Source organism: Actomonas aquatica, assembly GCF_019679435.2.
Lineage (GTDB): Bacteria > Verrucomicrobiota > Verrucomicrobiia > Opitutales > Opitutaceae > Actomonas > Actomonas aquatica.
On record NZ_CP139781.1, the window covers coordinates 173,015 to 230,365 of the forward strand.

Annotated in this window: 49 protein-coding genes and 1 pseudogene (2 of these 50 only partly in view); 19 read left to right on the forward strand and 31 right to left on the reverse strand. The window is 64.3% G+C overall.

The window, feature by feature from the left end; all coding sequences use genetic code 11:
- Nucleotides 1-801: the 3' portion of a sulfatase family protein gene (locus K1X11_RS00665; protein ID WP_221029062.1), read on the forward strand. It extends 531 nt beyond the left edge of the window; only the last 801 of its 1,332 coding nucleotides appear in the window; the start codon falls outside the window, past its left edge; it ends in the stop codon at nucleotides 799-801.
- Nucleotides 802-913: 112 nt separating this feature from the next.
- Here the strand turns inward: K1X11_RS00665 and K1X11_RS00670 are convergent, their stop codons facing one another.
- The 5 genes from K1X11_RS00670 to K1X11_RS00690 are packed head-to-tail and all read right to left on the reverse strand — an operon-like array spanning nucleotide 914 to nucleotide 7,528.
- Nucleotides 914-1,687 carry a hypothetical protein gene (locus tag K1X11_RS00670; RefSeq protein ID WP_221029061.1) on the reverse strand — a complete coding sequence of 258 codons (774 nt, stop codon included), beginning with the start codon at nucleotides 1,685-1,687 and terminating at the stop codon, nucleotides 914-916.
- Nucleotides 1,662-3,236: an alpha/beta hydrolase gene (locus tag K1X11_RS00675; RefSeq protein ID WP_221029060.1), complete on the reverse strand. Its 1,575-nt coding sequence runs from the start codon at nucleotides 3,234-3,236 to the stop codon at nucleotides 1,662-1,664. Before K1X11_RS00675 ends, K1X11_RS00670 begins: the two co-directional genes overlap by 26 nt.
- 12 nt (nucleotides 3,237-3,248) lie before the next feature.
- On the reverse strand, nucleotides 3,249-3,875 hold the full coding sequence (locus K1X11_RS00680; protein ID WP_221029059.1) for a D-sedoheptulose-7-phosphate isomerase: 627 nt from the start codon (nucleotides 3,873-3,875) through the stop codon (nucleotides 3,249-3,251).
- A 2-nt stretch (nucleotides 3,876-3,877) separates the two neighbouring features.
- Complete coding sequence (locus K1X11_RS00685) at nucleotides 3,878-5,515, reverse strand: MFS transporter (RefSeq protein ID WP_221029058.1); 1,638 nt, start codon at nucleotides 5,513-5,515, stop codon at nucleotides 3,878-3,880.
- Nucleotides 5,516-5,542: 27 nt separating this feature from the next.
- Nucleotides 5,543-7,528, reverse strand: a complete 1,986-nt coding sequence (locus K1X11_RS00690; RefSeq protein ID WP_221029057.1) for a glycoside hydrolase — start codon at nucleotides 7,526-7,528, stop codon at nucleotides 5,543-5,545.
- Nucleotides 7,529-7,765: 237 nt separating this feature from the next.
- Between K1X11_RS00690 and K1X11_RS00695 the strand changes: the two genes are divergently transcribed.
- Complete coding sequence (locus K1X11_RS00695) at nucleotides 7,766-9,736, forward strand: CBM96 family carbohydrate-binding protein (RefSeq protein WP_221029056.1); 1,971 nt, start codon at nucleotides 7,766-7,768, stop codon at nucleotides 9,734-9,736.
- Nucleotides 9,737-9,905: 169 nt separating this feature from the next.
- Nucleotides 9,906-10,691, forward strand: coding sequence for an alpha/beta fold hydrolase (locus K1X11_RS00700; protein ID WP_221029055.1), 786 nt, complete (start codon nucleotides 9,906-9,908; stop codon nucleotides 10,689-10,691).
- Nucleotides 10,692-10,835: 144 nt separating this feature from the next.
- Here K1X11_RS00700 and K1X11_RS00705 read toward each other — a convergent pair whose 3' ends face one another.
- From K1X11_RS00705 to K1X11_RS00735, 7 genes are all read right to left on the reverse strand, one after another.
- Nucleotides 10,836-11,855, reverse strand: a complete 1,020-nt coding sequence (locus tag K1X11_RS00705) for a cytochrome d ubiquinol oxidase subunit II (protein WP_221029054.1) — start codon at nucleotides 11,853-11,855, stop codon at nucleotides 10,836-10,838.
- Complete coding sequence (locus tag K1X11_RS00710; protein ID WP_221029053.1) at nucleotides 11,852-13,174, reverse strand: cytochrome ubiquinol oxidase subunit I; 1,323 nt, start codon at nucleotides 13,172-13,174, stop codon at nucleotides 11,852-11,854. The genes K1X11_RS00705 and K1X11_RS00710 overlap by 4 nt, the downstream gene beginning before the upstream one ends.
- Before the next feature lie 455 nt (nucleotides 13,175-13,629).
- The gene (locus K1X11_RS00715) at nucleotides 13,630-14,403 is read right to left on the reverse strand and encodes a 3-ketoacyl-ACP reductase (RefSeq protein ID WP_221029052.1); all 774 of its coding nucleotides are present in this window, start codon (nucleotides 14,401-14,403) and stop codon (nucleotides 13,630-13,632) included.
- Between the two features lie 154 nt (nucleotides 14,404-14,557).
- Nucleotides 14,558-15,697 carry a Gfo/Idh/MocA family protein gene (locus K1X11_RS00720; RefSeq protein WP_221029051.1) on the reverse strand — a complete coding sequence of 380 codons (1,140 nt, stop codon included), beginning with the start codon at nucleotides 15,695-15,697 and terminating at the stop codon, nucleotides 14,558-14,560.
- Nucleotides 15,698-15,743: 46 nt separating this feature from the next.
- Nucleotides 15,744-16,577, reverse strand: coding sequence for a sugar phosphate isomerase/epimerase family protein (locus K1X11_RS00725; RefSeq protein ID WP_221029050.1), 834 nt, complete (start codon nucleotides 16,575-16,577; stop codon nucleotides 15,744-15,746).
- Between the two features lie 32 nt (nucleotides 16,578-16,609).
- Entirely contained in the window at nucleotides 16,610-17,965 is a 1,356-nt protein-coding gene (locus tag K1X11_RS00730; RefSeq protein ID WP_221029049.1) for a glycosyl hydrolase, read from the reverse strand.
- A 54-nt stretch (nucleotides 17,966-18,019) separates the two neighbouring features.
- A complete protein-coding gene (locus K1X11_RS00735) occupies nucleotides 18,020-18,523 on the reverse strand; it encodes a helix-turn-helix domain-containing protein (RefSeq protein ID WP_324726049.1) in 504 nt (167 codons plus the stop codon).
- A gap of 161 nt (nucleotides 18,524-18,684) precedes the next feature.
- Here K1X11_RS00735 and K1X11_RS00740 point away from each other — a divergent pair, with 161 nt between their 5' ends.
- Nucleotides 18,685-21,033: a multiheme c-type cytochrome gene (locus K1X11_RS00740; RefSeq protein WP_221029047.1), complete on the forward strand. Its 2,349-nt coding sequence runs from the start codon at nucleotides 18,685-18,687 to the stop codon at nucleotides 21,031-21,033.
- Between the two features lie 217 nt (nucleotides 21,034-21,250).
- On the opposite strand, the gene K1X11_RS00745 is transcribed toward K1X11_RS00740, so the two are convergent.
- Entirely contained in the window at nucleotides 21,251-21,955 is a 705-nt protein-coding gene (locus K1X11_RS00745; RefSeq protein WP_221029046.1) for a hypothetical protein, read from the reverse strand.
- Between the two features lie 174 nt (nucleotides 21,956-22,129).
- Here K1X11_RS00745 and K1X11_RS00750 point away from each other — a divergent pair, with 174 nt between their 5' ends.
- From K1X11_RS00750 to K1X11_RS00760, 3 genes are all read left to right on the forward strand, one after another.
- Complete coding sequence (locus K1X11_RS00750) at nucleotides 22,130-22,405, forward strand: acylphosphatase (RefSeq protein WP_221029045.1); 276 nt, start codon at nucleotides 22,130-22,132, stop codon at nucleotides 22,403-22,405.
- Between the two features lie 84 nt (nucleotides 22,406-22,489).
- Nucleotides 22,490-23,155, forward strand: coding sequence for a hypothetical protein (locus K1X11_RS00755; protein WP_221029044.1), 666 nt, complete (start codon nucleotides 22,490-22,492; stop codon nucleotides 23,153-23,155).
- A complete protein-coding gene (locus K1X11_RS00760; protein WP_221029043.1) occupies nucleotides 23,152-24,060 on the forward strand; it encodes a 1,4-dihydroxy-2-naphthoate polyprenyltransferase in 909 nt (302 codons plus the stop codon). The genes K1X11_RS00755 and K1X11_RS00760 overlap by 4 nt, the downstream gene beginning before the upstream one ends.
- 235 nt (nucleotides 24,061-24,295) lie before the next feature.
- On the opposite strand, the gene trxA is transcribed toward K1X11_RS00760, so the two are convergent.
- The 5 genes from trxA to K1X11_RS00785 form a co-directional block, all read right to left on the reverse strand.
- Complete coding sequence (gene trxA, locus K1X11_RS00765; protein WP_221029042.1) at nucleotides 24,296-24,619, reverse strand: thioredoxin; 324 nt, start codon at nucleotides 24,617-24,619, stop codon at nucleotides 24,296-24,298.
- A gap of 105 nt (nucleotides 24,620-24,724) precedes the next feature.
- Complete coding sequence (locus tag K1X11_RS00770; RefSeq protein WP_221029041.1) at nucleotides 24,725-24,994, reverse strand: hypothetical protein; 270 nt, start codon at nucleotides 24,992-24,994, stop codon at nucleotides 24,725-24,727.
- The gene (locus K1X11_RS00775; protein ID WP_221029040.1) at nucleotides 24,991-25,776 is read right to left on the reverse strand and encodes a segregation and condensation protein A; all 786 of its coding nucleotides are present in this window, start codon (nucleotides 25,774-25,776) and stop codon (nucleotides 24,991-24,993) included. Before K1X11_RS00775 ends, K1X11_RS00770 begins: the two co-directional genes overlap by 4 nt.
- A 54-nt stretch (nucleotides 25,777-25,830) precedes the next feature.
- Nucleotides 25,831-26,997: an RsmB/NOP family class I SAM-dependent RNA methyltransferase gene (locus tag K1X11_RS00780; RefSeq protein WP_221029039.1), complete on the reverse strand. Its 1,167-nt coding sequence runs from the start codon at nucleotides 26,995-26,997 to the stop codon at nucleotides 25,831-25,833.
- A 23-nt stretch (nucleotides 26,998-27,020) separates the two neighbouring features.
- Entirely contained in the window at nucleotides 27,021-29,102 is a 2,082-nt protein-coding gene (locus K1X11_RS00785) for an LPS-assembly protein LptD (RefSeq protein ID WP_221029038.1), read from the reverse strand.
- A 189-nt stretch (nucleotides 29,103-29,291) separates the two neighbouring features.
- On the opposite strand from K1X11_RS00785, the gene glgB reads away from it, so the two are divergent.
- Nucleotides 29,292-31,502: a 1,4-alpha-glucan branching protein GlgB gene (glgB, locus tag K1X11_RS00790; RefSeq protein WP_221029037.1), complete on the forward strand. Its 2,211-nt coding sequence runs from the start codon at nucleotides 29,292-29,294 to the stop codon at nucleotides 31,500-31,502.
- Nucleotides 31,503-31,862: 360 nt separating this feature from the next.
- Nucleotides 31,863-32,693 (forward strand): PEP-CTERM sorting domain-containing protein, encoded by an 831-nt coding sequence (locus tag K1X11_RS00795; protein WP_225919212.1) that lies wholly within the window; start codon nucleotides 31,863-31,865, stop codon nucleotides 32,691-32,693.
- On the opposite strand, the gene K1X11_RS00800 is transcribed toward K1X11_RS00795, so the two are convergent.
- From K1X11_RS00800 to K1X11_RS00840, 9 genes are all read right to left on the reverse strand, one after another.
- Nucleotides 32,690-33,145 (reverse strand): hypothetical protein, encoded by a 456-nt coding sequence (locus K1X11_RS00800; protein ID WP_221029036.1) that lies wholly within the window; start codon nucleotides 33,143-33,145, stop codon nucleotides 32,690-32,692. The two genes, K1X11_RS00795 and K1X11_RS00800, sit on opposite strands and share 4 nt — an antisense overlap.
- 47 nt (nucleotides 33,146-33,192) lie before the next feature.
- On the reverse strand, nucleotides 33,193-33,570 hold the full coding sequence (locus K1X11_RS00805; RefSeq protein ID WP_221029035.1) for a hypothetical protein: 378 nt from the start codon (nucleotides 33,568-33,570) through the stop codon (nucleotides 33,193-33,195).
- A 3-nt stretch (nucleotides 33,571-33,573) separates the two neighbouring features.
- Nucleotides 33,574-34,245, reverse strand: coding sequence for a ribulose-phosphate 3-epimerase (rpe, locus tag K1X11_RS00810; protein WP_324726050.1), 672 nt, complete (start codon nucleotides 34,243-34,245; stop codon nucleotides 33,574-33,576).
- Between the two features lie 22 nt (nucleotides 34,246-34,267).
- Nucleotides 34,268-34,810 carry an LPS assembly lipoprotein LptE gene (lptE, locus tag K1X11_RS00815; protein ID WP_221029033.1) on the reverse strand — a complete coding sequence of 181 codons (543 nt, stop codon included), beginning with the start codon at nucleotides 34,808-34,810 and terminating at the stop codon, nucleotides 34,268-34,270.
- Nucleotides 34,811-34,836: 26 nt separating this feature from the next.
- Nucleotides 34,837-35,904 carry a tetratricopeptide repeat protein gene (locus K1X11_RS00820; protein ID WP_221029032.1) on the reverse strand — a complete coding sequence of 356 codons (1,068 nt, stop codon included), beginning with the start codon at nucleotides 35,902-35,904 and terminating at the stop codon, nucleotides 34,837-34,839.
- 9 nt (nucleotides 35,905-35,913) lie between these two features.
- Complete coding sequence (locus tag K1X11_RS00825) at nucleotides 35,914-36,906, reverse strand: beta-ketoacyl-ACP synthase III (RefSeq protein ID WP_221029031.1); 993 nt, start codon at nucleotides 36,904-36,906, stop codon at nucleotides 35,914-35,916.
- Between the two features lie 17 nt (nucleotides 36,907-36,923).
- Nucleotides 36,924-37,994 carry a phosphate acyltransferase PlsX gene (plsX, locus tag K1X11_RS00830; RefSeq protein WP_221029030.1) on the reverse strand — a complete coding sequence of 357 codons (1,071 nt, stop codon included), beginning with the start codon at nucleotides 37,992-37,994 and terminating at the stop codon, nucleotides 36,924-36,926.
- A 42-nt stretch (nucleotides 37,995-38,036) separates the two neighbouring features.
- The gene (rpmF, locus tag K1X11_RS00835) at nucleotides 38,037-38,216 is read right to left on the reverse strand and encodes a 50S ribosomal protein L32 (protein WP_221029029.1); all 180 of its coding nucleotides are present in this window, start codon (nucleotides 38,214-38,216) and stop codon (nucleotides 38,037-38,039) included.
- Nucleotides 38,217-38,355: 139 nt separating this feature from the next.
- Nucleotides 38,356-39,387: an undecaprenyl-diphosphate phosphatase gene (locus K1X11_RS00840; protein ID WP_221029028.1), complete on the reverse strand. Its 1,032-nt coding sequence runs from the start codon at nucleotides 39,385-39,387 to the stop codon at nucleotides 38,356-38,358.
- Between the two features lie 80 nt (nucleotides 39,388-39,467).
- On the opposite strand from K1X11_RS00840, the gene trpD reads away from it, so the two are divergent.
- From trpD to K1X11_RS00855, 3 genes are read left to right on the forward strand one after another with little or no spacing between them, the layout of a single operon-like run.
- Entirely contained in the window at nucleotides 39,468-40,514 is a 1,047-nt protein-coding gene (trpD, locus tag K1X11_RS00845; protein WP_221029027.1) for an anthranilate phosphoribosyltransferase, read from the forward strand.
- Nucleotides 40,511-41,845, forward strand: a complete 1,335-nt coding sequence (gene glmM, locus K1X11_RS00850; protein ID WP_221029026.1) for a phosphoglucosamine mutase — start codon at nucleotides 40,511-40,513, stop codon at nucleotides 41,843-41,845. The genes trpD and glmM overlap by 4 nt, the downstream gene beginning before the upstream one ends.
- Nucleotides 41,846-41,864: 19 nt before the next feature.
- Complete coding sequence (locus K1X11_RS00855; protein WP_221029025.1) at nucleotides 41,865-42,467, forward strand: tetratricopeptide repeat protein; 603 nt, start codon at nucleotides 41,865-41,867, stop codon at nucleotides 42,465-42,467.
- Between the two features lie 3 nt (nucleotides 42,468-42,470).
- Here K1X11_RS00855 and K1X11_RS00860 read toward each other — a convergent pair whose 3' ends face one another.
- Genes K1X11_RS00860 through K1X11_RS00870 form a run of 3 tightly spaced genes read right to left on the reverse strand, consistent with a single transcriptional unit; the run spans nucleotide 42,471 to nucleotide 47,067 of the window.
- Entirely contained in the window at nucleotides 42,471-44,438 is a 1,968-nt protein-coding gene (locus K1X11_RS00860; protein ID WP_221029024.1) for a glycoside hydrolase family 97 protein, read from the reverse strand.
- Nucleotides 44,439-44,465: 27 nt separating this feature from the next.
- A complete protein-coding gene (locus tag K1X11_RS00865) occupies nucleotides 44,466-45,323 on the reverse strand; it encodes an EamA family transporter (protein ID WP_221029023.1) in 858 nt (285 codons plus the stop codon).
- A gap of 49 nt (nucleotides 45,324-45,372) precedes the next feature.
- Entirely contained in the window at nucleotides 45,373-47,067 is a 1,695-nt protein-coding gene (locus K1X11_RS00870; protein WP_221029022.1) for an ABC transporter permease, read from the reverse strand.
- A gap of 178 nt (nucleotides 47,068-47,245) precedes the next feature.
- On the opposite strand from K1X11_RS00870, the gene K1X11_RS00875 reads away from it, so the two are divergent.
- The gene (locus K1X11_RS00875) at nucleotides 47,246-48,214 is read left to right on the forward strand and encodes a metal-dependent transcriptional regulator (protein ID WP_221029021.1); all 969 of its coding nucleotides are present in this window, start codon (nucleotides 47,246-47,248) and stop codon (nucleotides 48,212-48,214) included.
- Nucleotides 48,211-50,429 (forward strand): annotated as a pseudogene (feoB, locus tag K1X11_RS23470) (ferrous iron transport protein B). Before K1X11_RS00875 ends, feoB begins: the two are co-directional and overlap by 4 nt.
- Nucleotides 50,430-50,552: 123 nt before the next feature.
- On the opposite strand, the gene K1X11_RS00890 reads toward feoB, so the two are convergent.
- A complete protein-coding gene (locus K1X11_RS00890; RefSeq protein WP_221029020.1) occupies nucleotides 50,553-51,983 on the reverse strand; it encodes an adenosine deaminase family protein in 1,431 nt (476 codons plus the stop codon).
- Nucleotides 51,984-52,060: 77 nt separating this feature from the next.
- On the opposite strand from K1X11_RS00890, the gene K1X11_RS00895 reads away from it, so the two are divergent.
- The 5 genes from K1X11_RS00895 to K1X11_RS00915 form a co-directional block, all read left to right on the forward strand.
- Nucleotides 52,061-53,866, forward strand: a complete 1,806-nt coding sequence (locus K1X11_RS00895) for an adenine deaminase (protein ID WP_221029019.1) — start codon at nucleotides 52,061-52,063, stop codon at nucleotides 53,864-53,866.
- Nucleotides 53,867-54,018: 152 nt separating this feature from the next.
- Complete coding sequence (locus K1X11_RS00900) at nucleotides 54,019-56,370, forward strand: TonB-dependent receptor (protein WP_221029018.1); 2,352 nt, start codon at nucleotides 54,019-54,021, stop codon at nucleotides 56,368-56,370.
- A 282-nt stretch (nucleotides 56,371-56,652) separates the two neighbouring features.
- The gene (gene ykgO / locus K1X11_RS00905) at nucleotides 56,653-56,778 is read left to right on the forward strand and encodes a type B 50S ribosomal protein L36 (RefSeq protein WP_221029017.1); all 126 of its coding nucleotides are present in this window, start codon (nucleotides 56,653-56,655) and stop codon (nucleotides 56,776-56,778) included.
- Between the two features lie 31 nt (nucleotides 56,779-56,809).
- Nucleotides 56,810-57,067: a type B 50S ribosomal protein L31 gene (locus K1X11_RS00910; protein WP_221029016.1), complete on the forward strand. Its 258-nt coding sequence runs from the start codon at nucleotides 56,810-56,812 to the stop codon at nucleotides 57,065-57,067.
- A gap of 92 nt (nucleotides 57,068-57,159) precedes the next feature.
- Nucleotides 57,160-57,351, forward strand: partial view of an HAD-IB family phosphatase gene (locus K1X11_RS00915; protein ID WP_221029015.1) — the start only. Its footprint extends 465 nt past the window's final position; 192 of the gene's 657 nt are visible here — the first part of the coding sequence; the start codon lies at nucleotides 57,160-57,162; the stop codon falls past the right edge of the window.

The following is a 57,351-nucleotide window of genomic DNA, read 5'->3' on the forward strand; positions in this document are numbered from 1 at the left end:
TTTTCCAAACCCGATCCCTATGATGTGGCGGCGTTGGATTCGCGCTACACTCTGCCGCCGGCGATCTATCCGGATCGTCCCGAGATTCGTCAGGACATGGCAAGTTATCGGGAAGGTGTGCGTCGACTCGATGCGCGCATGGGTCACGTGATCGCGGCGGTGGATGCCGCTGGCGTGGCGGATGAAACTTTGATCATCGTGACGACCGATCACGGCATCGCCTGGCCCGGCATGAAGTGCAACCTGACCGACCACGGACTCGGCGTGATGCTTATGATGCGTGGACCGGAGGGATTCACGGGAGGGCGCGTGGTGGATGCCATGGTGACGCACCGAGATCTGTATCCGACGATCATGGACCTGGCAGGCATCGCTGGTCCGGATTGGATGGAAGGACGTTCGTTGTTGCCGCTGGTGCGCGGTGAATGTGAGCGCCTGCACGACGAGATTTACGGCGAACAAGGCTGGCACGAAGTCGCCGAAGCGGCGCGTGCGGTGCGCACGGAACGGTTTAAATACATTCGCCGCCTCGATCCGGTCGGACCGAAGTCGGCCAACTGTGATGAAGGACCGACCAAGAAGCTTGTTGCCGCATGGGGCGGGTTTGATCGCGGCCTGGGCGACGAGTTGTTTTTCGACCTCTACCTGGATCCGCAGGAAACCTGCAACCGGATCAACGATGCGCGCTATGCCGACGAGATTCATCGCCTGCGCGGCAAGCTCGATGACTGGATGAAGCGGACGAATGATCCCTTTCTCGACGGCGTCGCGGTGCCGCCGCCCGGGCCCGGGAAGGGGTGATTGGGGCGGCGGGAGCCTTTGGGGCGATCCAACGTGGCGGCTCGACACGAGGTCGAGCCCTACAGCTGGAAGGTGTAGGCCGAGAAGTGCGAGGTGGTGGCCTGTCGCGCGTTTAGCGGTTTGGTTCGGCGTCCGGGACGACGGTGGGCGTGCCGACTTCGACTTCGGTGGCGGCTTCGCCACGGGTGAAGATCAGTGGGGCGTCGGATTCGCGTCCAAGGTGCGGGGCGGCGTGGGCGAGCATGGCGGGCAGGTCGCGCGTCAGGTTGTGACGGAGGGCGGGGATGCTGATCCAGGTGCGCCAGACGAGCCGGCGTTGGCCGTTGGCGAGCGCGGTGGCGTCGAGCGCGCCAATCACGAGATAGAGCCGGTCTTCCGACAGGATGGTGGCGAGGCGGTGCTCTTCGGCGAGGGAGAGCGAACGCTCCTGCAGGCGATCGAGTCCGATGAGACGGGCGATGGAGGGGGTGTTGCGTGCGATCGATTGCGTTTCGCTTTCGCCGGTGTTGGGATCGGTTTCCTCCCACTCGTCGAGCTCGAGGTTGGCGTTGCCCCAATGGAACACGATGACGAGCTCCGGGGCCGGACCGCCGACGGTGGTCGGCACGTAATGTTGGCTGCGCAGAGCGTCCGCCACGAGGGCGGCGATGGCTTTGGCTGGCGGTTGTTTTTGTCCCGCGACGCTGGTGCCGAGGGCGAGTTCGGATCCGGTCAGGAGAAAGTAAGGGCAGGGGGCGTCGGCGGTGGGCGGGACGAAGTCGGGCGCCGTGTCGAAACGATCGGTGACCACGAGCGTTTCCGGCGTCTTCGCCGCGGCGATCGCCGCCGTCAACAAGCCGACGGCAAGCAGCAGCGAACGCTTACGGCTGCGTCGCAGCAAAGGCATCGCGGTAGAAGGCCCAGGTCTTGTCGCCGAGTGCGTCGTAGATCTCGCGCGGATTGTGCGTGACCTCCGGCAGGACGTCGAAGGTGTGGGCTATGCCGAGCTCGGTCAGGAGTTCGTGGAAGGCGACGTTTTTGTCGAGGAGGCGATCCGCGTCGCCGACGGCGATGCGCACGTGGGTGCGATCGCGAATGAGATCGGCGTGGGCCACTACCAGCTGCCACGGAGAGTTGGCTGCGTAGTAGGGGCGGCTGCCGTTGTAGAGGTCTTGCAGGGCGGTGCCGCGGGTGGCGTAGCTGTCGTAGTCGTGCAGGGCGCCGGCCATGATACCCACGACGCCAAACAGCTCGGGGTATTTAAAACCGATTTTGGGCGCGCCGGCTCCCCCCATGGAGAAACCTTCGATGGCGCGAGCGGACCGATGACGGATCGTGCGATAGGTGGCGTCGACGTGCGGGATGAGGTCGTGCACTAGCATGGATTGCACGGGCGACTGGCCGTTGGCGGCATCGACCCAACTCCCGATGCGCCGGCCGTTGACGCCGACGACGATCATGGGCGGAGCCTCGCCGGCCGCGATCGCGGCTTCGAGGGCCACGGCGAAGTTGCGGGCACCATCCTGGCGCCCGCCGCGGCCGTGCAGCCAGTAGACCACCGGGTAGCGGTGTTCGGGCGCGCTCTCGTATTCATCGGGCAGATACACCGTATAGCTGACGTCCTGGCCCACCACCGGGCTGTGAAACGTGGCGTAGGTCAGGCGCTCCGGTGTGGTGTTGGGATCGACCCATTCGCTGAGGGTCAGCGGCGGACGGTTGCGGCGCGCGCGCGGCGAGGGCGCCGCCGCCGAAGCCGTCGAGCGGGTTGGCTCAGCGTAGTGGTGAGCGATGCGCGCGGCGACGGATTCCGCGCCCTCGGCGGTGAGGTGGCCGAGAGCATCGGCATAGTGGTCGCAGCGCTCCAGTTGGGGCACGTAACCCGCCACGACTTCAACCGCGGGCAGCGCGGGCGCGGCGATGACGCGTTGAATGGCGGCGACGATGTGAGGATGCTGGCGCGAGGCGCGCACAGTGCGGCCGTCGGCTCCGGGGGCCGGGCAAGGGGCGCCATCGGGACCGCCGACCACGGGTTGGAGCACGATCTGGCGGGCGGACGGGATCTTGGCGTTGATCGTGATCAGGGTGGCGTTGATGGCCTCAGTCCAACGGTCGACGTCGTCGCCGAAGGGCCCGCTGATGACGAGCACGACGCGATCGGGCGGCGTGTCGGTCGGGCAGGCGGAAACGAGGTCGCGCGACCAGCCCACGTAGTCGGGATCACGCCAGCGGTCGACGCCGGCTCCGCCGTTCCAGAGGAGTTCCCAGCGGTCGTCGTCGACGATGGATTCAAACACGTCACCGGCGACAAACCAACCGCCGCGCGGTTGGCCGACCTGACTGAAGCCGATCACGCGGGTGCGGGCGAATTCCGGCTCAGCGGCGAGCGCGGAGGTAGAGAACGACGCGGCCAGACAAAGGGTGAGAAGCAGGAGGAGGGGGCTGGCGCGGCACTTCATGGGGGGACAGGGTTAGTCTTGGGGAAAGAAGGTGGCCTCGAGCGACAGGCAGAGGGCGTGATAAATGGAGAGATGCAGCTCCTGGATGAGGTGGGTGCGATCGGCGGGGACGCGCAGGCAGGGATCGGCGAGGCGACGCAATTTGCCGCCGTGGGCGCCGGTGAGTCCGAGCACGGTCATGTCTTTCAGGCGGGCGGCTTTGGCGGCGAGAGCCACATTTTGGGCGTTGCCGGAGGTGCTGATGGCAATGAGGACGTCGCCGGGGCGGCCGAGCGCCCACACGAGTTGGGCGTATTCGAGTTCGGCGGCGATGTCGTTGGCCACGGCGGTGCGCAGCGAAAGGAAACCGGTGAGGGGAATGGCGGGCAGGCCGCCCTGAATGCCGCGGAGGTCGGCGGGCAGACGGCGGCCCTCGTGGCTGCGCACGGGGCGTTTGGAGTAGAAGCCCTTGAGGAGTTCGCCGGCCCAATGCTCGCTGTCGGCGGCGCTGCCCCCGTTGCCACAAATATAGATGCGGCCCTCGCGGCGCAGGCAGTCAGCCAGCACCGCGTGGGCGCGTTCGATCTCCGGAAAGATCGGGGCGAGTTCCGGGCGGTGATCGAGGGCGTCGAGGGGAGAGGCGGAGGTGGCGGGGGACATCGTCAGGCGGCGGAAGGGGCGTCGGAGTCGGAAAGGGTGCGGGCGAAACGACCGCGGCGGGTGCTGAGTGCCACCACCATGGCCACCAGCGCGAGGACGAGGCCGAGGTAGTAGGGGAAGATGTAGTTGTTTTTCCGTGACACAGCGTCGGGAAAGAGGTCCGAGATCAAGGAGCGGTTGAGCACGGCCAGGCGGTCACCGTCGGCGGGGGCTTCGGTGATGAGCTTTTGGCTTTGGGGGGAGAGGGAAATGTCGACGAAGCGCTGGTCGTCGTAGACGGCGGGGCCAAACACGAGGCGGTTCAATTCGTCGGCAATGGCCTGACGGGCGCCCTCGGCGCGGTCGGGATCGGCGAGGCGTTCACGGGTGCGGGGCGTGAGTTGATCGGCCACCCAAGCGTGGGCGGGCGAGGCCGGGTCGGCGACTTCATCCGCGAGGGTGGAGACTCGCTTGATGTCCTGCGCGCGGAAGGGTGTCGGCGCGTAGGAGTCGGTCCATTGCACCGCCATGCCGAGCAGGAGCGAGATGGCGAAGGCACCGAAGGCGCGGGAGAATTGGATGATGCCGAAGAGTTTACCGCGTTCGTGGCGGTCGGCGTATTGAAACACCATGGCCGACATGGGCATGAGGGCGACGATCTGAGCGACGCCGAAGACGGTGAGGCAGGCAAAGAGCGACCAGAAATCGTGAGCCCAGAAACAGAGGCCGGTGAAGGCGATGGCGCTGAGGAGAAAGCCGGTGGCCATGACCCACTTGGGGCCGAAGTAATCGATGGTCCAGCCGAGCGGGAGCGCGAGGCAGACGGTGAGCAGCGGCCCGGCGACCTGAGCGAGACCGAGCTCGGCCGTGGAGAGGCCGAGGGTGTCGGTGACGTAGAGCGGGGTGAAGAGGAAGAGTGCGGCCGGGATCGCAAGGTTGGCGCCGCAGACGAAGGCGAGTTTGAGGTGATCGCGGGAACGAAAGATGAGCTGCAGGTGGGCCAGCGGTTGGTAGCGCTCCTGCTGAGGTGGGTCTTCGAGCGGGCGTTCGCGGATCACAAACACCATAAGGGCGAAGGACACGGCCACGCAGGTGGCGGCGAAGAGGTAGGGGAAGATCTCGTCGATCTCGGCCCAACCGATGACCCAGGTGACCATGACGAAGTTGGCGGACTGGGCGGCGATCTGGCGGAAGGAGCCGGCGCGACCGAGTTGTTCCTGGTTAAACGTGTCGGCGTAGAGCGGCTCGAGACTGCCCCAGTTGACGTCGACGACCGCCTGCATGGCGATGTTGATGATGAAGACGAGGATGAGGGCCGGCAGAGTGTGACGGGCGTCCCCCTCGATGAGCCGAGGCAGCAGACCAATCGCGAGCAGGAAGCCGATGGTGAGCGGCAAGCCGACGAGGAAGAACGGGCGGCGGCGACCGTATTTGGTGCGCACCTGGTCGCTCTTCCAGCAGACGTAAGGTTGGACGACGAAGCCGAACAGCCGGTTGCTGGCGAGGATGATGGAGATGATCAGCGCGCTGTCGGTGAAGTGACGCGTGGTGATCGGAATGAGGTTGTTGGTGATGAGTTCGACGGTGCTGAAACCGCCGGCCATCATGGCGAGCACCAGCATGTGCCGGGCATCGCGTTGGGGTTGTTCAAAAAGCTTCATGCCGAGGACGAGGGCGGGGCGGCGAGTTTAGCGGGAGAGGTGCTGGAAGCCGCCGGCTGGGATGGTGACGTCGCCGAACACGACGGGTTTCTCCCCAAAGTTGGCGAGCACGCGACTGCCGTTGGCAAAGCGGGTTTCCTGCACGTGGCGGTCGGCGTCGAGGAAGCGGTGGTCGACCATTTCGCTGTAGCCCACGTCGCGCAGAATGGCGGTGAGGGCGCGGTAGCTGGTGACAAACTTCTCGCGGTGCTTTTCCCACGTGGGCAGGTCGAGATTCCACTGCGGGGCGGTGGCGTAGAGGGCGTTATAGAGGTCCTTGCGATCCCAGGTGGCGGGCTGCTTGTGGTTGTTGTCGTTCCAGCGCCAGGAGGTGACGACGGCGTCGTGATAAACCAACTCGTAGAGCGGCACGCGGTAGGCGGGGCCGAGGCCAAACTTGAGGTAACGTTCGGTGGCCTCGTGTTCGCCCAACATCATGGAGGGGCGTTCGGTGTCGGACCAGTCACCGCGGAAAGTGGGCGCGCCGGCGAGGCGGCGACGGTTGGGACCGCGGCGGTCGCCGAACTGTTTGTGCAGGGACATGAGTCCGTGCAGGAACTCAGTGTGAGCCACGCCGTAGTCGGCGCCTGATTCGGAGCCCACCACGAGTCCGAGCTCCTCGGCCATGTAGCGGTGGATTTCAATGCGCGCGGCGGCGTCCTGCCGATGGGTCATCCGGTGCTCGGGCGCGTAGCACTCGATCGGACCAGCGGCGAGGGTGACATCGAGGAAGGTGGATTCGTGGGGATAGACCGCCAGCTCACGGGTGATGCGGTCGGAGAGGTGAGGCAGGATGGCGCAGGTGCAGACCCAGTAGCGCATGAGGTTCACGTCCGAGCTGCGGATCATGGTCTGGGGGGAACCATCGGGATTGCGGGCGACAATTTCCTCAAATTTGCCGTCGTAGTAGTAGCGATGCAGCCAGAGCTCCTGGAGCACCGGCAGTTCGGCGCGGCGCTCTTCGTATTCGTCATCAGCATACGCGTCGCGGTAGAGGTCGTAGACGCCGGCGAGGAAGCCCATCTCGGTGAGGCCTTCGCTGTAACCGGGAGCCGGATACGGCGGGTGGTTGGGATCCCAGCCGATCCAGGCGCGATCGATGCCGGCGGCCTTGAGGTCGGCGGCGAGTTCGAGGGTGCGACCATCGGACCAAGTGTAGATGTGCACGGCGCCGATCAGTTTATCGATGGCGGGGCGAGTCTTGGCGCGTTCGCGCAGCGTGGAGAACTCGGCGTTCTCCTGCACATGGGCGCGGTAGTGCTTGGCCTGGGCGACGTAACCGCCGGCGGCGAAGAAGTGGTAACGCACCTGCCGGGCGTAGCCGAATTCGCCCATCTCGCCGTTCCATTGCGGGGACGGGGCGGGCTGCTGGCCCGCGCGGGCCAGCCAGACATTGGCGTCAAAGGGCGTGTCGATGGTGAAGGAGTAACCCGCTTGCAGGGCGGGGTCGGTGATGCCGACCCACGGCATGATGAGGCCGCTCATGTCGTAGACGCTCACCTCGCGGTCGAGGTGGAGGGCATCCTCGACCTCGTCCATCGGCACCAGCACGCCCTCGGCTTCGGGGAACACGAGATGCCAGTCGGCGGCCGGGGTGACGAAGGGAGCCGGGTAGCGCAGGCCTTCCGTCAGCGGGGTCGCGGCGGGCGCGTCGAGCGTGACAATGAGATCGGAATTGGCGGCGAGACGCAGAGTGAGCTCGAAGGGGATCGGACCGTCGAGGGTGGCGTGGATTTGATCGGCCGCTTGCTCAACCGCCGTGACGGTGAAGGTCGAGTTGTTGGCGGTTTGGCTCCACTCGCGTCCGGAGATCAGATCGCGCACAGAGAGAAGGGCGGTCTGGTCGTCGAAGGAGACTTCGACGCGTTGATCGGCGAGGGTCCACTCCTTGGCGTTGAGAGAGACGCCAAAGGCCGTGGCGCTAAGCAACGCCAGGGTGCAGCGACGGAAAAACCGGGACGGAAAAGGTAACATGGCAACAAGGGGGAGGGGAAAGGGGGCAGGGGGTGGAGACAACGGAGGCCATGTGGCCAGATTCGGCAAAGGCGACTTAGGTTTACCAGTTGACCTAAAAGCACGAAATGCGAACGCCGCGGACGGTTCGGTCAAGGGATGAACCAACGGCTCGGTTGAGCGCGGTGAGCGGCTGGGTTGGAGCTGCGGTCGCCGGTTTTGCTTTTTCGCCGGCACAATCTCAACCCCTCCCCAACCATGAAAACTCCCTTCTTGGCCGGGCGACGAGGCCGCTTTGGCGGTCTGTGCGCGACCCTGCTTGCCTCCGTCCTTTTTGCCGGTGCCGCCGTCGACAAACCCACCGGCGTATTTTCCTCCTCCGGCGCGAATACCTCGGCGATCTATGATAATGATACCCTGCGTGGGGTGTTGGTGCGCGCCTCGTGGTCAGACCTCGAGGCGACCGACGACTCCTTTGATTTTTCCATCATCGATGCGCAGGTCAGTGCCATCCAGGCCGAGGGCAAAAGCTGGTCGCTGGCGGTTCTCGCCGGCGGCACCGGCAGTCCGGCGTGGTTGACTGATTCGGTCGGCTCCGGCGGCCTGGGCGCGCCCTACGTGACCTATGCGTTCCGCGGCGTGCCCGGTTACAAGCTGCCGCTGTTTTGGGATGCCACGGTGCAGGCCGAGCTGGAAGAACTGGCCGACGAGCTGGCGGCTGAATACAACAACGATTCGAGCCTGAAGCTGGTCTACGTCACGCAGATGACGGCCAACGGCATCGAAGGCCACCTGCAGGGCGTCAACATGGCGGACATGGTCACGGCCGGTTACACCGATCAGAAGTGGATCGATGCGGGCATCGATGTCTCGGTGAACTTTGCCAATGCCTTCACCAACAAGGCGCTGGCCTTTGAAGTGCACGAGGTGAACAACACCGCGACCGTGCCGGAGACGATCATCAACGACCTCTGGGATGATCCGGCGCTCGAGCAGCGCGTGGGTGCCGCCATGTGGTGGATCTCAGGCAAAACCTCCTACCAGCCTGATCTGGTGGACGTCTTGGACGATTTCCCGGGCGACATCTACGGGCAGATCATCGGGAAGTCATATGACGGCGCGTGGGAGCCCAACACCGCCTACGCCGATCGCACGCACCGCATGCCGACCAATCCGCCGGCGACGGATCGTTACCGCTACCGCGTGACCACGGCGGGCACGAGCGGCAGCACGGAGCCGACCTGGCCGACGACGGTCGGTGCGACGGTAAGTGACGGCACGGTGGTGTGGACCTGTATTGCGAGTCGATTTGAGGACGGCGATTACACCACGGTGTTCGACCAAGCCATGGCGCTCGGCATGCGCTACATCGAGCCGTGGGAATACGAGTTCAAGGACAGCTCGGCCAACGGCGCGGCGCCGACGTGGGACTCCATGTTCGAAGACTACAATGAATGGGCTGATGAGGTTTTTCTGGCGCCCGCCGCCCCGACGGGACTGAGCGCCTCCACGGCGGCGGGCCTGGTCTCACTCGATTGGAACGACAATGGTGAAACCGACCTCGCGGGTTATCTCGTTTATCGGGCCACCACCAGTGGCGGGCCTTACACCGAGATCAGTGGCAGCATCGTCACCAGCTCCGACTACGACGACACCACGGTGTCCGGCGGCACGACCTATTATTACACGACCACGGCGGTGGACGATTACGCCAACGAGTCCGCCTACGCGACCGAGGTTTCGGCCACGCCGCCGGTGTCGAGCAGCTCGGAGGATTTTGCGCCAGTGGCCGATGCCTACGTCAATGAAGCCAACGCCACTGCGAACTACGGCAGCAACACGGTGCTGAATGTAATGGACGCGACGAACGATCGCCGGACCTTCTTGAAATTCACGGTGAGCGGTGTCGGCACCGTCACCAGCGCGACCCTGAAGCTGAAATGCAAGGCGACCCAGAGCGGCACCACCAGCGCCTATCAGGTCACCGACATCACGTGGGCGGAAGGCGGCCTGAATTGGAACAACCAGCCGACCATCGGCAGCGTGGCGGATGTGGCGACCAACGTCGCGGCCGAGGCGTGGGTTGAGTTGGATGTGACCAGCCTGATCACCGGCAATGGCACCTTCTCGATCGCCTTGCAGGGCAGCAGCAGCTCGCTGGTGCAATACTACTCCAGCAACAGCAGCGGCACGAGCAACGACCCCGTGCTCGAAGTCACGCATAACTGATTCGACGACGAATGCGAATCGGCGACGCGCCATCTCCAGCGTGTGTTGCGCGTCGTCGATTTTCGCGGGATCCCTTCCGGGGGCTCGTGCACCGACCGGTCTGGCGATTATCGTTCGCGGGGATCCAGTGATAACGGCGGACGGCAACACTCGTATTCACGAAACCACTATGAAGCTTCCCTTAAAGTTTAGCGTAACACCGGATCCGATCGAGGTCAGTGATGTTGGCCGCACCTTGGTGCTGCTGCATTCGCTGGGCTGCGATCGTCAGCTGTGGGATGGTGTCGTGGCGCAGTGGCAGGGACGGCGGCGAATCGTCGCGGTGGACCTGCCGGGTCATGGCGAAAGTCCCCTGTGGCCCGCCGGGTTTTCACTCGAAGACTGTGCAGATGCCGTGGTGGCGGTGCTTGATACGCTCGGAGTGGAACGGGCGATCTGGGCGGGAAACTCCGTGGGGGGAATGATCGTGCAGGCGGCGGCGCTCAATCACGCTGAGCGCGTGCAGGCAGTGGTGCTGAGTGCGACGGACGCGCGCATCGGCACGACGGAGTCGTGGAATCAGCGCCTGGCCCAGATCGAGCGTGATGGCTTGGCCAGCATGGCGGGCAGCTTGGCGGAACGTTGGTTTGGCGAAGCCTTCCGCCGCAACGAAAGCGCGCGCTATGACGCGATCGTAGCACGGTTGGCGAGTCAGGCGGAGGTCGGATACACCGCGTTGGCTGCGGCGATTCGGGATGCGGATTTCGGGGGGCGGATGGCGGAGATCACGCAACCGGCGCTGGTGATCGGCGGAGGCTGCGATCTGTTCTGTCCGCCGGACGCCGGGCTTCGACTGGCGGCGGCGTTGCCACGAGGTGAGTTTGAACTGCTGCCGGCGGCGGGCCATCAGCCGCCGGTCGAATGCCCGGCGGAATGGGGGGCGACGGTGGAGCGGTCGGGCGTGTTTGATGCCTGATCGATTGGCGGACGCGCCGCCGCCTGACGCCGCCCGGAGGTCGGCGTCCACCTTTTGGGGTGATGGGGTGGGCGCGGACGTCCCCGGCCGCGCTGGCGTTGCCTCTCCGCCGCTCGACGCCGCCCGGAGGTCGGCGTCCACCTTTTAGGTTTCGTTGGGTTTGTTGTGTTCGGTCTTGAAGACGCGGAGGAGGAAGTAGAGGGCGGGGAAGATGGCAACGCTGCCGATGAGGAGGGCGAGGAGGAGCTGCTTCTGCGTGGCGGTCGGAGCGGCTTCGGCGTAGAAGCTGAGCGCGCCGGTCGTCGTGTGGATGGCGTTGGGGGCGTAGAGCAGCCACCAGCCGAGCAGGATGAGGCTTACTTGCGAGACGGCGATGATGCGGATCTGGACGTTGGAGCGGCTGCGGATGCGCCACCAGAGCGCCACCAGCAGCAGCGTGGCGAGGGCAGGGGCGGCGAGGGCGTCGGGGTGACGCAGGAATTGCGCGGGCAGGGGATCAGGCTCGCCATAGGAGGCGAGGGCGACGAGTCCGCCGGCGAGCACGAGGTAGATGTTGGCGCCGAGGGCGAGGCGCACGAAGCGTTGGCGCAGGTCGTCGCGGTCGGTTTCGCCGATGAGGTAGATGGCCGCGAGGAAGACGAAGATGCCGCTGACAAAGGCGCCCACGGTGAGCGGATAAATGCCCCACCACGGGGCGATGTAGGCCGCGTGGAAGGAGGTGGCGTCGGGGTCGATAAATCCGCGCGTGAGGCTGGCGACGCTGATGCCGAGCCACACCGCGGTCCACAGGCTGCTAAAGCCAAAGAGGATCGTATAAACGGTCTGCGAGCGGCCCTCCTGCACAGGGTCGTAGTGGCGGAAGGTGAAGGCGGTGCCGCGCACGACGATGCCCACCAGCAGCGCCAGCATGGGCAGGTGCAGGGTGGTCATGATGGTGGTGAACAGGAGCGGGAAGCCCATGAACAGGATCACCACGATGAGGATGAGCCAGATGTGGTTGGCTTCCCAAACGGGGCCCATGGCGTGATTGATGGCCTCCTTTTGCGGATCGCGCAGGCGGCCGGCGGGCAGCAGTTCGATGATGCCGGCGCCGTAGTCGGAGCCGCCCAACAGCACGTAGAGTAGGAGCGAAACAGCGATGAAGAATACCAGCAGGTCGATCATGCGGAGCCCTCCTCGGGTTTGAGCGTTTTGACAGCGTGTTCGGCGGTGCGCACCTGGCGGGCGAAGAGCCACACGGTGGCGGCGGCGAGGGCCCCGTAGAGCACGAGGAAAAGCGCGAAGTGATAGACCATGCCGGGGACCGGGGTCACCGCATCCTCGGTGCGCATGATTTCATAGATGATCCACGGTTGGCGGCCGACTTCGGTCACGATCCAGCCGGCTTCGATGGCGATGAAACCGATGGGCGTAGCGGCGACCAGCGTCCAAAGGAACCACGGTGGGAACTGGGGGCGGCGTCGTATCCAGAAAAACAGGACGGCGATGAGGGCCATGAGCATGCCGATGCCGACCATGATCTGAAAGGCGATGTGCACGATGGCGACGGGTGGCCAGTCTTCCTCGGGGATCTCCTCCAGGCCGAGCACCTCGGCGTCGACGTCGTTGAAGGCGATGAAGCTCAGCATGCCGGGCAGCGGGATGCCCCAACTGACGGTGCGGGTCTCTTCGTCGGGCAAGCCGCCGATGTAGAGGGGGGCGCGGGTGCTGGTTTCGAAGTGGCCCTCCATGGCGGCGAGTTTCATGGGCTGCAGTTCGGCGACGCGTTGACCGGCGAAGTGGCCGACGAGCGGTTGGAGGAGAGACGCAATGGCGCCGAAGAGCAGGGAAATCTGAATGGCGCGGCGATGGAGGTCGGGGCTACGGCCACGCAGGAGCAGGAAGGCGTGCACCCCGGCGACGGCGAAACCGACCGCGGCGATGGCGGCCATTTGCATGTGCAGGGTTTGGTGCAGCCACGCCGGGTTGAACATGGCGGCGACCGGATCGATGTCGGAGGCGACGCCACCGGTCCAGGTGAAGCCCTGCGGCGTGTTCATCCAACTGTTGGCCGCGACGACAAAGATGCCGGAGGTGAAGCCGGTGATGCCGACCATGAGGCCGGTGCACCAATGCACCCACGGCTTCATGCGTTTCCACCCGTAGAGGAAGAGACCGATCGCGACGGCCTCGAGGAAGAACGCGGTGCCTTCCCATGAGAAGGGCATGCCGATGATGGGGCCGGCGTGCTGCATAAACTCCGGCCACAGCAGGCCGAGTTCAAAGGAAAGCACGGTGCCGGAAACGGCCCCGACGGCGAAGAAGATGGCGACGCCCTTGAGCCACATCTTGGTGAGGGCGAGGGCGGATTCATCGCCAGTGCGCAGATGGCGGTAATGCGCAGCAGACATGAGGAAGGGCATCACCATGCCGATGGCGGCAAAGATGATGTGAAAGCCCAGGGAGAAGGCCATCGTCGAGCGGGCGGCGAGCAAGTTGTCCATGGTGGTGCGGTGCAAGCGGAGACACGGACGCAGAGGCGTCGGTGCGCAGTTAATGCAGAAACCGGCCAACGCCTAGGACGGTGGTGGATTTGGTGGGTGGTAGTAGGACGGGGAATTCGGGGGCTTAGCGTCGCTTCGCGACGCTAAGCGGGTTCAAGGGGGAAGATTAAGGTGAAGGTGAAGGTGAAGGTGAAGGGGAAGGTGGTGGCGGAGGCCGAGGGGCAGGGATGTCGGGCGTGAAGCCCGACCCACATTTGGAGGGTGCCGGTGGGAGGGTGTAGGGCCGGTGCTTGCGCCGGCCGCGGTGGGGCGGGGGCAGGGGGCGGCGTGCCGCAAGCGGCAGCCCTACATGGAGAGGCAGGGGGGGGCGGCGTGGGCGGACGCTGGCGTCGGGGCACAAAAAGGGCCGGGCGTTTTTTACGCCCGGCCCTTGGGAGGGAGAGTTATCGTCTTTTTTAGAGGCGTGGCATGGTGAGGGCGCCGTCGACCATGATGACCTGGCCGGTGCTGTAGGGCATGTCGCCGCGGGCGAGGGACGCGACCGCTTTGCCGACGTCGTCGGGGAAACCCCAACGCGGCTGCACACAGAGGCCTTCTTCGATGAGCTTGTCGTATTTGCCGGTCACGCCGGAGGTCATGTCGGTCTTGATGACGCCAGGGCGCACTTCGTAAACCGGGATGCCTTCGGTGCCGAGGCGGGCGGCGAAGAGCTGCGACATCATGCCGAGCCCGGCCTTGGCGATGCAGTATTCGCCGCGGTTGATGCTGACCACGGTGACGGAGATCGAGGTGATGTTGACGATCGCTGCGGCGAAGGACGGGTCGGCTTTTTTGGCCGCGACCATTTCGTTGGCGAACGCCTGGGTGAGGAAGAACGGACCTTTGAGGTTCGTATCGAGCACCCAGTCGTAGCTTTCCTCGCCCATCTCCAGCAGGTCGGCGCGGACCTTGGGGGCGACGCCGGCGTTGTTGACGAGGAGGTTGATGCAACCACCGGCGTGGGCGCGGGTGGCTTCGAGGATGGCTTGGCGGCCTTCGGCGCTGCCGATGTCGCCGCGGGCGTAGCCGACTTGGACGCCGTGGGCGCGGAGTTCCTCGAGGGGACCGGCCACGGATTCCTCAGGGCGGACACCGTTGATGACGAGGTTCCAGCCTTCCTTGGCGAGAGCGGTGGCGATGCCGAAGCCGATGCCGCGGGAACCGCCGGTAACGAGAGCGTATTTGGACATAGGAAATGGAGTTGGCCCACGGAACACACGGAAAACGCGGAAGCCGTGGGGCAGGATCAGGAGTTAACCACGAAATACACGAACCACACGAAAGCCTGCCGGCTCACGTTAGCTATTCGTGTATTTCGTGTGTTTCGTGGTTCTGAATTCCGAATCAGAGTTCGGGGATGTCGACCCAGCGGCGTTCGGCCCAGGACTTGAGACCGAGCTCGGCGAGCTGCACGCCCTTGGCACCTTCCTTGAGGCTCCAGGGGAACGGGGTGTCGACGACAACGTGCTTGAGGAAGGCTTCCCACTGCACCTTGAAGGCGTTGTCGAAGGCCTGGTTGGTCGGCACGCGGGTCCAGCCGTCCTTGTAGTCGATCGGGCTGTCGATGTCCGGATTCCAGACGCAGCGCGGGGTGTTGGCGAGGGACTGGCTTTTGCAGTCGCGCAGACCGGCGACGGCGGAACCGTGGGTGCCGTCAACTTGAAGGGTGAGCAGGTCTTCGCGATTCACGCGCACATCCCAGGAGGAGTTGAAGTGGCAGATGGTGCCGTTCTTGAGCTCAAAGGTGGCGTAGGCGGAATCGTCGGCGGTGCACTCGTAGGGCTTACCATTCTCGTCCCAGCGGGTCGGGATGTGGGTGGCGCCGAGGCAGGTGAGGGACTTGATGTCACCGAAGAGGTTCTGGATGACATACTGCCAGTGGCAGAGCATATCGACGATGATGCCTCCGTCGTCTTCCTTGCGGTAGTTCCAGGACGGACGCTGCAGGGCGTCGTGCTCACCGGTGAAGACCCAGTAGCCGAACTCGCCGCGCACGGAGAGGATTTTGCCGAAGAAGCCGGTATCGATGAGATACTTGAGCTTGAGCAGGCCGGGCAGCCAGAGCTTGTCCTGCACGACACCGTTCTTGAGGCCGGCGGCGGTCACCTCGTTGTAGAGGGCCATGGCTTCCTCGGAGGTGGTGGCGGTGGGCTTTTCGCAGTAGATGTGCTTGCCGGCGGCGATGGCCTTGCGCACGCCGATGGGGCGCTGACCGGTGAGGGTGGAGTCGAAGTAGATGATGTTCTCCGGCTTGGCCAACTCGGCGTCGAGGTCCGTGCTGATTTTTTGGATACCGACGCGGGCGGCGAGGGCGGCGAGCTTCTTTTCGCTGCGGCCGACGAGCACGGGATCGGGCATGATGACCTCACCGTCGGGGAGCTTCACGCCGCCCTGGTCGATGATGGCCTTGATCGAGCGGATCAAGTGCTGGTTGGTGCCCATGCGTCCGGTGACGCCGTTCATGATGATGCCGATGGATTTCATGTTTTTATGTAAGATGTGGGATGTGAGAGGTTAGATGTGGGGTGAGTCAGACGTGGTCGCGGTAGGCTTGGATGATTTTGGCGAGGTATTCGTCCTGATCCATGGCCCAGAGGCGGGTGGAGAAGACTTCCACTTCGTTGAAGCCGCGGTAGCCGGTGGCTTCAACCCAGGCGCGGATCTGGCGGATGTCGATGCAGCCCTCGCCCATGAGTCCGCGGTCGTTGAGGAAGTCGATGGTGGGGGAGCGCCAGTCGCAGACGTGGAAGGCGAAGAGTTTGTCGAGTTCACCGCAGCGGGCGATTTCGGTCTCAAGCGCCGGATCCCACCAGAGGTGGTAAACATCGGCGGCGACGCCGACGTAGGGCGAGTCGAGTTGCGCGCACATGTCGTTGGCTTGGCCGAGGGTGTTCACGGCGGAACGGGAGTCGGCATACATCGGGTGCAGCGGCTCGATGCCGAGCTTCACGCCGGTGGTGGCGCAGTCGTCGAGCACGGCGGCGATGCCGTCGGCGATCTGCTTGCGCGATTCGCTGAGCGGCTGGCCGGGGACGGCGCCGCAGACGAGCACCACGAGGGGCGCGCCGAGGGCGTGGGCTTCGGCGATGGCCTTGCGGTTGTCGTCGATGGCTTTTTGGCGTTCGGCGGCGGTGGCGCCGGGGAAGAAACCACCGCGGCAGAGGGAGACGATGCTGAGGTCGTGGTCGCGCAGCATGCGACCGGACTCGGCGATGTCGCGGCCCTCGAGGGTGTCACGCCAGACCGTGATGCCTTTCACCCCGGCGGCGCTGAACTTGGCGGCGGCGGTGGGCAGGTCCCACGGTTTTGTCGTGATGGTGTGGATACAGAGCCGATCGAGATCGGTGAGTGGAGCGGCTTTCATAAAACGCTAAAAGGCTGAAATGGCGCGCCGAGTTAGCTCAGGCAGCCGTAGAAGGTGTAGTCGGGTTGCTGGGCGGTGACGGCGAGTTCGCGCAGGTGGTAGTCACCCCACATGCAGGCCTCGCCGCAGGGGACCTTCTGGCCCTCGGGCACGTGGTCCCAGCCGTTGGGACGGTGGTAGACCGAGTGGAGGAGCAGGCCCTGGTGCGTCGGATCGACGCCGAGGTAGGTGTCGGTCAGGAGCGAACGCAGGGAGGTGAGGCCGGCCTGGTAGTAGCGCTTGCCCTCTTCGGTTTCGGTGCCGAGGTAGCGGCCGAGGCGGATGAGGCCTTGCGCGCCGATGGCGGCGGCGGAGCTATCGATCGGCTCGTGGTCGTTGAAAGGCTCGGAGTCGCGGTTGCGCCAGTCGCCCATGAAGGCGAGGCCGGGAGCACCGCCGTCCCAGTAGGGCACGCCGTCGGTCGGGGTGTTGGCGATGAACCAGTCGCAGGTGGCGCGGGCGCCCTTGAGCATGAGGGCCTCCCACTTGGCGCGACCGCCGAAGGGCTCGAGGTCGGCGTCGGAGAGCGTCTTGAGGAACTCGAGTTGTTCCGGGAAGCCGACCATGGCCCAGGCGAGACCGCGGGTCCAGGTGGTGAAACCGGAGAAGCCCTGTTGGGAGTTGGGGCAACGGAAGCGGCCGTCGTTCGGGTTGAAGACGGATTCGTGAGCGGTGCGGCCCCACTCGTCGTAGCTGTCGCGACCCTCGCCGTAGAAGACGGCGTATTTGGCGGTGGCTTCAATGTGTTGGAGGGCGCGGCCGAGCAGGGAATGCGGCGCGTCGTTTTCGCCCATGAGGGTGTGGCCGAGGGCGTGGGCGACCATCACGATGCGGCAGGAGCGGATGGTATCGACGAAGAGGGAGTGCGGGCCGTTGAAGGAGTAGATGTAACCGCCGCCGCCATTGATCGGGGACCAGCGGGAGGCTTGGACGGCGCCGGAGATCTTGATGGCGAGCTCGCAGAAATCGACCTGATCGGCGGGGAGTTTGCCGGCCTTTTGCAGGCGCAGCCAGTTGCCGTAGGTGGAGAGGTTGTTGAAGCCGTGGTCGTGCACGCCGATGTGGGACACGTGCGAGGCCATGCGGGAAAGGGTGAGCTCCATGGCCTTCTTGGCGTGGTGCTCGTCGCCGGTGGCATCGAACTGGAGGAAACCGGAGCCGTAGTGGAAGCCCTCGGTCCATTCGGTCCAGCCGCGGGTGGTGTATTTGCCGGCGACGGTGAAGACGGGGGAGCCCTGGGCGGGGTCGTATTCGGCGTGGATGAGGTCGATCTTCTCGCCGGAGAGTTTCCAAAAGCGCTCCAGCGCGGGAGCGAGATCTGCGATGGTCAGGGTGTTATCGATGTTCATGCAAAAGAGGGGGTTAGGGGGAAGTGTCACGTAATACGTGACAAGTGGGAGGGGTTAGTAGCGTTTGTCTTTGCGGAGGTGGAGGATGAGAAAGCGAGTGTCGTCGAGGGCCTCGTAGGTGTGCTCCTGGATGGCGTCGAACTGGATGCTTTGGCCGGCGGAGAGGTCGAAGGTCTCGTGGGGCAGGCGTAGGCGCAGGGCGCCTTGAAGGACCCAGCAAAGCTCGGTGTCGTCGTGGTGGACCTCGGGGCGGGAGACGGCGGCGTCGCGGGGGGCCTCGCCGAGCAGGGCGACGGCGTTGGAGTAGCGGATCTCGCGAAATTTGAACTCGCCCGTGCGGTGGGACTTCTCGGTCGCCCGGTGGGCGAGAGAAGATTCAGCCATGGCCAACAGGTCGGTGGCGCTGAGGCCGAACGCACGGGCGAGGTTGTAAAGGGTTTCGAGGGCGGCGGTCTGCTGGTTGCGCTCGAGTTTGGAAATAACGGCGACGGAAACGCCGGAACGCTCGGAGAGGGCGGCGATCGTCAGGTCGTGCTGGCGGCGGAGATGGCGCAGCACCGAGAAATCGAACTTAGGGGTTACGGGGTTCAATTTCGCCGACGAGAAGAAATCGTCATAAAATTATCAATAGAGAAAATAGCGTGGCGGCGGTTTTTTTAGCGGAGCAGATGGTGGGAGACGGCTTTACGTCGGTTGGGAATCGGGTTTGGGATGGCGAGATGCCCCGTTCCGAATCTGCTGTTGCCCCCCTACGCTCCGGGGCGGCGGCGCGTTGGCGATGGGCGATCGGGCTGGTGGTGGGGTGGTGGACGATCGGGGGCGTGGTGTTGCTGGTGGGGGCGTGTCGGCGGGCTCCGGATGCGGAACGAGAGCGGGAGGCGGCGGGGTCAGCTGTGGCGGTGGCGGGACTCGCGGCGGGGAAGGTGGGCCAGGCAGTGCCTTCGGCGGCGCCGGAGCAGACGGCGGCGTATTGCGGGGCGTGTCATGCGGAGCAGCTATCGGCGTGGCATGGGACGGATCACGCGCGGGCGAATCAGTTGCTGGCGGACGCGGAGCTGGGAGACGCGCTGGCGGAGGGGCGGCGTTTGGCGGATGGCGGCTCGGCTATGGTGGTCGGGCGGGATGAGGCCGGGGGCGTGGTGCTGGTCGAAGACGGGGGACCGGCGGATGGGGCGCGTTATCCGGTGAAGGCGGTGTTGGGATACCACCCGCTGCGGCAGATGTTGGTGGAGACCAGCGACGGGGATGGGCGTTTGCAGCCGACTGACCTGGCGTGGGACGTGGAGCGGGAGGAGTGGTTCAACGTGTTTGGGCAGGAGGGGCGGCGGCACGGAGAGTGGGGGCATTGGACGGGGCGAGGCATGAACTGGAATTCGATGTGCGCGCAGTGCCACATGACGGGCTACCAGAAGCAGTATGATGCGGCGACGGACACCTACGCGTCGACCTGGGTGGAGCAGGGCATCAGTTGCACGCAGTGTCATGGGCCGGTGGCTCCGGGGCACGGAACGGAAGGCGCGACGGCGGCGACGGGGTTGGCGAGTTGGATCAAGGAGCGGGATCGGGCGGAGCAGTCGTGCGCGTATTGCCACGCGCGCAACGAGGCGCTGACGGCGGAGTTTCCACCGGGGGCGCGGTATGAGGATCATTTTCGGCTGACGCTGCCGGTGCAGGCGGGCGTGTTCTGGCCGGACGGGCAGCAGCGGGATGAGGATTTTAATTGGACCTCGGTGAAGCTCAGTCGGATGCACCACGCGGGCGTGAGCTGCATGGATTGTCATGATCCACACACGACGAAGACGGTGCTGCCGGTGGAGAACAACGCGCTCTGCATGCAATGCCACAGTGCGCCGGGCCGGGTGATGCCGCTCACGCAAGTGGCGACTCCGGTGATCGACCCGACGGCGCATTCGCGGCACGGGCTCGGGTCGACGGGCAACCAATGTGTGTCCTGTCACATGCCGACTACCCCCTACATGGAGCGGGCACCGCGCCATGACCACGGCTGGCTGAAACCGGATCCGCTGCTGACCAAGGAGCTCGGCATTCCGAATGCCTGCAACGGCTGCCATTCGGAGGAGTCGGTGGATTGGGCCATCGCGCACACGCAGGATTGGTATGGCGATAAAATGGACTCGCGGCAGCGGGCGCGGGCACGCGCGGTGCATGCGGCGCAGACGGGCGACACGGGGGCGACGGAGGCGCTGCTGGGGTTGTTGGCGGGCGAAGACATTCCGGCGTGGCGGGCAACCTACCTGCAGTTGTTGGCGCCAGTAGCGGCGGAGCACGCCGAGGTGAGGGGGGCGGCGGTGGCGGCGACGGAGCACGCGGACCCGATGGTGCGATCGGCGGCAGCACAGGTGTTGGCGGGAACGGCTGAGGCGGCGCAGGTGTTGACGCCCTTGCTGGACGATCCGGTGCGACTCGTGCGATTGGATGCAGCGTGGGCCTTGCCGGAAGCGGTGGCACGACGACCGGATTTGGCGGCGGAACAGCAGGCTTATCTTGCGCTCACGTTGGATCAACCGGGTGGGCGGTTGCGCCAAGGGCAGCATCTGGCGAACCAAGGACAGATGTTGGAGGCCGAGGCGGAGATTCGCTTGGCGGCGAACTGGGACCGCTATTCGCCCGGCATTCACGAAGCGCATGCGCAGGTCTTGCAGGCGCTGGCGCGGATGCCGCAGGCGGCGGCGGCGTTTTACCGGGCGGCGCAGCTCCGGCCGAAGGATGGCAACGCGATGTTTACGGCCGGGTTGGCTTATGCTGAGGCCGGCTTGATGGAGCAGTCGCAGCGGGCGTTGCGGGCGGCGGTGGAACGTCAGCCGGAGCTGGATCGGGCTTGGTATAATCTCGGTTTGCTGTTGGTGCAGACGGGTGCCCGGGAGGACGGGTTGGCAGCGCTGCGCGAGGCGGAGGCGCGGGCGCCGTCGGTGCCGGATTATGCGTATGCGATCGCGACGGTGTTGTGGCAGACGGGCGATCGGGAGGGAGCGCGGGCGGCGGCGCAGCGGGCGCTCGCGGCGGATCCGGGGTTTACGCCGGCGCGGCGGTTGTTGGGGATGCCGTGAGGGGTTGGGGGGGCCGGCCGGAGCCACTCGTTCACACTCGTAGCCGCGCGGCGGGAGGGGGGGGAATTCGGCGACCTATGTGCGTGGGATGGTCGCGTTTGGGGCCACGCTTTCGCCTGGGGCTCAAGCGCAGCTACTTAGGGATGGAGCCACGGGGCATGAAAAAGCGGCGTTCCGATGAGGGACGCCGCTAGAAAGGGTAGAGTCTCGGTGGGGCTTAGTCCTCGTCGTCCTCGTCGGAGGGGCGCTCGAGTTCCTCGCGGCACTCGTTCATCACGCGCAGCCAGATCTCGCGCAGATCGAAGAGGCGCGGAGTGGCGAGGGCGGTGAAGTCGGCCAAAGCGCGGCTGGGGGCCTCGGTCTGGTTGAGCAGCGAGAAGCAGGCGTTGAGCTCGCGCATGGCGCGTTTGAGCAGGCTGATGGCCATCGCGTAGTCGCCGAAATCGAGGGCGGAGATGGCAAACATGGCCTGTTGCTCGGCGCGGTGCACCGCGGAGTGGAAGGCGAGGGCGAGGCGCTGCGGGACTTTCTCGGGACGGTCGGCGGCGCGTTCCCAACCGCGGATGAGGGTCAGGAAAATACCCTTGGTCGCGATGAAGACCGGGTTTTTGTGCAGCGTGTAGGGATCGGTCTCGCGCTCGTTGCTGGCCGGGGAGGGCTCGGCGGTGGGCGCATCGCCGAACGCGGCGGGCGGTTCAAAATCGTTGTCGGAACTCCAACTGTCCTCGTCCCAGCCCATGCGGTGCGCGGCTTCGTCCAAGCGCTCCGGGCGGCCTTCGAGTCGTTCGTAGTGTCCGATGTAGCGGTGGATCAGTTCGTCCTGCTCGCGGAGGTATTGCTCCCAATCAAACTCGTTCCACGCCAGCTCGCCTCGTTCGTCCCATTCGTTATCGGAGGGACTGTCGGAATTGTAATTGCTCATTCTAGATGTGGTGGTCGGGGACCTGTCGCCCAACGTGGGAGGGGGTTCCCAAAATGCAAATCAGAAATCGGGCACCGACCGGTGTGTGCTTCGATAGCCTAAAACGGGCCGATTGCGGCGGATTTTGTGGATTGCTGAAAGGTGCTGATGCCACGTAGCTTGCCGACTTTAACCATGGCAGACGTTGTTCACGAAACAGTGCATTTTTCCGGTCGCGTGCAGGGCGTGGGCTTCCGCTACAACGTGCTGCAGGCGGCCAAGGAGTTCGAAGTCTGCGGGTTTGTGCAGAACCTGACCGACGGTCGCGTGCTGCTGGAAGTGGAGGGGGCGAAGGCCGAAATCGACGGTCTGGTGGAGGAGGTGCGCGACCGCATGCACGGTTATGTGCGGCAGGTGGAGCGGGTGGCGCAGAAGCGTCCGGCTGAGTTTCGGGGCTTCGTGATTCGCTGAGCCAAGCGGAGGGACGAATTGAGCGGGATGTGCCTTTGACAGGGGCAGTTCCGCCACTTCGAATGCGCTCTTTCCCAAACGCCTGTGATTCGCGATCTTGTCTTTCTTCTTATCGGTTTAACGTTGCTTTGGCTGCCGCGCAGTTGGCTGCGCCTGGGGCGTCCGGAGGGCAGCGGCCGACGGAAGAAGACCAAAACCTCGGGGGGCGCCAACCGGGATCGCTTGCCAGGCGACTACAGTGTGTGGGCCGGCGAAGAGTTTGCGCGGCGGCGCAACTGGATCGATTTGCTGCGGGCTTTGGCGGGTGGTTATGCGGTGATGGCGACCGTGCCGACGTTGGTGCACACGATCGTCGCGGTGCCGGAAATGCCGTTGGGTAATGTGATTTTGGGCACGCAGGCGGTGATTCTGTTCGCGGCGGTGCTGATCCAGATGGTGCGGGTGGAGGAGAAGTTTACCTTGTCGCCGCCGTTGTTTTTTATCCTCGGTCTGGCGTTTCCGATCGTGGGGGTGAAAGCGGCGCTCATCGGGTTTTTCGCCATCTGGGCGATCAATGTGGTGCTGCCCAATCCGGCGATCTTCCTGGCCGCTTACGGTGGTGGCATCGCCATTCTGGCCGTGTTTCTCGGTGCGGGACCGCGCGCAGGGGCATTGATGGCGGGGCTGGCTTTGTTTCCGCCAGTGATGGCGGTGCTCTTTCGGCGTAGGCTGGCGCAATACCGGAAGCGCACAAAGATCGTGGTGCGATGAAAACGGCGACCGCTTCGTCGGGGGGGGGCTTGGCGCTGTGGTGGGAGGCGGCGCGGCCGCGCACCTTGCCGGCGGCGATCGCGCCCGTCATGGCGGCGACGGCGCTGGCGTGGCATGACGGGGTCTTTCACGGCGCGGCCGCCCTGACCTGTCTGGCTTTTGCGGTGCTGATTCAGATCGGGACCAACTACGCCAACGACTACTACGACTTCGTCAAAGGAGCCGATACGGCGGCCCGGGTGGGTCCGCGGCGAGCGGTGGCGGCGGGGCTGATCGCGCCGGCGACGATGAAGCGGGCGATGATGGCGGTGTTCACGGCGGCGTTTCTGGTCGGTCTGTCGCTACTGCAGTTTGGCGGCTGGCCGTTGCTGGTGATCGGCGTGCTGTCGATCGTGTGTGGGGTGGCTTACACGGGCGGGCCGTATCCGCTGGCCTACCACGGTTGGGGCGACGTGTTTGTTTTCATCTTTTTTGGCCTGGTGGCGGTGGCGGCGACCTACTTTGTGCAGGCGGGCACGGTGTCGACCGGAGCCTGGCTGGTGGGGGCGGGGATCGGTGCGCTGGCGACCAATATTTTGGTGGTGAACAACTATCGGGACATTGAGACTGACCGCGTGGCCGGCAAACGCACCACGGCAGTGCGCTTTGGGCCGGTGTTTGCCCAGCTGCAGTTTGCGTTGGGGCATGCCGTGATGATTTCCGTGGTGGTGGGGCTGGGCGCGCTGGGAGTGCTGGCTCCTTGGGAAAGTGCGGTGCTGGCGGTGACCGGAGCGGCGATCGGTGCGCGGCAGTTGCAGACGCTGCGGCGGACGACGGACGCTCCAGGGTTGATCGCTTTGCTGGGCGCGACGGGTCGGTATGTGGCGCTGATGGCGCTGCTGCTGAGTTTGGCGTTGGTTTGGTAGGTGGCTGGGTGGCTGGGTGGCTGGGTGGATGGGGGGCTAGGGGCTAGGGGCTGGGTCTGGGCCGACGGGGGGGAGCGGCGGTTTTAGGCTGAGGGGCAACGAGAGCGGCCGAGACGGCCGCTGCTACACTGGGACGAAGAGGGGCGGGTGGAGAGGTGTAGGGCCGGTGCTGGGGCACAAAAAGGGCGCGCCGGGGAGGGCGCGCCTTCGGGGGAAGTGGGACTGAAGGGTTGGCTCAGAGGTGGGCGTTGACCTTGCCGAGGAGGGCGTCCTTGGAGGTCATGCCGACGATCTGCTCAACCACGGTGCCGCCCTTGAAGAGGAGGAGGGTCGGGATGGCACGCACGCCGAATTCGGCGGAGATGGCGTCGTTCTCATCCACGTTGACCTTCGCGACGGTCAGCTTGCCGTCGAGCTCGGTGGCGATCTCTTCGAGCACCGGGGCGATGGCCTTGCAGGGGCCGCACCAGGGAGCCCAGAAATCGACGAGAACGGGCTGATCACCGCTCACGGTGGTTTGGAAGCTGGAGGAATCGAGGTTTGCGATATTGGCGGACATAAATGGACGGAGGTTAAATCGGCGAAAAAAAGGGAGAGGCGCTTAGGGAAAGTCAGAGTAGCCAAAGCCGCAAGTGCGCGGGGGCAGGTTCCGGGAGGATGGGGCTTATTGCGGGGTGGATTTGTGGATGATCTCGGCGAGTTCGCGTTTGTCGACGGTCTCGAGGTGTTTGTCGCGGCGCTTGAGTTCCTCAAAGGTTTTGAGGGTGGTCTCAGTCATGCGCTCGTGGGTTTCCTGCGAGCCGCCAACGAGGACAAATTTCTCGCCGCGGGTGATGCGTTTGTGGCCGTCCTCGTTGTCGAGCCCCACGCCGAGCAGACCGGAGCGAGGTTGCGGACGGGACGGGCGTGAAGGTTGTTCGGAGGAGGAACTCACGCGGTCACGCTGTCCGTATCGACCGGGGTTTCAAGTGGGATCTCGTCTTCGCGGGCTTCGCAAAGGATGTCGGCAAAGGCTTCGGTCTGGCGCACGCGCAGGCGGTTCATGCGGGTGAGTTCGAGCACGGCGAGGAAGGTCGCGACGAGGACGCGCACGGTGAGCGGGCCGGTGAAGAGAGAGGTGAAGACGAAGGATTTCTCCGTCTTGATCTTCTCCATCAGCATTTCCATCTGGTCGGCGACGGTGATCTGCTCGTCCTGAATTTCGCCGATGACGAGTTTTTCGGCGAGGCGACGCAGGACCATGTTGAACGCGTTCCAGAGGTCGACGCGGTCGATCGGTTTGAGCGGGCGTGCCTGCTGGGGGACGGTGAGCTTCGAGACGTGGCGGGAGAGCAGGCCTTGTTGGTATTCGACGAGGCGGTCGAGTTCCTGGGCGGCTTCCTTGAACTTCTTGTATTGGAGCAGCTGGTGCACGAGTTCCCAGCGCGGATCCATGCCGTCGTCGCCGTCGCCCTCGGTGTCGACTGCGGCGAGTCCGCGGGGTAGCAGCATGCGGCTCTTAATTTCCATAAGGGTGGCCGCCATGACGAAGAAGTCGCCGGCCACCTCGAGGTTGAGCTCCCGCATGGAGTGGAGGACCTCGATGTATTGTTTGGTGACCGATTCGATGGGGATGTCGTAGATATCCAGCTCGTTCTTCCGGATGAGGAAGAGGAGCAGGTCGAGCGGGCCCTCAAAGACGGGCAACTTGATACGTAAATCGGAATCGGGAACCACGGTTGGCGGGAGGCTTGGGGGCGGTGATGGGGTCGCAACAAAATTCCGGCGGACTCAGGAGCGCTGAAAGGCGGCCACAAAATAGGCGTCGGAATCGAGTTCCGCGGGCAGAAAGGTCCAACGTCCGTCGGCCTGCGGGCTGGAGTGGCCGGGCGGCCGCAGCGGGAGCGGGCGGTATTCGCGGTGGTGTTCGAGGAAGGCGTCGACGACGGCCTCGTTTTCGCGGTGGCAGAGCGAGCAGGTGGCGTAAACGAGGGTGCCGCCGGCGCGGACCATGGCGGCGAACTTGCCGAGAACAAACTGCTGGCGCTCGGCGGCGGCGGCGATGGTGGCGTGCGAGGTCGTCCACTTGAGATGCGGCGCGCGGCGCCAGGTGCCGCTGCCGGAGCAGGGAGCGTCGACCAGCACACCGTCGAACGGGCCGGAGGGGGCGCGCTCGATGGTGACGTTGTCCAAGCCGGCGCGTTGGGCGCGTTGTTCGAGTTCACGCAGGGCGGGGCCGCGGATGTCGTGGGCGGTGACGCGGCCGGCGTGGCCGAGGCGGCGGGCGAGTTGCAGGGTCTTGCCGCCGGCGCCGGCGCAGGCGTCGAGCCAGTGGCCGGAAAGGGCGCCAGGCAGGCTGGCGAGCAGGGCCTGGGAACCGAGGTCCTGGATCTCAAAATCGCCGCGACGAAACGCCTCGGTGTTGAGCACGGGGGCGTCGGCGGCGACCTGCCAGGCGTCGGGCAGCAGCGCCGAGGGTGAATGGGCGATGCCGAGCGAGTCGAACTCGGCGGCGACGCGGGGCGGCTGGGCGGTTTGTAGGCGAATCCACAACGGGGCGCGCGAGAGGAGCGCGTCGCGTTGGGTCGGGTCCTGGAGGACGGCCGGGCATTCGTCGCCGAGCCAGGTCGGCAGCAAGGACTCGGGTGGGCCGGGAGGCGCGGAGGTTACGGTCGGATCGGCGAAGGCCTCGATGAAGGGGGCGGTGGCTTTGCTGGGGGAGGCGAAGCTGGCTACGCGGCGGACGAGCAGCTCGGCGGAGGTGTCCTCGATCCACGGCAGGATGCGCCAGGCCGTGTAACACAATTCCCGATACAGGCGGCGGTCGCGGCTGCCGGCGCGATGACGGGCGAGCCAGTCGGCGAGGCGCTGCGGCTGGGCCGGATCGTGGTGCCAGTGGGGGCGCAGTTCCTCGATGAGCTCGAGGAAGAGGCGACGTTGGTTGTCGACGCGACTCACGGCTTGGCGGACGGACGGCTTGCTTAGAAATTGATGGCGTCGAGCACCACGTTGAAGCCGAAGTCGCTCTCGCGGCGCTGTCCGGAGTAGAAGGAGAGCTCGTAGCCGACGATCCAACGGTTGGCGATGGTCTGGCGGATGCCGTAGGTCTGCTCGACAAAACGATCGCGGCGGGAGTCGTAGTGATGGCGGGTGTAGCCTTCCCAGACCTCGTTGAGGCGGTAGGCCAGACCGGCGATGAACTCTTGGATATCGCCTTCAAGGTAGTGGTTGGCGAACTGCACACTCCAGCGGTCGGCGCTGCGCAGGGTGATGGCGGTGTTGAGTTCGCGCATCGTCCAATCACCCGGGGTGGCGCGGTGATAGAGCTCGAAGTCGATGAACGGGGCCGGCGTGAGTTTCAGTTCGGTGTGAAGCGCCGAGAGCGTGCGTTCGCTGGGGGCGGTGTCGAAGCGGGAATCGATGGCGACATTGAGGCGCACCAAGTCGCGGGAACCGTAGATCTCGTCGCGAGTTTGCAGACGTTGGTCGAGCGCGAGACGCAGGGTGTGGAGGGAGCCGAGTTGGTCGATCTGACGGCGGGCGCCGAGACCGAGGGGATCGAGGTAGGTGGCAAAAACGCGGCGGTCGATCGCGGGGATGTAGGCGGTGCCTTTGTCGGCCTCGGGCACGTAGCGGTAGGAGAGCTTGGGGGTGACGAGGTGGCGGAGTCCATTGATGCCCCAACGCTCGTTTTGGTAGTCGAAGACAGCGTTGGCGGTGAACTGAGCGTCGACGCCGAATTCACCGAGGGAGCGAGTGTAGTCGGAGCGGCCGGCGAGGGCGCGGTCGTAGTGGGTGACGCGCGCACCAACGACGGGCGCGATGCTCAGCCAGGACTCCGGCGTCCACGGGCGGGTGAGGGCGTAATAAAAGTCGAAGCGATCCGAGCGCAGCACGGGACTGCCGGTGGGTGGGTCGTCGCGGAGCAGGGCGACGGCGGCGTGCGCCTCGTGGACCCAACCAGCGGCGACGGGCGTGGGCAGGACGTCGAAGGTGACCTCCGGCAGGCGTTCGCGGACGCGGTGGTAGTCGTTGGGTTGAGCGCGGAAGAAGAGCCCCGAAACGGTGTTGGCCGTGGTGTAGGTCAGTTCGGCGAAGGAATCCGGCACCTGCACGGGGAAGAAGCCCTGCGGCAGGAAGTCGCGCACGACCTCGGAATCGCTCCAGTAGTTGAGCTCGGCGTTGAAGGTGAGGCGTGGGGAAAACTGTTGGCGGTGCGACCACGAGATGATGCCGCGGTCGGGATCAATCGGATCGCCGAGAAGATCGGTGAGGCGGTCGCCGGTATCGTGAATGTAGCCGGTGGAAATGCGTCCAGTGGCGCCCAGACCGGTGTCGGCATCGGTGGTGTCATAGCGGGCGGAAGGGCCGGCCATGACGCCGCGTTTGGTGTAGATACCGAGTTCGGCACCGAGCTGCAGCCAGTCGGTGGAGGCGACCTTGGCACCGACCAAGAGGTGAGGACCCAGCCGGGAGGTGTAACCGCCGTCAAAAGTGAGATCGCTGACGAACGGCACGTCGGTCGGCAGCGGGGTGCCGGGCAGCGGCAGCGGCCGGAAAAAGCCAAGGCCCACGCGACCGCCGTCGGCCTCGATGAGGTCACGCTCGGGGTAGTAGGTGAGGGCATCGGCGGTGACGGTGGGGGACCACGGGTGAGGTTCGCCGAAGCTTACGGTGGCGTTGCGGAAGGTGAGACGATCGGGTGCGCCCTCGACGGCTTCGCCGGAGACGTAGATCGGGCTGCGGCCGAAACGCAGGTCGGTGACGGTGTAATGACGGGTGTCGCGGTCGTAAGTGATTTCCTGGGCGAGGATGCGACGGCCGGCCTGCTGCGCGACGACGCGGCCGGTGGCGGTGACCTCATTGGTCGCGCGGTTCCAACGCATCTCATCGGCGGTAAGGCGAATGTCGTCGAAGTTCGCCACGACATTGCCGCGGTAAATCACGATGCCCTCGGCGTAGCTGGCATCGAGTTCATCGGCCCGAATGGAGGGCGGTTGCGTGGCAGCGGCCGGGGTTTGAGCGCGCAGCGGGGCGAGACCCACCGCGAGGGAGATGAGCACTGAAAAGAGAGGAAGAAGGCGCAGGCGTGGCATCAACAAGCGGGGAGCAAAGGAAGGCCGTCGCCCGGAAGCAAGCCGGGGGACCGGGCCAATCGGGGGTGGTCGCGGGGCGATGGGGCGAATTGCGGCATCGCGACTCGACGACCTCCGGTGGAGTTTACAGAGTGCCTCTCAAGCATCTGACCCACCGTGACTTTGACCCCTGCGCAAATCGATACCCTCCTCACTGCCAAAGAAGCCCAACCGCACTCCGTGCTGGGGCTCCATCTCGGAAAGAAGGGTAAAAGCGCCGGCCTGGTGGGCCGCGCGTTCGTCAAGGACGCGGTGAGCTGCGAGCTGATCGATCTCGAGGCAGACAAAGCCATCCCGATGGAGCAGATCGATGAGGCGGGGTTGTTCGACGTATTCATCCCGCGGAGACGCAAGGTGTTTCGCTACCAGTTGCGGGTGCAATACCCCTCGGGCGAGATGCGGCAGTTTTTTGACCCCTACAGCTTCCTGCCGACGCTGGGTGAACAGGACCTGTATCTGTTCAACGAAGGCACCGAGCATTGCATCTACACGAAACTCGGCGCGCATCTGCGGGAGATGGACGGCGTGGCGGGCGTGTCGTTTGCAGTGTGGGCCCCGAGTGCCAAGCGCGTCTCGGTGGTGGGTAACTTCAACCAATGGGACGGCAGGTATTTTCCGATGCGCCCGTTGGGTGCCTCGGGCGTGTGGGAGTTGTTCATTCCCGGTCTCGGCGAGGGCGAACTCTACAAGTTCGAGTTGCTCGATCAGGGCGGCAACATCCACCTCAAGACCGATCCCTACGGCACCTACTTTGAGGCGCCTCCCGGCAACGCCTCGATCGTGCACAATACCCGCAAACACGAGTGGGGCGATGGCGAGTGGATCGCGCAGCGGGAAGCGCAGGCCAAGCAGATCGACCGGCCGATCTCGATTTACGAGGTGCACCTCGGCTCGTGGAAACGGCAGGTGGAGGATGGCGGTCGTCCCTTCAACTACCGCGAACTGGCGCCGATGCTGGCCGACTACGCCATCGACATGGGTTTCACTCATATCGAAGTGATGCCGCTGGCGGAGCACCCGTTTGAGGGCTCATGGGGCTATCAGGTGACCGGTTTCTACGCGCCGACCCATCGGTTTGGCTCGCCGGACGATTTTGCCTTCTTTGTCGATCATCTGCATCAGCGCGGACTCGGCATCATCCTCGACTGGGTGCCGGCGCATTTCCCGCGCGACAGCTTTGCGCTGGCGGAGTTTGACGGCACGCACCTCTACGAGCACGCCGATCCGCGTCAGGGCGCGCACATGGACTGGGGCACGTTGATCTTTAATTTCGGCCGCCATGAAGTGCGTGGTTTCCTCATCGCCAATGCGTTGGCGTGGTTGGACCGCTACCACATCGACGGCCTGCGGGTCGACGCGGTGGCCTCGATGCTTTACCTCGACTATTCGCGCAACGAAGGGGAGTGGATCCCCAACAAGTTCGGCGGGCGCGAGAATCTCGAAGCGATCGACTTCCTGCGCGAAACCAATCGCCTGGTGCACGACTACTATCCGGGCGTGTTGATGATAGCCGAGGAGTCGACCGCCTTTGCCGGCATCAGCAAGCCGGTGGACGAAGGCGGCATCGGGTTCGATTTCAAGTGGAACATGGGATGGATGCACGACACCCTGCGCTACTTCGAGAAGGATCCCATCCACCGCAAGTGGCACCAGAACGACCTCACGTTTGGCGCGCTCTACCAGTGGTCGGAAAACTTCATCACGGTGTTTTCCCACGACGAAGTGGTGCACGGGAAGAACTCCATGCTCTACAAAATGGGCGCGTGGCACATCCCGGAAAAGGCGGCCAACTTACGCGCGCTTTACGCCCACATGTGGGCATGGCCGGGCAAAAAGTGTCTCTTCATGGGCTGCGAGTTCGGCCAATCGCACGAATGGAAATATGCCGGTTCGCTCGATTGGCACCTGTGCCAATACCTCGACCACGAAGGCATTCGCCTGCTGGTGCGCGACCTCAACAAACTTTACCGCGACGAGCCCGCGCTCAGTTCGCGCGACCTCGATCCCACGGCGTTCCGCTGGATCGCGGCGCATGATACCGAGGCGAGCATCATCTCCTACGTGCGCAGTGACGCCGAGGAGCAGACGCTCATCTTCACCGTGGGCCATTTCACGCCCACGGCCCGCGAAGGCTATCGCATCGGCGTGCCGCGCCGTGGTCGCTGGGTGGAGGTGATCAACACCAACAGCGAGTATTACGGCGGAACTGGCGTCGGCAACGGCGGCGAAGTGCATACGGAAGATGTAGAAGCCGACGGCTGCGCGCAGAGCCTTGTGCTCACCATTCCGCCGCTAAGCACCACGATCTTCAAGTGGACGGCGGAGTAAGCCGGCGATCCCAGACACGCCGGCGGCTTCGTGGCGCTGCGAACGTAGACCGTGAGGCAACGAGACGCGGGCGACACGCCCGCGGCTACATTCCCGTCCCAGTGTAGCAGCGGCCGTGTCGGCCGCTCCGCTGGCTGCCATCCATCGTAGCGCGAGCAAGCTCGCGGCCTACATTGTGCATGCGTGGCCCAGTGGCGAGGGGCGGGGTAGGCCTTTCCCGGATACACGCGCGGGAAGCGGCTCACCCGTTCGGGGTATGGAGCGTGAACGCGAATGCAGATAAGGTGGATGTCAGTCCGTTGACCGGTGTGCCGCGGCTGAACCTTACCACCGATCCTCCACCTTCTGCTTCGTTCCGTCATGCGTGTCTCTCCTCGTTTTGTATTTACCCTCGCGCTCTGTGCCGGGCTTGGTGCCACCGCCCACAGCCAAGTCCTCGTCCGCGCCACCAGTTCCATCAACCTGGCCGGAAGTCTCCAGGTTCTGGATACGGATCATACCTCGTCCAGCTCGCCGGCGGCTTCGGCGAGCAGTGAACGGAGTGACTATTTTTATCTGCTGCCAGAAAGCTGGGGCACGGTGAACTCACTGCAGGTCGTGTATACCGCCTTCAGCCTGACCTTGGCCGGCGATGCGCGTGGCTCCGACATCACCGGCACGTCGCCGAGCAACCAGTTTGGGGCGCAGACCACGCTCGATGTGAATGTGGAGGCCACCGACAATTCGATTCTCTTCAACCCGGGGTTTGCCTCGTTGGGCGCGGGCGACACCAATTTTCACACGGCATCGTTTGGTGAAACGATCGACCCCGTATTGTCATCGGGGATACAGAACGTGAACCCGGCGTTGTTGACCACGCGCTATTATCTCACGGATGCGCTCGCTCCCAGTTATGGAAATATCTTTGCCTACACGGAGTTCGATGCCGTAACCGGCATCATCGACACCGCGTTGGCGCAGAACCCGTCGGTGCAAGCCAACGCCAGTTTCATCGGCACGGTGTATTTGGTTTACGAATTCGAGGCGTCCAGCGCGTTTCTGGACGCCTACGGTGACATTGGAACAATCGAGCTGAATCCGTCGATGTCGGCCGTGCCCGAGCCCGGCACCTATGCGGCGATGGCCGGCGCAGCCGCGCTGGGTTTCGGCATCTGGCGCCGACGTCGGACGAAGACCCTGTGTAAGGGTTAGGGAGACGGGAGCGACTCTTGGGCAGCAGCTTTCTCCGCCCGACGAAGCCGGACCTCTTCGGCAATCTCTTCAAGCCGCAATAACTCGTCGGCCGACGGATCAAAGTCGGTAGCCTCTTGCGTTTGCTGAGGTATTCCCGCTGTCGACAGCATCTCAATCATAGGCACTCCCTCATACCAAGAGGCTGTCGGTTCGTAGTGTTGAATTACGGAAGCGGCTAGTTCGATGTCGGACCAAGGAGCGTCCCAGACGTCCAAAATCAGCCACATCCCTGATTCTTTGTGCACGATCTCCAACGAGGTTTTATCGTTCGCTTTTGCCGCTATCAGGCCGAGTTCCTGATTCTCTACGATCGTAATCTCGGTGAAGGACCAGAATCTCATGGCTTTCAACCCGAGCAGGATGATCTCGCGTTTCGTCCACGCGGGTCCGTTGAAGAGACGTTCTTTCAATCCAAATGGTTGTGCCCGGGCCGCGCGAACCCCGAGGTCGTGCCAGTTCAGAATCGGGTCATCGGGCGCGTTATAGAGGAGATTTCCGCCAGCATCTCTACGAATTGGGGGGCTCGGGTGGATTGGGGCGCTCCAAACAAAATTCGATATCCGCTGGCCGGCTCGCTCAGCACGAACGGCCCATCGCCGGCATGGGAGAGCTCACGAGGAAAATCCGACGGGACCGCTATAGAGGCATATCCGAGGTCCAGAATTCGCGTCTCGTAGGACGGCAATTCAGTCTCTTCCGAAATTGCCAGTGACGTGACATCGATTTCCGAGATGGCCGAGCGGATCCGATGGTCCCACCAAACCAAGGCTCCGGCAATTAACGCGAGTAGGAGCGCACCGGCGGCAAAGTCTTTCGCGCTGCGCTGTCGCTTCATATATTACCAGCTCGCCACGGTGGCGGCGAAGGCGGCGCGGTCCGCGGCTTTGAAGAAGGCGGTGCCGGCGACGAAGGTGTCGGCGCCCGCGGCGTGGCAGAGGGGGCCGGTTTTGAGGTCGACGCCGCCGTCGACTTGGAGGCGGAAGTTGAGTCCGCGTTCGCGGCGCCAGGTGTCGAGCTGCTCCAGCTTCGGCATCATGGCGGTGCGGAAGCTCTGGCCGCCGAAGCCGGGTTGCACCGTCATGACCAGCACGAGGTCAACTTGGTCCAGGAGGTGTTCGACTGCGCTGGCCGGGGTGTCGGGGTTGAGCACGATGCCGTTTTTGCAGCCGAGTTCGCGGATTTGGCGCAGGGTGGCGGCGTGGTCGTAGTCGGGCTCGATGTGGATGGTGATCTGGTCGGATCCGGCCTGGGCGAAGGCTTCGACGTAGCGGTGGGGCTCGTCGAGCATGAGGTGCGTGTCGAAGAAGGTGTCTTTGAGTGCGGGGCGGCGGCGGAGGGCGGCGACGACTTCGGGACCAAAGGTCAGGTTGGGCACGAAGTGGGCATCCATGATGTCGACGTGCAGCCAATGGAGGCCGTGGGCGGGCACGACTTCGGCGCTTTCGCCGAGGGCGGCGTGGTCGCCGGCAAGAAGAGAGGGGGCGAGGAGAGGAGCGTGCAGTGGCTTCACTGCTCCGAGTCGAAACGCTCGTTTACCAGACGTCGAGCACGGCGTGCGCGACCCAGTCGGCGAGTTGATCGGCGAGGTGGGGCAGGGCCTGATATTCGGCCGGATTTTGACCGTCATCGACGAAGATCTGGCGGGTCACGCGCACGGTGCGGTTCTTGAAAATGGGTTCGCCGGTGCGCTGGTTGACGAGGGTGCACTGGGCGCCGAGGGCGAGATCGAATTTGCGCGCGAGGGCGGTGTCGTTGGGCTGCACGGCGGTGAGGGTGCGTCCGTAGTCAAAGAGGTTGACGGAGAGCACGGCGTCGGCGGAGGCCGCATCGGGGGCGAGCGTGACACGGCCGTCGCGGAGCAGGGCGGTGCGGAGCTCGCGGGTGACGAGGGCGACGGCCTGCGGCAAGGCGGCTTCGTTGCTGACCGGCTCGACGTAGAGGGTCGAGAACGCGAGCGGCTCGGTGGCGCCGGTGCCGAGCGAGTAGTGGGCGCAGCCGGAGAGGCCGAGCAGGCTCAGGCAGGCAAGCAGCAGGAGGCTCGCGGCGGAGGGGAGCCGGTCACGAAGGCGAGCCATGGGAGCGGTGCGGGAGTCTCGGGCGATCAGAAGATGCCGAGGAACTTCTTACGCTTGGTCGGTTTGGTGGCGGGCTGCTCGCCTTGGGCGAGGGCCTCACGCTCGGCTTCGATCGAGTCGATGATGTCGAGCTGCGAGCGAGCGCGATCGGCGACCTCGGAACCCGGGAAGGCGGTGATGGCTTCGTTGTAGAAGACGCGGGCGCCTTTGTAGTTCTTGCGGTATTTGAAGTAGTAGTCGGCGAGGATCATTTTGCTCTCGGCGAACACGGACTTCATCTCGTCGAGACCTTCCTGGGCTTCGGCCAGGCCGTCATCTTCGGGGAAGAGGATCATGAAGTCCTCAAAATAGGTGATGGCTTCGCGGGTGGACTCCTGGTCGTAGGCGGGACCGTCGACGAGCGAGGAGTGGGTTTTGGCGAGCTCGAGGTAGGCGTCGGGGGCAAGGAGGCTCTGGCTGTAGTTGTTGATGAGCCGGTCCAACGCATCGATGGCGTAAGGGGTGTTGTTGAGGCGGCGGTGCAGCTTGGCGTTGTTCATCAACGCGAGCGGCGCGTAGTCGCTGTAGGGGGCGTTGGCGACGACCCACTCGAAATAGGTGATGGCGCGTTCGCGGCTGCGGAAGCTCGGCAGCCAGCCCCAGTTGTAGTTGCGCTCGCCTTCCATGAGGCGGGTGGCGATTTGGAACTGTTCCCCGAGGACTTCATTGAAGCGGTCGCTGTTGGGGTAGCGCGTCATGATCTGCTGGAAGGTCTCGAAGGCCTTGTAGAGCTGGCGACGCTGCAGGTAGATCTTGGCGGTGCGGTAAGAAGCCTCGGACGAGTAGATCGAGTTCGGGTAGTTCTTGGTGACGCGACGGTAGGCGCGCAGGGCGGTGCGGGTGTTACCGGCTTCCTCGGCCGTGCGGGCGCGGTTCATGGTCTCCAAGGCGTTGCGGGCATCGGCACCGACGAGGCCGGAGAGAGCACCGCCCTCGATGCGCCAGCCTTCGCCGGGAGTCCACACCAACTCGGCGCGGGTGCCGGCGGCGGACAGAACAAGGACAAGGGCGAGGGAGAAAAAGGCGCTGAGACGACGCATTGAAAGTGGGAGCATGAGAAAGAGTTACCAGCGAACCAGCGCGCTACCGTAGGTCAAGCCCGCCCCAAAGGCGACGAACAGAGTCAGGTCGCCGGGTTTGATGCGGCCGACCCGACGGGCCTCATCCAAAGCGAGCGGAATCGAGGCAGCGGAGGTATTGCCGTAGCGGTCGAGGTTCACAAAAAAGCGGTCGACGGGAAGCTCCAGGTATTGGGCGATGGCGTCGATGATGCGCAGGTTGGCCTGATGCGGGATGACGCAGTTCACTTCGTCCGGTGAGACGCCGTGTTGTTCCAGAATGTCGCGGGCGGCGTCCTTCATTTCGCGCACGGCGAACTTAAACACCTCGCGGCCACGCATCTGGACATGGCGGGGGGGATCGCCCGCGGCGGGTGTCGGGTGGTTGGAACCGCCCCCCGGGATGCAGAGCAAATTGGTGTTGCCGCCCTCGGAGTAGAGCTTCGCCCCGCGAATCTCCGCGGTGGAGCCAGCGGGTTGAGGGCCGATGACCACGGCGCCGGCGGCGTCGCCGAAGAGCACGCAAGTGGAGCGATCCGACCAGTCGAGGACGGAAGAAAATTTTTCGGCCCCGATCACGATGGCGTGACGGTAGCGACCCGACTGGAGCATGGCCCAGGCGGTATCGAGGGCGTAGATGAAGCCGGAGCAGGCGGCCTGCACGTCGAAGCAGGCGGCTTCGGGGCGGGCCCCGAGTTTGGCCTGCACGATGCAGGCGGTGGCGGGCATCGGCATGTCGCCGGTGACGGTGGCGACGATGATGAGGTCGATCTGTTCGATGCTGAGACCGGCGTCGTCGAGGGCGGCTTGGGCGGCCTTGGCGGCGAGGTCGGAGGTCATCTCGCCTTCGGAGGCGATGTGGCGCTCACGGATGCCGGTGCGGGTGATGATCCACTCGTCGGAGGTCTCCACCAAGTCGGCGAGATCTGCATTGGTCATCACGCGTTCGGGCGCGAAGGAGCCGGTGCCAAGGATGGCGAAAGGGGTGTCAGAGGCCATGAATAGGTATCCGGGCCTCAGGGGGTTTTGGCGTCCGCCGGTTCGGGGCGAAGGATTTTGTTGGCGCGTTCGATGTCGCTTTCAATGCGGCTGGTGAAATCGACGCGAATGAATTCGCTGGCGTCGCCGATGGCGTTCATGAGCGCGTAGCGGTTGGCGGAACCGTGGGCCTTGAGGACCGTGCCGCGGAGGCCGAGGAGGGGGGCGCCGCCGTAGCGTTCGGGTTGGATGCGGTGACGCAGGCCGGTGAACGCGCCCTTGGCGAGCAGGCCGCCGAGGCGACGCACCGGGGTGGAGAGCATCTGCGCCTTGAGCTCGTTGCGGAAAAACTTGGAGAGCGATTCCCAGCTCTTGAGGCAGATGTTGCCGGTGAAGCCGTCGCAAACGATGACGTCAACGTGGTCGAAGAAGACTTGGAAGCCTTCGACTGGCCCCACGTAGTTTACGAGATCGCCGAGCGCCTTGAGGCTCTCGTGGGTGCCGTTGATGAGGCTGTTGCCCTTGCCCTCTTCGGTGCCGATGGTGAGCAGACCCACGCGGGGGCGTTCGACGCCAAGCTCGAGTTGGGCGTAGTGGCTGCCGAGGATGGCGTTGTGCACCAAGTGGGTGACACGCGCATCGGGGTTGGCACCGGCATCGATGAGAATGAAGTGGCCGCCTTCGCGCGGGATGACCGGGGAAAGGGCGGGGCGCTCAACGCCCGCAAGAGTGCGGAGTTTGAGCGTGCCGGCGGAGACGAGGATCTTGGTATTCCCGCTGGAAACGACCGCGCGCGCCTCGCCGTTTTTGACCAACTCGATGGCCTTGATCATGGACGAGTCACGCTTGCGCTTGATCGCGGTCATGACCTCGTCGCCCATCGTAATCACCTCGCTCGCATGGAGCAGGGCGACCTTGGGATGGTCGAGCAGGTTGGCTTGCTGGAGCAGCGGGGTGAGCTCTGCCTCGTTACCAACGATGGTAACGGGGCAAAGATCCGAAAACTCCCGCAAGGCCAATTGGAGGGCCGCGACGACTTCGGTCGGGCCCATGTCCCCGCCCATCGCGTCGAGCGCGATACGGCGGGTATCAGCTGAAAAGTTTTCCATCCGTTTGGCTACCCGGACGGATCAGTGCTGTGGGGGAGGGGCTCAGACGTTGACGTCGAGCACCTGGCGGCCGCGATACATGCCCGTGTTCGGGTTCACGCGGTGCGGACGGACGGCGGAACCATCCGTGGGATCAATGGCGAGTTCGGGCGCCTTGAATGCGTTGGCGGCGCGGCGGTGAGCGCTGCGTCGTTTGGACTGTTTGCGTTTCGGTTGGGCCATGTTGGGCGGTGTTTAAAGGGTTCTGCGGCGACGGCGAACGAGGTCTCCGGCGTTGGTAAAGGCGAGGACGTAAAGAGTGCGTGAACGGGGCGTCAAGCGATTATCCCCCGGTGATTTGCTGCGAAGCGGACATTATTTTTCAATCCAACATCCACAGCGCCAGCACGATGGCGAGCACGACGCGGTAGATGGCGAAGGCGCCAAGGCCAAATTTTTGCAAATAGGCGACGAGGAAGCGCACCGCGGCGGCGGCGGCTACGGCGGCGACGAGGCCACCGATCAGCATCTCGCTCCAGCCGAACACGGCGACCATGGCGGGGCCGGCCTTGAGACCCTTGTAGAGGGCTGCGCCGCCGAGCACGGGCAGGCCGACCAGAAAACTGAACTCGGCGGCGCGAGCGGGGGCGAGGCCGCAGAAGTAGCCGCCGACCATTGTCACCATGGACCGACTCATGCCGGGCCAAAGGGCAAGGCATTGCACGCAACCGACTTGCACGGCTTCGCGTGGAGAGAGATCGCAGGGGCGTTTTTCGGCGGCGGCAGCCGGAGCGGAGGCGGGCAGGTGTTTTTTGCGCCAACGTTCGGCGAAAACCATAAATCCGGCGCCCACGACGAGCGCGGCGATGACGGTCCAGATCGAAAACAGGTTGGCGTCGATCCAGTCGTCGAAGGCCAGACCGACGATCACGACCGGGAAAAAGGCGAGGGCGATGTTGCGCAGGAGGAGCAGGCCTTCGCGGGATTGGCCGCGCACGCCCTGCAGCATCAACATGAGGGAGGGCCAGAAAATGAAGACCACGGCGGCAATTGCGCCGACTTGGATGACCACGATGTAGGTGTCGGCGGCCAGTTTCAGGGTGAGCGGCTCGCCAGCCGGGTTTTCAGCCGACGGGGCCTCGGCCCAGAGGAGCTGGCCGTCGGCGTCGACAAGCTGGGCGTCGTTGTCGAGCCCGAGGGCGGTGTTGGTGATGATGAGGTGGCCGGTGGAAGAGATGGGCAGGAACTCGGTGATGCCTTCCACGATACCGAGAATGACCGCGTCGGTTTTGCTCATGGCCTGCTGGGCTTCCTCCACGGGTTGAGGGGCGGACGCAGAGGTGGACGAAACGTCGGGTTGCGCGGCCAGGTAGGTCACGAGCGAAAGAAAGATGGTGGCAAAAAGAAGACGCACGGGCTTGTGGGTTCCACAAGGCGGCGAGTCTGTCCAGATTAGGCTTTGCGCGCCGGGGAATTCCGCTTGGTTTGGGAACAATGTCAGACCTCGCTTCGTTGACCGAACAACTGCGCGCCGCGCAGGACCTGCAGGACGATCAAATTCAGACGGCGGCCGATGCCCTCGCGGCGGAGACGGAGGACGCCCAGATCAAGGCCGACTTCCTGAGCGCATGGTCGGACAAGGGCGAGTCGGCGGCGGAGATCGCCGCGCTGGCGCGCGCCTTTCGGGCCAAGGCGGTCGACCCCGGGGTGGAGCGTTTTTCGGCCGAAGCCATCGATATCGTGGGCACAGGCGGCGATCATTCCGGCGGTTTTAATATTTCAAGCATGGTCGTTCTGACCCTCGCCAGTGCGGGCGTGAAGGTGATGAAGCATGGCAATCGCGGCATGACGTCGGCCTGCGGCAGTGCGGACCTGTTGTCGGCCTTGGGCGCGCAGCTCGATGCCCCGGCGGCCAAATTGCGCGTGGCGCTCGACGAACTCGGCTACTGTTTCTTTTTCGCGCCGGCTTACCATCCCGCGTTCAAACACATCGTGCCGGTGCGCAAGGCGCTGGCAGCGCAGGGGCGGCGCACGGTCTTCAACATCCTCGGCCCAACGATCAACCCGGGGCGTCCGGCGCACGTGATGTTGGGCGTATTCTCTCCGGATTGGGTAGATCGCATGGCGGAGGTGCTCAACCGGCTGGAGACGACCGCCGGTCTGGTGGCCCATGGTGTCCTCGGCGAGGGCAAGGGGATCGACGAAGTCACGACCGCCACGCGCAACCAGGTGCGCGGCGTGGGGCGAGTGCAGGATTTGCAGGCAGAGTGGACGGCGGCGGACTTCGGTCTCGAGCCGTGCGACTTCAGCGAACTGCAGGGCGGTGATGTCGAACACAACGTGGGCATCGTGAACGCTGTGCTCGATGGCAAAGGACCGCGGGGACTGGTCGACACGATTACGCTGAACGCCGCGATCGGCCTGTGGGTCACGGGCAAAGTCGACAGCGTGCGGGACGGTTTGCCGGCGGCGCGCGAATGCCTGCTGGGCGGTGGGGTGCGCGCCAAGATCGCGGCCACGAAGGAATTTTTCAGCGCATGAAACGCCGCTATTTCGGCACCGACGGTGTTCGTGGTCCGTTCGGCGGTCCGGTGATTAACACGACCTTCGCTGCGCGGCTCGGTCACGCGGTGGGTTCGTGGATTGGCGGCTCGGGCCGCGTGCTGATCGGGCGGGACAGCCGCGCTTCGGGCGAGGTCCTGGAACAGGCCGTGGCGGGTGGCTTGGTCGCAGCGGGCTTGGATCCGGTCTCGCTGGGCGTGTTGCCCACGCCGGCGGTGGCGCGGGCGGTGCGTGAGGGGGAGGCGGTGCTGGGCGTGGTGATCACGGCCTCGCACAACCCGGCGACGGACAATGGTATCAAGTTTTTCAATACTCGGGGCGAGAAGCTCAGCGATGCCGAGGAGCTGGCGATCGAAGCGGCGATGGTCGAGGCTCCGGCCGATCTGGCGGCGGCGGGTTCGCTGAGGTCCGATGCGACCGCGCGGGCGGATTATGTGGCGGCACTGGTGGCGGCGTGGCCGTCGCAGGCGCTGGCCGGATGGAAGATCGTGTTGGATACGGCGCACGGTGCGACGGTTGACACGAGTCCGGTGGTGCTGCGCGAATTGGGCGCCGAGGTGGTGGGCATCGGCGATGCGCCCGATGGTCACAACATCAACGCAGCAGTGGGCAGCGAACACCCTGCGCAATTGGCCGCGCGGGTGGTGAGTGAAGCGGCCCGGATCGGCATCGCGCACGACGGCGACGGCGATCGTTGCGTGTTGTGCGACGAGACGGGAGCGGTGTTGGACGGAGACGAGATTTTAACGCTGTTGGCGGTGGATGCGCTGCGCCGCGACGAGCTCACCAAGCAAACCTTGGTGGTGACCAAACAAAGCAATCTCGGCGTCGATCGCGTGGTGACGGCGGCGGGCGGTCGCGTGCTGCGCACCGATATCGGCGACCGTTACGTGAGTGAATGCATGCGGGCGGAGGGCGCGGTGCTGGGCGGAGAGAGCAGCGGCCACATCATCTGTGCGAAACTGGGCCCAACGGGGGACGGACTGGCGGCGGCGCTGCAGGTGTTGCGGATCATGCATGAGACCGGCGAACCGCTGAGCCGCTTGCGTTTGGTGCTGCAAAAGTTTCCCCAGAAAACGGGCGCGCTGCGCGTGGAGGAGAAGGTGCCTTTGCCGGACTGCCCGCACCTGCAGGCGGAAATGGCCAAACTGGAAGCGGAGCTGGGAGCGTCCGGTCGCTTGCTGGTGCGTTATTCGGGCACGGAACCGAAACTACGTCTTCTGGTGGAAGGTCCGGACGAAATCACGGTGGAGTCGGCCTTCGCCCGCTTGGTGGTGGCGACTGGTCAGGACCTGAAGGTCGTAGAATGAGGAAGGCGCGAGCGGCGGCATGACGAACGAGGTTTCCATCACCGCTCTGCCACCGCGCTTACAGGAACTGGCGCACAAAGCACGGCGGGCACTGACCCAAGGTGATGCGGCGTATGCCAGTGAGATGCTCAGCGCGATTCTCGCGGAGCAGCCGGCCTGTGCGGATCTGCGGAGACCCTGGTGGGAGGCGCTGAAACAGACCAAACCGCAGGGCGCGCTGGGGTGGCTGAAGAAGCTGACCCGCGGCGGCGCGAGTAAGTCGTCGGCGGGGGCAGATCCGCTGGGGCAATTGGGCGCGGCGGCGAAGGCTTTGGAGGCCGATCCGCAATCAGTGGGTGCCTTGCAAACGATGGCAGACGCGGCCGGGTCAATGGGTTGGACGGGAACGCAACTCTTTGCGTTGGGGGCGGTGTGGGAGCTCGCTGCGCGCGATAAAGCGGCGGGATTGGCCATGCTCGCGGCCCAGCAGAGCGCCGGACGCTTTGCCGAGGCGGAGCAGAGTCTGGCGCGGCTGGTGCAGGCGTATCCAAACGACGGAGACGTCGTCGCCGCGTGTCAGGCCTTGGGGGTGGCTCGCACGATGCGGGAAGGGCGTTGGGGCGGCGACACGCCCGCGTCCTGATGCTCAATGAACCGGCTCGAGGATGGCGGTCCAGCCACCGCCGCCGCTGAGCTGCAGCTTGAGCGTGGTGGTGGCGTCGACCGTGCGTTCTTCGCGGCGATAATCTTCGGCGTGTTGGTGGGCATTGACGCCGTCGCGCAGGATGGTGGCGGTGTAGTCCCCGGCACCGAGGAAGGAGAGATCGACTTCGATGTCGCGCGGTTCTTCGTCGGTCATGGCGCCGATGAACCACGTGTCGCCGGAGCGGCGGGCGATGACGGCGTAGTGGCCGACGGAGGCGTGGAGCGGTTTGGTTTCATCCCACACGGTCGGGATGCGGGTCATGAAGGCGATGGACTCGGCTTCCTTGAGGTAGAGCGACGGCGAGTCGCAATACATCTGGAGCGGGCTTTCGAAGACGACGTATTTGGCGATCTCGTGGGCGCGGGTGCCGATGCCCATGGGGCGGAAGTGGCTCACGCGATGATCGCGCAGGTGGGTGTTCACCATGGCGCCGGGAGTGTAATCCATCGGGCCAACCGCCATGCGAATGAAGGGCAGGGTAACGTTGTGGGTGGGCGTAATGTCGGAGCTCCACTTGTTGTTTTCGTTCCCTTTCACGCCCTCGTAGGAAATGACGTTGGGATAGGCGCGGCGCAGGCCGGAGGGTTTAAAGGAGCCGTGGTAGTCGACGAGCAGATGACGTTCGGCGGCGGCGCGGGCGGTCTCATGGTAGAACTCGACCATGGGCTGGTCGTTGCGCTGCATAAAATCGATCTTCACACCTTTGACGCCCCAACTGGCGTAGAGGTCGAAGAGCGCCTCGCGGTCCTTGGCGAGCGGCTCGTTGAGGGACCAGAGAATGATGTCCACGCCGCGCTCGGCGCCGTAAGCGACAAGCTCCGGCACATCGATATCGGGGTTGGGCTCGAAGAGGTTGGTGGTGGAGGCCGACCAGCCCTCGTCGAGGATCACGTAGTTGATGCCGTAGCGGGAGGCGAAATCGATGTAGAACTTGTAGGTGGCGTTGTTGATGCCGGCCTCGAAATCGACGCCCGTGATGTTGTTGGCGTTATACCAATCCCAGGCGACGGTGCCGGGTTTGATCCACGACGGATCGGCGATCTCGTTTTCGCGGGAGAGGAGGAAAATCAGCTCGCTGGCCAACAGATCGCGGTCGTCGTCCGACACGATGTAGGCGCGCCACGGATACGTGCGGTGACCGTCGGAGCGGGCGACGTAGTCGGCGGTTTCGGTGAGCACGACATTGCGGTCGGAGGTGCCGTTGTCGGCCGGTTCGATGGTCAGCGGGTAGGGCGGAAGTTTGGCGGTGAGCGCCGGGCCGCCGGTGCCGCTAAGGAAGAGGCCAGGATAGTTGTAGAGGTCGGCGTCGGAGAACACGACGCGCACGCCGTCGGGCGTGGTGAAGAGCACGGGCGTGGAGGCGAAACGGTCGGCGGACACGTCGGCCAAATCCACATCGAGGTAGAGGCGCTCGTTATGCGACATGATGGACTCCTCTTCCGGGAAAAGAGAGCGGGTGCCGCGGGGGAAGCTGAGGGCGAGAGATTCGTCGCGCACCAGCACCTCACCGTCGATGGCGGTGGTGAAACGGTAACCAAATCCATCGTTCAAGACCCGGATTTCGAGGGCGTGGTCGCCGAGGTCGACTGTGAGCTCGTGGTAGTGATCAGCGAGCTCGGCGAATTTGCGTTTTACGACCGGTCGCACGGTGCTGTCGTGGGAGCGGCGGGAGATCGTCGCGGTCGAGGCGTCGGCGCCGAGGTCGCGGCCGCCGATGAGATGGAGGCGCACGGGAGTGGGCGTGATCACGGTCTTGCCGTCGAGCGCGGCGGAAAGGCTGAGTCCGTCGTCGGTCGATAGGGTGACGGCCAGACGCGAGTCGGGGGAGCTGACAGAGTGCACGGCGGCGAAGAGCGTTGAGACAGAGGTGAAGGCGGCCAAGGCCGTGAGTAAACGGAGAGGTAACATGGGGAGGGGGGCTGCCCGAGTGATGTTTTAGGTCACTTTGGCGGAGGGGCGTTTTTCGGTGAGGTAGAGGGCGAGCGCCATCAGCGCAAAACTGACGGCGAGGTGCGGGAGACTGACGGCTTCGTGAAAAACGAGCAAGGCCACGACCACGCCGAGCGGAATCTTGAGATTATTAAAAACCGCGAGGGTGCCGGTGCTGACTTTGGTGGCGCCGAGATTCCAGAGGAAGAAGCCGACTCCGGAGGCGAGGGTGCCGAGATAAGCGAGCGCGGCCCATTGCGCGCCACTGGGGCGGAAGGCCGTCCAATCGGTGATGAAGAGCGAAACGGCTCCGGCGGCGATCACCGCACCGAGGTAGAGCCACGCGAAGATGCCGGCGTCGGAGGCGCGTTGCCATTGCTGGCGGTAACGTTGGTAAGCGACCTGACCGACCGCGAAGCAGAGGTTGGAGCTCTGCATGAGCAGCACGCCGAGCAGACCTTCGCGGCTGATGCCGCCCTGCCATTTGAGCACGGCGGCGCCAAACAGCGCGACGACGGCGGCGAGCAGGGCGCGGCGGTCGAGACGGCCAACGAGGGCGCCATCGAAGAGCACGACGTAGATCGGCGTGAAGATGGTGAGCATCACCACCTCGTAGGCCTGCAGGTAGCGGAAGGCGGCGATGTAGAGGGCATACATCAAACCAAACTGAATCGCGCCGATGGCCATGAAGGTGAGCACGGCGGGGCGGGGCACAGCCTTGGGTTTGAAGAAGGGCAGAAACGCGAGCAACGCGAGGGCGAGCCGGACCGTGGCGACACCGGTGGAATCGAGGTCGGAGAAACTGGTCTTAATCAGCCCGAACGAAAAGGCCCAGAGCAGGGAAACGGCGATGAGGTAGAGCATGGACGCGTTCAGCTTTCAGCGGTCAGCCAACAGCGGAAGCCGACCGAGATCACACGCGAAAGATCGCGCCGAGTTTTTTGCCGAGGAGCAGGCTCATGCCGACGATGGTCACGCCGAGGAAGGCCATGGCCCAGACGCCGAGCGCGCTGGCGATGAACTTTCCGTCACCGAGCAGTTGGAAGAGTTCCAGGATGGCTTTGGTGATCGGATAGAAGGCCTGTTTCTGAGCGAGAATGAGCGAGTCGGACACCTCCAGCATGGCGAAGGCGAAGGCGAGCAGGCCGCCGGCGATGAGGTTGGCGGCGATGAGCGGCAGCGTGACCTTGGCGGTGGCCTTGAGCGGCGGGCAGCCAAGATTCTGCGCGGCTTCTTCGAGGGTTTCGCTGGTCTGCTGGAAGCCGGCCGAAGCCGAACGCACCACGTAGGGCAGGCGGCGCACGGAGTAAGCGATGATGAGCAGGAAGGTCGGGTTCTCGATCGGATTGAGGAAGGCGAAGAAGCGGCCCTCCTGACTCATGGCGAGGTAACCGAAGGCGAGCACGAGGCCGGGGACGGCGAGCGGCAGCATCGAAAGGAAGTCGAGAATCTGGCGCCCGCGGATCTTGGAGCGCACGACCACGTAGGCGATGGCGATGCCCAGGATGATGTCGATGAGGGTGGAGATGCTGGCGAACTTAAGGGAGTTGGCGATGGCCGGCACGGTGAGGCCGTGGCCGAGGGCGATCTCGTAGTTCTGCAGGGTGAAACTGTTGGGCAGGACGGAGCCATACCAGTCGGAGGCGAAGGACACCAAGATCACACCCAGATGCGGGGTGACGGCCGCCAGCGTGACGGCGAGGAAGAGACCCGTGCAAAGCCAGCCGCGCAGACCGCCGAGCGGGCGGGGGCCGCCGGTGCTGGTGGCCTTGGCCATCATGGCGTGGGCCTTGCGGCCGAAGAGACCCTTGCCCAACGCGTAGAGAGCTACGGTGCAGGCGAGCATGACCGCCACCAAGGTGTAGGGGAACGGGTTGCCGCCGATTTCCTTCAGGCCGTAGAAAATCTGCACCGAGGTGACCCGCGGGTAGTCGAAGATGAGTGGCACGCCGAGCTCGGTGAAGGCCCAAATGAAGACGATGGTGCCACCGGCGAAGAGGCCGGGGCGGATGAGCGGCAGTGTGATTTTAAAGAATTTGCGGAAGCCGCGGCAGCCGAGGTTTTCGGCCGCTTCTTCCATGGCAGGGTCGATGTTGGCGAGGGAGGCGACGGCGTTGAGGTAAACGATGGGGTAGAGCGAGAGCGCCTGGACGCAGGCGATGCCCCAGAAACGATTGGCGGCGAACCAGTCGAAGGCCCAGCCATCGGGACGCAGGCCGAGGGCGATGATGCCGGCGTTGAGGGCGCCGTATTGGCCAAAGATTTGTTTGATGCCGATGGCGCCGACGAAGGGCGGCAGGATCATGGGGATGAGCACGACGGAGCTGAGCGCGGCTTTGAGCGGAAAGTTGAAGCGGTCCGACAGGAAGGCCAAGGGGATGGCGATGCCGAACGCGATCGAAGTCGTGGCGCAGGCCAACATAAACGAGTTGGCGAGGCCCATCAGGTAAACCGGATCCTGCAGCAGCGCGACGAGGTAGGAGAGCGTCAGGTGCCCATCGGCATCGACGAAACCTCCCTTGAGGATCTGCAAAATGGGCCACACAAAGAAAGCCGCGAAGAACGCGGCGGTGACGGCGAAAACGAGGCGGGCGAATCCCTGCGACATGGGCAGGGAGTCTGCTGAGCGGAAAGCGACGGCCACAAGGGCGAAGTCGACGTAATTAGCAGATTAAGCCGGTGCTGAAAGATACCTTGTTAAAACAAAGTTTGACTAGGCTAATATTTGAGATCTGCCTGACTCACGTGCATGATCGTGTTTCCGCACGAACTTGATCCCACCAACTATGGCTGAATCGAAATCCTATCACTCCCTGGCCGCGCTCCCGGCGCCCGACCGCATTGCGGTGGAGGATGTGCTCCGCGCGTTGTTGGAATGCGAATACCGCGGCCACGAAGCAACCGAGGCGCATTTGGCGGGACTCAGTGATATTGGGCGTCAGCGCACTGGGCGGGGTTTGGCGGAGGCGGGGCGTTTGGAATTGGTGACCACGGCGCTCGCCGGCACGTGGACACTGAGTGTGGCGGGGCGGGTGGAGGCCGTGCGCATCATGCGGGCGCATCGTCTGACCGAAACGCGACTGGCGCGGGAGACGGGCGTGCCGGCGAAGCAATGGCACGATGTCGCCCACAGCCATGAACACGCCATGACCGAGGGCGAAGTGGATGCCTTGGCGGATCAGTTGGGCAATCCGCGCTTTGATCCGCACGGCGATCCGATCCCGACCCGCGAAGGGCATCTGCCGGAGCCGGAAGACCATCCGCTCCTCGAGTGGCCGTCGGGTGAAACCGGAGTGATCGCGCACGTGGAGGATGAGCCCAAGGATTTGTTTGCCGAGTTGAACGCGCTCGGCGTGGTGGCGGGACTGCGCTTTGTGCGGGTGCGGGGCGACCGGGAGTTGGAGCTGCGGGTCGAAGGTCGCAAAGTTACCCTTTCGCCGGAGTTGGCCCCGTTGGTGCGGGTGCGGGCGTTGCACCGGGACGAAAACGACATGGTGCCGAATGCGGTGCGCCTGAGCGATCTGGAGGATGGCGGGGTCGCGCAGGTGGTGACCTTGCTGCCGAGTTGCGCGGGCTCGGAACGGTCGCGGCTGCTGGATCTGGGCTTTGTGCCGGGCAGTCGGATCGAGCGGGTTTTGAACAGTCCGCTCCACGGGCCGGTGGCCTACGAAGTGCGGGGCACGCTCATCGCGCTGCGACGTTCGCAGGCGGATCACGTTTTGATTAAAAGAATAACCCAGGAGCAACGCGCATGAGTGAAGCCTGTCCTCCCTCGGCCTGCGATTCGTGTCGGGCCGCCCGGGGCGAATTAGAACGCCTCGGACTCAACCTCGCCAAGTGGGACCACGTGGTCGCGCTCGCGGGCAATCCCAACACCGGCAAGAGCACGCTCTTCAATCGGCTGACCGGTCTGCGGCAGCACACCGGCAACTGGCCGGGCAAAACGATCGCACGCGCCGAAGGTGGCTTCGGCTACAACGGCCAGCGCTACAAGATCGTGGACCTGCCGGGCACGTATTCGCTGCGTTCGGCTTCGCCGGACGAAACGGTGGCGCGCGAGTTTTTGTTGTTTGGTCAACCCGATCTCACGCTCGTGGTGGTGGACGCCACCAGCCTGGAGCGGAACCTGAATCTGGTGCTGCAGATCCTGCAGATCACCGATCGGGTCGTGGTGGCGATCAACCTCATGGACGAAGCCAAGGCGCACGGCATCCTGATCGATGCGCGCAAGTTGGCGAAGGACCTCGGCGTGCCGGTGGTGCCTTGCGTGGCGCGCTCGGGCGAGGGCGTGGACGACCTGCTGGCGGAGATGGATGCGGTGGCGAACGGCAAGGTCGCGACCAAACCCTATCGTCTGAAACTCGATGTGCCCGGGCTGTCGCGTTCGATGGACGCCTTGGTTGAGAAGTTGAAGCAACGTTTCCCGGGCCTGCCGCATGCCGAGTGGATCGCTCTGCGCTTGCTCGAAGGCGATCGCACGATCGCGGCGAAAGTGGCGGATGGCTCCATCGGCAAACTCACCGAGGACGCGGCCGAGAAAGTGAGGCAGTCGGCATGAGTGACGCGAACGTGAAGGACGACCTGTTGCAGATGGCGGAGCAGATGCGCTGGGACTTGCCGCGCAATTTTAACGACCATCTCACCGAAGCGATTTACGCCGAAAGCACGCGTTTGGCGGAAGGCAGCGTGGCGCGCAAAGGCGAGTCGCGCCGACTGGATCGGCAGCACAAAATCGACCGTCTGCTCACGAGTCCGCGCACCGGTTTCGCCATCATGGCGCTGGTGTTTGCGAGCGTGTTGTGGGTGACGATCGTCGGCGCCAATTACCCGAGTGGCTGGCTGGCGTGGCTGCTCACCGAGCAGGCGTATGGTTGGCTGCGCGAACTCGCGTTTGGCGCGCTGCCGGCGTGGGTGGCGGGGCTGCTCGTCGACGGCATGTTTCTGGCGACCGCGTGGGTGATCAGCGTGATGCTGCCGCCGATGGCGATCTTCTTCCCGGTCTTCACGATGTTGGAGGACTTGGGTTATCTGCCGCGGGTGGCGTTTAACCTCGATCGCGTGTTTCATCGAGCCGGCGCGCACGGCAAGCAGGCGCTCACGACGGCGATGGGTTACGGTTGCAATGCGGCCGGCGTGATCGCGGCGCGCGTGATCGATTCGCCACGCGAGCGCTTGATCGCGATCATCACCAACAACTTTTCACTCTGCAACGGACGGTGGCCGACGCAGATCCTGGTGGCGTCGGTTTTTCTCGGCGCGCTGGTGCCGGCGCAGTTTGCCGGCTTCGTGGCGACGGGCGCGGTGTTTGTGGTGGCGATGCTGGGGTTCGGGCTGACCTTGCTCAGTTCGTGGGCGCTCAGCCGCACGCTGCTGCGCGGCGAAGCGTCGACGTTCAGTTTGGAACTGCCACCGTTTCGGCCGCCGAATTTGTGGCGCACGCTCTACACGTCGTTGATCGATCGCACTCTGTTTGTGTTGTGGCGTGCGGTGGTGTTTGCGATGCCGGCCGGCGCGGTGATCTGGCTGGTGGCGAATGTGGATATCGGCGACCAAAGCGTGGCGGCGTGGTTCATCAACGGCGTGAACCCGCTGGGCGTTTTGATCGGTCTGAATGGCGTGATCCTGTTGGCCTACATCATCGCGATTCCGGCCAACGAAATTGTGATCCCGAGCATCCTCATGTTGACGGTGCTGATGACCGGGCAGGCGGATGCCGGCGCGGGCGCCGGGGTGATGTTTGAAGTCGGCGACGAAGGCGTGAAACAGATCCTGACCGGCGCGGGGTGGACCGCGCTAACGGGCGTGTGCCTGATGTTGTTCAGCCTCTGCCACAATCCTTGCAGCACGACGCTCTACACCATCTACAAGGAAACCGGCTCGGCCAAGTGGACGGCGCTCTCGGCCCTCATGCCGACGGTGATCGGCTTCGTGCTCTGCGGCGCGGTCGCGTTTGTGTGGCGGCTGATGTGAGCCGGTGACGGGCGCGCGAAGCGGGAACTGAAGCCGGGCTCGGTGAGCCCGGGGTGTGCCCGTCCGCCGGTCTACCGGGGTCAGCGACCCCGGATACAGTTGTCTCGTTGTTGTTGATGCGTGCTATCGGCTGACCTCGGCGAAGGGGAACCCCCAGTTGCGGTGGCCGTAGCCGTAGGTGACGGGCGCGACGTCATCAAGCAGCGCGAGCGCGTCGGCCACGGAGCCCGCGGCGAAGCGTTGTTCGAAGGCGGTGACAGCGGCGTCGTAATCGGCGAGGAGGCGAGCCTTGGTGGGCTCCTCGACGAAGGCGTGGGTGAGGGAGTTGCGGCCGAGGGCGACGAGTTCGGCCCAGGACAAGTTGTAGTGCGTGACGGCGGTGTAATACTCGTCGGTCAGATTGCTGTCCCACATGCCGCGGTCGTCGGTGTTGAGGCAGACGGGCACGCCGGTGCGCAGCAGTTCCGGGAAGGGGTGGCGGTCGAGGTCGGGCACGTATTCGAGCAGGCGATTGGAGATGAGGTTGATCTCAATGAGCGTGCGGTCGCTGTGCTGGAGCAGGAGGAGCGTTTCGGGGTCGCCGAGGAGGTTGAGGCCGTGGCCGATGCGGGAGGCGCCGAGGAGCAGGGTTTCGCGGATGTTGCGATCGGGGCTGTCCATCTCGCCGGCGTGGATGGAGAGCGGCAGGGTGGGGTATTGCGCGCGCAGGCGACGGTAGGTTTCGAGGAAACGCAGCGGGTAGCCGTGGCCGTTTTCCTCGATGCCGGCCATGTTGATGGCGACCCATCGATCGCGGTGCGCGTCGACCCAGGCGTAGGTTTTGGCCAACTCGGCTTCGGCATCGGGCGCGAAGCGCAGCACCATTTCCTGGAAGCGCACGACGAGTCCGGTGTCGGCCACGTCGGGTCGGGCGAGGCGCGCCTCCAGCAAGGCAAGGGCTTCGTCGTCGGAGAGCGGGGTGAGGTCGTTGTGGTGCAGGCCGGTCACGCCGAACTGCAGCTCGAGGTAACGCAGGCCTTCGGCGGCGAAGGCTTTGATGTTTTCGGCGAGCAGTTCGAAGCGGACATGCGGGTTGTCGTTGATGTCACCGAGGCGGGGCCAGTGGTCGTCGAAAAACACGTCGCGGCCTTCGCCGGGTGCATCGAGACGGAAGCCGTCGAGCCAGCCGCGGCGCTCGGCGGCGGTCATCGCGGTGAGCGCCACGTATTCGCGCTGCACGGCGGGCGATAGCTGATCGTAGGTGGCTTGGCGGACCGTGTGATGGCGGGCGGTGGCGGCGATCGCATCGGGCGCGGCGGCGAAACGCTCGCGGGCGTAGAAGGTGTCGCCGCCGTTGCGCGTCGGGTCGGTGAGCACGGCCCACATCCATTCCGCACGGTTGGCGCCGCCGAAGTGGTTGTGCAGGTCGCCGCCCTTTGGCAGGGCGTAAAGAAAGGTGTAGAGTTGGGCGGGCGTGGCGGCGGCACGAAGCGCATCGTAGCGAGCGCCAAAATCGTCGGCGCGGAGGCCGGTGAGGCAGCAACAGGCGAGAAGGACGAAGCGCAGTCGAAGCATGGCAGGAGCGTGGCGGCAGCCGGAATTGCGCCAATGAAAAAGGTCGCGCATGGCACCGGGTTTGCTGAAAACGGTTCATGCCGCTGACTCGTTTCTCCGTCCCCGCCCTCCACACTGTCACCCGTCAGCTCGCCGCCGTGGCGATGGGTCAAGCCGAGCCCGATTTGGTGATCACCGGTGGGCGCGTGTTTTCCTCCTACACCGAGCGCCTGCACGACAATCGCGAGGTGTGGATCAAGTGCGGTCGCATCGCGGCGGTGAAGCCAGCCGGCACGGCCAAGAAGCAGCGGGGTGGGGCGACGAAATTTTACGACGCCAAAGGTGGCATCATCGCCCCGGGTTTGGTCGACCCGCACATCCACATTGAGAGCTCGATGATGGCGGCCTGCGCCTACGCAGAAGGCGCGTTGCTCAACGGCACCACCACCATCTTCTGCGACAGTCATGAGATCGGCAACGTGTGTGACGTGGCGGGCGTCGAGTGGATGCTGAAAGACGCGCGTCAGGCTCCGCTCAATATCTTCCTCACGGTTCCGAGCACGGTGCCCGCGACCTCTTCCTATTTTGAAACCGCGGGCGGCGATCTGACGGCGGAGAAGATTGGCCAACTCTTCGACAAGTGGCCGGAAGCCGTGGCGCTGGGCGAGAAGATGGACTTCGTGCAGGTGGCGATGGGCGACGAACGCAGCCATGCGATTCTCGGCGCGGCCATCCAGCGCGGGAAGCCGATCAGCGGTCACATTTATGGCCGCGAGTTTGTGGCGGCGGGCGCGGCCAGCGGCATCAACGACACGCACGAGGCGATCGATCGCGACATCGCCGACGACTTTTTGGAGAACGGCGTCTGGGTTTTCCTGCGCGGTGGCCCGCCCACCACGCCGTGGCACTCCCTGCCGGAGGCGATCAAGACGGTCACGGAACTCGGCGCGAATCCGAAGCGGGTGTGCGTGTGCACCGATGACCGCGACGCCGACGACCTGTTTATGTTTGGCCTCGACTGGGTGGTGCGCGAGGCGGTCAAGGCCGGCATGTCGCGCGAGACCGCGTTGAGTATGGGCTCGCTGCATCCGGCGACGCGTTTCCATTTGGACAACGAGATCGGCGGACTCGGTCCGGCGCGTCGGGCGGATCTCGTGCTGATGAACGACGACCTGGAGCCGCAGTGCACCTGGTATGGCGGGGAGCTGGTGGTGAAAAATCGCAAGGTGACGCCGCTGCTCGAAGAGACCCTCAGCCAGCCCTACCGCTATCCCAAGGCGGCCTACCGCACGGTGAAGTTGCCGCGCAAACCGAAGCTCACGCCGGACCTGCCGACGGAGACGGTGGTGGCCAACACCATTCGCACGGAGTTGCCTGGCATCATCCTGTTCCATGATCAGGTCACGCTGGAACCGGCCGCCTCGTGGGAAGAGCAGTTTGCCAAGCACGACCTGTGTTTCGTCACGGTGGTCGAGCGTCACGGGAAGTCGGGCGAAGTCGCCCACGGCCTGCTGCGCAATTTTGGGCTCAAGGAAGGCGCCGTCGCGAGCAGTGTGGGCCATGATGCGCATAACATCATTCTGGCCGGCACCAACGAGGCCGACATGGCGGTCGCGTTGGAAACGATCAAAGCCAGCAAGGGCGGCGTCTGCATTGTAAAGCAGGGCAAGGTGGTCGCGGAGGTGCCGCTGCCGATCGCGGGTCTGCTCTCCGACAAGCGCGCCAAGGTCGTGGCCAAGGAGTCGACCAAACTCAAAAAGGCATGGGCGGCAGCGGGTTGCACATTGCCCTATATGGGTTTCAACCTCATCCCGCTCTCGGTGATTCCGGAGATTCGGATTACGGACAAAGGACTGGTCACCGTGCCCGGAATGAAGATCGTGCCGTTGTTCGAAACGAAATAGTTAAAGCACTGCGTATCAGGAGGAAGGGAATTTAGGCCCGAAAGGACCCCTCTGAAGGGAACCTTTCGCGGCCCATGAGCGTTATTTCTGGAATGCAGGCACGTAGCGTGCTTTCAAGGCGCTCGACCGACTTGGACTATTAACTAGCTAAAATGAACCGAACTTATCTCAAACACCTTTCGCTGGCCGCCTTGGTGGCTGGTTCCGCCTCGTTCCTGGGGGCTCAAGCCGAAGAGGAAGAGCCCATCGAGATGGAGAGCTTCGAAGTCAGTGATGTTCCCATCGAGGAGAACATCATGCCGACGTCGCGCCCCTTCAACTCCGTGTTCGGCGTGGGCGACAACATCCTCAACACCCCCCGCAGCGTAACGGTGATTTCCCGTGAGCAGCTCACGGCGATCGCGATCACCGATGTGCGTGATTTCGCCAAGCTGACCTCCAGCTCGTTCACGCGCTCCAACTTTGGTGCTCCGGCCAACCCGGATATCCGCGGCCAATACGCCGACGTGTTCCTCAACGGCATGCGCGCTGGCACCACCTCCAACGGCAATGGTATGCCGGTGGACTTCAACTGGGTGGAATCGGTTAACATCGTCAAAGGTCCGGCCACCGCTGTCCAAGGCGCTTCCGCCTATGTGGGTGGTTTCATCGACTACGTGTCCAAGCGTCCCTTCTTCGATGCCGCCAAGGGGGAGACCTGGGTGACCATCGGCACCGACGAGATCTTCCGCATGGGCGTCGACTACGGTGCCCCGATCTCCGACACGCTGGCTTACCGCATTTCCTACTCGGGTGAAGACTCCGATGGCTGGTATGACGACTCCTACCGCAAGAGCCACGCGCTCTACGGTGCGCTGACTTATCGCCCATCCGACGACTACGAGCTCTTCCTGAATGCGCAGGGCTTCTATGCCGAGTATACCGAAAACTTCGGTATCAATCGCCCGACCAACAACCTCATCCAAAACGGTCTCTACCGCACCGGCGTGAACATGAATCAGGGCGCCGGCGTCCCGAACTCCGATCCGCAGAACTCGGCGTATGTCACCAGCGGCTTCCCGTCCAACGTCATGGACTGGGGACCTGAGGTGTATATCAACCGTCGCAATCGTCTGCTCAAGCCGGGCGATAACTCGATCGGGCGCAGCTTCAAAGCGCAGGCCGTCCAGACCTTCAAGGGCAACCCGGACCTCACCATCGTGAACAACACCCTGTTCACCTACCTCCGCCGCGAGACCTATAGCTCCTACTATTACTCGGAAATCGTCGACCCGACCATCACTCTCGAGTCCCGCCTTGAGTTCATCAAGAACTGGGGTGAGGGGAATACGTTCAACGCCGGTGTCGCCGCGCGTTACATGAGCAACAAGGCCTATAACGACTTCTACTTCGAGCCGGCCGCCGTCTGGGATCTCACCCGTGACCACAACTTCATCGACGTCACCAACTCGGTGAACTTCCCCGGCTACGGCCAGGGCGCCTTCGGCTTCGACGGCGGCCCGGTCCCCGGCTATCCGGGTCGCGTGGCCAGCGCGCAGCTGGAGAACGGCGACACCAACGAGTCGCACGCCTGGAGCGGTTCCCCGTTCATCCAGAGCTTCTTCAAGCTCTCCGACACCGTCCGCGTCATCGCGGGTGGACGTCTCGACTTCCTCGATGTCACGACCGAGGACCCGTTCACGGCCGACTCCGAGCGTTCGATCAGCGTCACGCTGCCCAACGTCAACGCCAGCATCATCTTCGAGCCGATTCCCGACTACACCTTCTACCTCACCGGCAACTACAGCGAGAACACGTCCGGTGCGACCGGCAACGGTGGTGGCTTCGCCGGCCTGACCCGCGACGGTAGCGGCGAAATCGTCCTCCAGAAGTCCGACTTCACCCAGCCCAGCGAACTCATCGAAGCCGGTGTGAAGCGCTCCATGATGGACAACACCCTGTTCCTCGGCGCGGCCGTGTATCACCAGACCCGCCAGAACAAGCCGATCAACAGCCCGGTGGCGACCTACACCTACAACGGCTTCGAGCTCGAGGCCAACTACCAGCCGAACAAGAAGTTCTTCGCCACGGTTTCGATGGGTTACATCCACGCTTGGGTCCCGGGTCAGTTCCTCGGCTTCGAGGCCCTGAACGTTTCGCCGCCCGCCGCTCCCGAGGTGCAGCGCAACTCCGTGACCTCCGGCAAGGTGAAGATCCAGGGTCTGCCGAGCTTCCAGTTCAACGCCCTCGTTTCTTACAAGTGGGACAACGGTTGGGGCATGACCGTCAACGGCACCTTCCACAACGAGATGAACAACAACTGGGCCGGCACCCTCGTGATCCCGTCCCAGTTCGAGTTTGATACCAGCATCTACTACGGCACCGACACCTGGGAGGCTCGCCTCTCCGTGCTCAACTTCACCGACGAGCAAAACTGGTCCCCGCCGAATGGCACCTACGGCAACGAGTCCATCGTCGCCGAGGAAGGCACCCGCGCGGAGCTGACTTTCAAATACAAGTTCTGAGCCAGATAGCAGTCTAAGCTCCAAAGGCCGTCGGCGTTCGCCCGGCGGCCTTTTTGTGGCCAGCGGGAGACCCGCCCCCGGAAGGGGGAGGGCACCTCGGCATTCCCGCCCAAACAGCGGCCGACGGGAGGTCAAACCGGGCGGAAACGCCGCCAGGGCTCGGAATTGCCCTGGATTATGACCGCATTAAATGCTCTAAACCTCTGCAAAACAGGGACTCACATTCCTTGTGAGTAAACCATTGACAGCGGGTGACGCGCCCGGTGTGTTCAGTCTTTTTCCATGAAAGTCGTCTCTTCTATCAAGTCCGCCAAGAAGCGCCATCCGGCGTGCCAAGTGGTTCGCCGCAAGGGCCGCATCTACGTGATCAACAAGGTCGAGCCTCGTTTCAAGGCCCGCCAGGGTTGATTCGCGTCCAATTCATTAAGGAGTAACGCACGTGAAAGCCGATACGCATCCCAATCTGAACAACGTCTGCTTCGTCGACGTCGCCACGGGTAAGAAGTTCCTCACCCGCTCCGCCCTCAAGTCCTCCCGCAAGGAGACCATTGATGGCGTTGAGTATCACGTCGTCGTTCGCGACGTCACCAGCGACTCGCATCCCGCTTACACCGGCGAGAAGCGCCTCGTCGACACCGCCGGCCGCATCGAAAAGTTCTCGAACAAGTTCCGCCGCCAGCGCGCCGCTGCCAAATAAGGCAGGGTCAGACGACTTTTCTTCAACCCGTTCCGCCTTGCGGAGCGGGTTTTTTATTGCCCGCGCGCCTCGCGCCGGGTGCCCTGCGCGCCGTGTCCATTACCAGTTCCGGTCCCCGTCTTCTTGTCATCGATTGTGACAGCACGCTCAGCGCCATCGAGGGTGTCGACGAGCTCGCCCGCGTGCGCGGTGACGAGACCTTCGCAGCCGTCGAGGCCATGACCCACGATGCGATGGATGGGCGCCTCGCGGTGGAAGCGGTCTTCGGCAAACGCCTCGAGATT

Excerpts from the sequence above, each read along its gene's own strand:
- K1X11_RS00670 (WP_221029061.1), bottom strand. The coding sequence starts at position 1,687 with ATGCCTTTGCTGCGACGCAGCCGTAAGCGTTCGCTGCTGCTTGCCGTC.
- K1X11_RS00675 (WP_221029060.1), bottom strand. The coding sequence starts at position 3,236 with ATGAAGTGCCGCGCCAGCCCCCTCCTCCTGCTTCTCACCCTTTGTCTG.
- K1X11_RS00680 (WP_221029059.1), bottom strand. The coding sequence starts at position 3,875 with ATGTCCCCCGCCACCTCCGCCTCTCCCCTCGACGCCCTCGATCACCGC.
- K1X11_RS00685 (WP_221029058.1), bottom strand. The coding sequence starts at position 5,515 with ATGAAGCTTTTTGAACAACCCCAACGCGATGCCCGGCACATGCTGGTG.
- K1X11_RS00690 (WP_221029057.1), bottom strand. The coding sequence starts at position 7,528 with ATGTTACCTTTTCCGTCCCGGTTTTTCCGTCGCTGCACCCTGGCGTTG.
- K1X11_RS00695 (WP_221029056.1), top strand. The coding sequence starts at position 7,766 with ATGAAAACTCCCTTCTTGGCCGGGCGACGAGGCCGCTTTGGCGGTCTG.
- K1X11_RS00700 (WP_221029055.1), top strand. The coding sequence starts at position 9,906 with ATGAAGCTTCCCTTAAAGTTTAGCGTAACACCGGATCCGATCGAGGTC.
- K1X11_RS00705 (WP_221029054.1), bottom strand. The coding sequence starts at position 11,855 with ATGATCGACCTGCTGGTATTCTTCATCGCTGTTTCGCTCCTACTCTAC.
- K1X11_RS00710 (WP_221029053.1), bottom strand. The coding sequence starts at position 13,174 with ATGGACAACTTGCTCGCCGCCCGCTCGACGATGGCCTTCTCCCTGGGC.
- K1X11_RS00715 (WP_221029052.1), bottom strand. The coding sequence starts at position 14,403 with ATGTCCAAATACGCTCTCGTTACCGGCGGTTCCCGCGGCATCGGCTTC.
- K1X11_RS00720 (WP_221029051.1), bottom strand. The coding sequence starts at position 15,697 with ATGAAATCCATCGGCATCATCATGAACGGCGTCACCGGACGCATGGGC.
- K1X11_RS00725 (WP_221029050.1), bottom strand. The coding sequence starts at position 16,577 with ATGAAAGCCGCTCCACTCACCGATCTCGATCGGCTCTGTATCCACACC.
- K1X11_RS00730 (WP_221029049.1), bottom strand. The coding sequence starts at position 17,965 with ATGAACATCGATAACACCCTGACCATCGCAGATCTCGCTCCCGCGCTG.
- K1X11_RS00740 (WP_221029047.1), top strand. The coding sequence starts at position 18,685 with ATGCCCCGTTCCGAATCTGCTGTTGCCCCCCTACGCTCCGGGGCGGCG.
- K1X11_RS00745 (WP_221029046.1), bottom strand. The coding sequence starts at position 21,955 with ATGAGCAATTACAATTCCGACAGTCCCTCCGATAACGAATGGGACGAA.
- K1X11_RS00750 (WP_221029045.1), top strand. The coding sequence starts at position 22,130 with ATGGCAGACGTTGTTCACGAAACAGTGCATTTTTCCGGTCGCGTGCAG.
- K1X11_RS00760 (WP_221029043.1), top strand. The coding sequence starts at position 23,152 with ATGAAAACGGCGACCGCTTCGTCGGGGGGGGGCTTGGCGCTGTGGTGG.
- trxA (WP_221029042.1), bottom strand. The coding sequence starts at position 24,619 with ATGTCCGCCAATATCGCAAACCTCGATTCCTCCAGCTTCCAAACCACC.
- K1X11_RS00795 (WP_225919212.1), top strand. The coding sequence starts at position 31,863 with ATGCGTGTCTCTCCTCGTTTTGTATTTACCCTCGCGCTCTGTGCCGGG.
- K1X11_RS00805 (WP_221029035.1), bottom strand. The coding sequence starts at position 33,570 with ATGAAGCGACAGCGCAGCGCGAAAGACTTTGCCGCCGGTGCGCTCCTA.
- lptE (WP_221029033.1), bottom strand. The coding sequence starts at position 34,810 with ATGGCTCGCCTTCGTGACCGGCTCCCCTCCGCCGCGAGCCTCCTGCTG.
- K1X11_RS00820 (WP_221029032.1), bottom strand. The coding sequence starts at position 35,904 with ATGCTCCCACTTTCAATGCGTCGTCTCAGCGCCTTTTTCTCCCTCGCC.
- K1X11_RS00825 (WP_221029031.1), bottom strand. The coding sequence starts at position 36,906 with ATGGCCTCTGACACCCCTTTCGCCATCCTTGGCACCGGCTCCTTCGCG.
- plsX (WP_221029030.1), bottom strand. The coding sequence starts at position 37,994 with ATGGAAAACTTTTCAGCTGATACCCGCCGTATCGCGCTCGACGCGATG.
- rpmF (WP_221029029.1), bottom strand. The coding sequence starts at position 38,216 with ATGGCCCAACCGAAACGCAAACAGTCCAAACGACGCAGCGCTCACCGC.
- trpD (WP_221029027.1), top strand. The coding sequence starts at position 39,468 with ATGTCAGACCTCGCTTCGTTGACCGAACAACTGCGCGCCGCGCAGGAC.
- glmM (WP_221029026.1), top strand. The coding sequence starts at position 40,511 with ATGAAACGCCGCTATTTCGGCACCGACGGTGTTCGTGGTCCGTTCGGC.
- K1X11_RS00855 (WP_221029025.1), top strand. The coding sequence starts at position 41,865 with ATGACGAACGAGGTTTCCATCACCGCTCTGCCACCGCGCTTACAGGAA.
- K1X11_RS00860 (WP_221029024.1), bottom strand. The coding sequence starts at position 44,438 with ATGTTACCTCTCCGTTTACTCACGGCCTTGGCCGCCTTCACCTCTGTC.
- K1X11_RS00865 (WP_221029023.1), bottom strand. The coding sequence starts at position 45,323 with ATGCTCTACCTCATCGCCGTTTCCCTGCTCTGGGCCTTTTCGTTCGGG.
- K1X11_RS00870 (WP_221029022.1), bottom strand. The coding sequence starts at position 47,067 with ATGTCGCAGGGATTCGCCCGCCTCGTTTTCGCCGTCACCGCCGCGTTC.
- K1X11_RS00875 (WP_221029021.1), top strand. The coding sequence starts at position 47,246 with ATGGCTGAATCGAAATCCTATCACTCCCTGGCCGCGCTCCCGGCGCCC.
- K1X11_RS00890 (WP_221029020.1), bottom strand. The coding sequence starts at position 51,983 with ATGCTTCGACTGCGCTTCGTCCTTCTCGCCTGTTGCTGCCTCACCGGC.
- K1X11_RS00895 (WP_221029019.1), top strand. The coding sequence starts at position 52,061 with ATGCCGCTGACTCGTTTCTCCGTCCCCGCCCTCCACACTGTCACCCGT.
- K1X11_RS00900 (WP_221029018.1), top strand. The coding sequence starts at position 54,019 with ATGAACCGAACTTATCTCAAACACCTTTCGCTGGCCGCCTTGGTGGCT.
- ykgO (WP_221029017.1), top strand. The coding sequence starts at position 56,653 with ATGAAAGTCGTCTCTTCTATCAAGTCCGCCAAGAAGCGCCATCCGGCG.